This is a genomic window from Porphyromonas catoniae ATCC 51270, assembly GCF_000565015.1.
In the GTDB taxonomy this organism is placed as follows: domain Bacteria; phylum Bacteroidota; class Bacteroidia; order Bacteroidales; family Porphyromonadaceae; genus Porphyromonas; species Porphyromonas catoniae.
Map to the genome: position 1 here is coordinate 1 of NZ_JDFF01000020.1, position 54119 is coordinate 54119.

General features: G+C 52.0%; 43 protein-coding genes, 2 tRNA genes and 2 pseudogenes. 17 read left to right on the forward strand and 30 right to left on the reverse strand.

Annotated features, from left to right (window positions below):
• Positions 1–192 precede the first annotated feature (192 nt).
• The 4 genes from pnp to HMPREF0636_RS05300 all read right to left on the reverse strand — a co-directional run bounded on the left by pnp (position 193) and on the right by HMPREF0636_RS05300 (position 8933).
• On the reverse strand, positions 193–2364 hold the full coding sequence (pnp, locus tag HMPREF0636_RS05285) for a polyribonucleotide nucleotidyltransferase (RefSeq protein ID WP_044168993.1): 2172 nt from the start codon (positions 2362–2364) through the stop codon (positions 193–195).
• Positions 2365–2518: 154 nt separating this feature from the next.
• Complete coding sequence (locus HMPREF0636_RS05290; protein ID WP_044168994.1) at positions 2519–3421, reverse strand: glycosyltransferase family 32 protein; 903 nt, start codon at positions 3419–3421, stop codon at positions 2519–2521.
• A gap of 581 nt (positions 3422–4002) precedes the next feature.
• Complete coding sequence (locus HMPREF0636_RS05295; RefSeq protein ID WP_052328762.1) at positions 4003–6516, reverse strand: glycosyl hydrolase family 95 catalytic domain-containing protein; 2514 nt, start codon at positions 6514–6516, stop codon at positions 4003–4005.
• A 77-nt stretch (positions 6517–6593) separates the two neighbouring features.
• Positions 6594–8933 (reverse strand): transglycosylase domain-containing protein, encoded by a 2340-nt coding sequence (locus HMPREF0636_RS05300; RefSeq protein ID WP_044168995.1) that lies wholly within the window; start codon positions 8931–8933, stop codon positions 6594–6596.
• Between the two features lie 472 nt (positions 8934–9405).
• Here HMPREF0636_RS05300 and HMPREF0636_RS05305 point away from each other — a divergent pair, with 472 nt between their 5' ends.
• The 4 genes from HMPREF0636_RS05305 to HMPREF0636_RS05320 all read left to right on the forward strand — a co-directional run bounded on the left by HMPREF0636_RS05305 (position 9406) and on the right by HMPREF0636_RS05320 (position 16827).
• Positions 9406–12252: a M16 family metallopeptidase gene (locus HMPREF0636_RS05305; RefSeq protein ID WP_044168996.1), complete on the forward strand. Its 2847-nt coding sequence runs from the start codon at positions 9406–9408 to the stop codon at positions 12250–12252.
• A 138-nt stretch (positions 12253–12390) separates the two neighbouring features.
• The gene (gene ftsH / locus HMPREF0636_RS05310) at positions 12391–14439 is read left to right on the forward strand and encodes an ATP-dependent zinc metalloprotease FtsH (RefSeq protein ID WP_044168997.1); all 2049 of its coding nucleotides are present in this window, start codon (positions 12391–12393) and stop codon (positions 14437–14439) included.
• The gene (locus HMPREF0636_RS05315; RefSeq protein WP_044168998.1) at positions 14432–15253 is read left to right on the forward strand and encodes a phosphatidate cytidylyltransferase; all 822 of its coding nucleotides are present in this window, start codon (positions 14432–14434) and stop codon (positions 15251–15253) included. The genes ftsH and HMPREF0636_RS05315 overlap by 8 nt, the downstream gene beginning before the upstream one ends.
• Before the next feature lie 23 nt (positions 15254–15276).
• Positions 15277–16827, forward strand: coding sequence for a glycoside hydrolase family 10-like protein (locus tag HMPREF0636_RS05320; protein WP_052328763.1), 1551 nt, complete (start codon positions 15277–15279; stop codon positions 16825–16827).
• 114 nt (positions 16828–16941) lie between these two features.
• Here HMPREF0636_RS05320 and HMPREF0636_RS05325 read toward each other — a convergent pair whose 3' ends face one another.
• The 9 genes from HMPREF0636_RS05325 to HMPREF0636_RS05365 all read right to left on the reverse strand — a co-directional run bounded on the left by HMPREF0636_RS05325 (position 16942) and on the right by HMPREF0636_RS05365 (position 27650).
• Positions 16942–17757 carry a GIN domain-containing protein gene (locus HMPREF0636_RS05325; protein WP_044169000.1) on the reverse strand — a complete coding sequence of 272 codons (816 nt, stop codon included), beginning with the start codon at positions 17755–17757 and terminating at the stop codon, positions 16942–16944.
• Positions 17758–17827: 70 nt separating this feature from the next.
• On the reverse strand, positions 17828–18967 hold the full coding sequence (locus HMPREF0636_RS05330) for an MBL fold metallo-hydrolase (protein ID WP_044169001.1): 1140 nt from the start codon (positions 18965–18967) through the stop codon (positions 17828–17830).
• Between the two features lie 132 nt (positions 18968–19099).
• Complete coding sequence (locus HMPREF0636_RS05335) at positions 19100–19855, reverse strand: outer membrane beta-barrel protein (protein ID WP_044169003.1); 756 nt, start codon at positions 19853–19855, stop codon at positions 19100–19102.
• Between the two features lie 22 nt (positions 19856–19877).
• Positions 19878–20789, reverse strand: coding sequence for a PCMD domain-containing protein (locus tag HMPREF0636_RS05340; RefSeq protein ID WP_044169004.1), 912 nt, complete (start codon positions 20787–20789; stop codon positions 19878–19880).
• 111 nt (positions 20790–20900) lie between these two features.
• Positions 20901–21260, reverse strand: a complete 360-nt coding sequence (rplS, locus tag HMPREF0636_RS05345; RefSeq protein WP_005469444.1) for a 50S ribosomal protein L19 — start codon at positions 21258–21260, stop codon at positions 20901–20903.
• A gap of 557 nt (positions 21261–21817) precedes the next feature.
• Entirely contained in the window at positions 21818–22771 is a 954-nt protein-coding gene (gene fmt, locus HMPREF0636_RS05350) for a methionyl-tRNA formyltransferase (RefSeq protein WP_044169005.1), read from the reverse strand.
• A gap of 196 nt (positions 22772–22967) precedes the next feature.
• Positions 22968–25463, reverse strand: coding sequence for a replication restart helicase PriA (gene priA, locus HMPREF0636_RS05355; RefSeq protein WP_044169006.1), 2496 nt, complete (start codon positions 25461–25463; stop codon positions 22968–22970).
• Positions 25464–25490: 27 nt separating this feature from the next.
• Positions 25491–26981, reverse strand: a complete 1491-nt coding sequence (gene dacB / locus HMPREF0636_RS05360; RefSeq protein ID WP_044169007.1) for a D-alanyl-D-alanine carboxypeptidase/D-alanyl-D-alanine endopeptidase — start codon at positions 26979–26981, stop codon at positions 25491–25493.
• A 90-nt stretch (positions 26982–27071) separates the two neighbouring features.
• Positions 27072–27650, reverse strand: coding sequence for a 50S ribosomal protein L25/general stress protein Ctc (locus tag HMPREF0636_RS05365; RefSeq protein WP_044169009.1), 579 nt, complete (start codon positions 27648–27650; stop codon positions 27072–27074).
• Between the two features lie 290 nt (positions 27651–27940).
• On the opposite strand from HMPREF0636_RS05365, the gene HMPREF0636_RS05370 reads away from it, so the two are divergent.
• A complete protein-coding gene (locus HMPREF0636_RS05370; protein WP_044169010.1) occupies positions 27941–29164 on the forward strand; it encodes an aminotransferase class V-fold PLP-dependent enzyme in 1224 nt (407 codons plus the stop codon).
• 4 nt (positions 29165–29168) lie between these two features.
• Positions 29169–29774, forward strand: a complete 606-nt coding sequence (locus HMPREF0636_RS05375) for a ribonuclease HII (RefSeq protein WP_044169011.1) — start codon at positions 29169–29171, stop codon at positions 29772–29774.
• A 91-nt stretch (positions 29775–29865) separates the two neighbouring features.
• Here HMPREF0636_RS05375 and HMPREF0636_RS05380 read toward each other — a convergent pair whose 3' ends face one another.
• Positions 29866–30873, reverse strand: coding sequence for a DUF4476 domain-containing protein (locus HMPREF0636_RS05380; RefSeq protein ID WP_044169012.1), 1008 nt, complete (start codon positions 30871–30873; stop codon positions 29866–29868).
• 25 nt (positions 30874–30898) lie between these two features.
• On the reverse strand, positions 30899–31561 hold the full coding sequence (locus HMPREF0636_RS05385; RefSeq protein WP_044169013.1) for a DUF4476 domain-containing protein: 663 nt from the start codon (positions 31559–31561) through the stop codon (positions 30899–30901).
• Between the two features lie 693 nt (positions 31562–32254).
• On the opposite strand from HMPREF0636_RS05385, the gene HMPREF0636_RS05390 reads away from it, so the two are divergent.
• From HMPREF0636_RS05390 to HMPREF0636_RS05405, 4 genes are all read left to right on the forward strand, one after another.
• Positions 32255–32330 (forward strand) — tRNA-Gly (locus tag HMPREF0636_RS05390).
• 185 nt (positions 32331–32515) lie between these two features.
• Complete coding sequence (locus HMPREF0636_RS05395) at positions 32516–34570, forward strand: DNA topoisomerase 3 (RefSeq protein ID WP_044169014.1); 2055 nt, start codon at positions 32516–32518, stop codon at positions 34568–34570.
• A gap of 1 nt (position 34571) precedes the next feature.
• On the forward strand, positions 34572–34913 hold the full coding sequence (gene rbfA, locus HMPREF0636_RS05400) for a 30S ribosome-binding factor RbfA (RefSeq protein ID WP_044169015.1): 342 nt from the start codon (positions 34572–34574) through the stop codon (positions 34911–34913).
• A 20-nt stretch (positions 34914–34933) separates the two neighbouring features.
• Complete coding sequence (locus HMPREF0636_RS05405) at positions 34934–36169, forward strand: ABC transporter permease (protein ID WP_044169016.1); 1236 nt, start codon at positions 34934–34936, stop codon at positions 36167–36169.
• A gap of 247 nt (positions 36170–36416) precedes the next feature.
• Here HMPREF0636_RS05405 and HMPREF0636_RS05410 read toward each other — a convergent pair whose 3' ends face one another.
• A complete protein-coding gene (locus HMPREF0636_RS05410) occupies positions 36417–36608 on the reverse strand; it encodes a hypothetical protein (RefSeq protein WP_044234496.1) in 192 nt (63 codons plus the stop codon).
• A gap of 603 nt (positions 36609–37211) precedes the next feature.
• On the opposite strand from HMPREF0636_RS05410, the gene HMPREF0636_RS05415 reads away from it, so the two are divergent.
• The 4 genes from HMPREF0636_RS05415 to trxB all read left to right on the forward strand — a co-directional run bounded on the left by HMPREF0636_RS05415 (position 37212) and on the right by trxB (position 39689).
• Positions 37212–37287 (forward strand) — tRNA-His (locus HMPREF0636_RS05415).
• Between the two features lie 118 nt (positions 37288–37405).
• The gene (gene ung, locus HMPREF0636_RS05420; RefSeq protein ID WP_044169037.1) at positions 37406–38074 is read left to right on the forward strand and encodes a uracil-DNA glycosylase; all 669 of its coding nucleotides are present in this window, start codon (positions 37406–37408) and stop codon (positions 38072–38074) included.
• 119 nt (positions 38075–38193) lie between these two features.
• The gene (locus HMPREF0636_RS05425; RefSeq protein ID WP_044169018.1) at positions 38194–38697 is read left to right on the forward strand and encodes an RNA polymerase sigma factor; all 504 of its coding nucleotides are present in this window, start codon (positions 38194–38196) and stop codon (positions 38695–38697) included.
• Between the two features lie 47 nt (positions 38698–38744).
• Positions 38745–39689, forward strand: a complete 945-nt coding sequence (gene trxB / locus HMPREF0636_RS05430) for a thioredoxin-disulfide reductase (protein WP_044169019.1) — start codon at positions 38745–38747, stop codon at positions 39687–39689.
• 108 nt (positions 39690–39797) lie between these two features.
• On the opposite strand, the gene HMPREF0636_RS05435 is transcribed toward trxB, so the two are convergent.
• The 14 genes from HMPREF0636_RS05435 to kdsB form a co-directional block, all read right to left on the reverse strand.
• Positions 39798–40097, reverse strand: a complete 300-nt coding sequence (locus HMPREF0636_RS05435) for a hypothetical protein (RefSeq protein WP_005469471.1) — start codon at positions 40095–40097, stop codon at positions 39798–39800.
• A 32-nt stretch (positions 40098–40129) separates the two neighbouring features.
• Entirely contained in the window at positions 40130–40504 is a 375-nt protein-coding gene (locus tag HMPREF0636_RS05440; RefSeq protein WP_005469472.1) for a rhodanese-like domain-containing protein, read from the reverse strand.
• Between the two features lie 331 nt (positions 40505–40835).
• Positions 40836–41318 (reverse strand): ferritin, encoded by a 483-nt coding sequence (locus HMPREF0636_RS05445; RefSeq protein WP_044169020.1) that lies wholly within the window; start codon positions 41316–41318, stop codon positions 40836–40838.
• Between the two features lie 77 nt (positions 41319–41395).
• The gene (locus HMPREF0636_RS05450) at positions 41396–41944 is read right to left on the reverse strand and encodes a histidine phosphatase family protein (protein ID WP_005469474.1); all 549 of its coding nucleotides are present in this window, start codon (positions 41942–41944) and stop codon (positions 41396–41398) included.
• Between the two features lie 25 nt (positions 41945–41969).
• Positions 41970–42476: a S4 domain-containing protein gene (locus tag HMPREF0636_RS05455; RefSeq protein ID WP_044169021.1), complete on the reverse strand. Its 507-nt coding sequence runs from the start codon at positions 42474–42476 to the stop codon at positions 41970–41972.
• Between the two features lie 20 nt (positions 42477–42496).
• The gene (locus tag HMPREF0636_RS05460) at positions 42497–43564 is read right to left on the reverse strand and encodes a glycosyltransferase family 9 protein (protein WP_044169022.1); all 1068 of its coding nucleotides are present in this window, start codon (positions 43562–43564) and stop codon (positions 42497–42499) included.
• Between the two features lie 18 nt (positions 43565–43582).
• Positions 43583–44194 (reverse strand): DUF4254 domain-containing protein, encoded by a 612-nt coding sequence (locus HMPREF0636_RS05465; protein ID WP_044169023.1) that lies wholly within the window; start codon positions 44192–44194, stop codon positions 43583–43585.
• Between the two features lie 96 nt (positions 44195–44290).
• Positions 44291–45208, reverse strand: coding sequence for a DMT family transporter (locus tag HMPREF0636_RS05470; protein ID WP_044169024.1), 918 nt, complete (start codon positions 45206–45208; stop codon positions 44291–44293).
• A gap of 195 nt (positions 45209–45403) precedes the next feature.
• Positions 45404–47017, reverse strand: coding sequence for an ABC transporter ATP-binding protein (locus HMPREF0636_RS05475; protein ID WP_044169025.1), 1614 nt, complete (start codon positions 47015–47017; stop codon positions 45404–45406).
• Entirely contained in the window at positions 47017–48156 is a 1140-nt protein-coding gene (locus HMPREF0636_RS05480) for a nucleotidyltransferase domain-containing protein (RefSeq protein ID WP_248616882.1), read from the reverse strand. Before HMPREF0636_RS05480 ends, HMPREF0636_RS05475 begins: the two co-directional genes overlap by 1 nt.
• Complete coding sequence (locus HMPREF0636_RS05485) at positions 48153–48419, reverse strand: PqqD family protein (protein ID WP_005469488.1); 267 nt, start codon at positions 48417–48419, stop codon at positions 48153–48155. The genes HMPREF0636_RS05480 and HMPREF0636_RS05485 overlap by 4 nt, the downstream gene beginning before the upstream one ends.
• Before the next feature lie 56 nt (positions 48420–48475).
• Complete coding sequence (locus HMPREF0636_RS05490) at positions 48476–48895, reverse strand: Hsp15 family ribosome-associated heat shock protein (protein ID WP_005469489.1); 420 nt, start codon at positions 48893–48895, stop codon at positions 48476–48478.
• 587 nt (positions 48896–49482) lie between these two features.
• A complete protein-coding gene (gene dnaG / locus HMPREF0636_RS05495) occupies positions 49483–51594 on the reverse strand; it encodes a DNA primase (RefSeq protein ID WP_044169028.1) in 2112 nt (703 codons plus the stop codon).
• 12 nt (positions 51595–51606) lie between these two features.
• Positions 51607–52347 (reverse strand): 3-deoxy-manno-octulosonate cytidylyltransferase, encoded by a 741-nt coding sequence (kdsB, locus tag HMPREF0636_RS05500; RefSeq protein WP_044169030.1) that lies wholly within the window; start codon positions 52345–52347, stop codon positions 51607–51609.
• Positions 52348–53156: 809 nt separating this feature from the next.
• Between kdsB and HMPREF0636_RS05505 the strand changes: the two genes are divergently transcribed.
• The 3 genes and pseudogenes from HMPREF0636_RS05505 to HMPREF0636_RS05515 all read left to right on the forward strand — a co-directional run.
• Positions 53157–53498 (forward strand): helix-turn-helix domain-containing protein, encoded by a 342-nt coding sequence (locus HMPREF0636_RS05505; RefSeq protein WP_044169032.1) that lies wholly within the window; start codon positions 53157–53159, stop codon positions 53496–53498.
• Positions 53498–53869: pseudogene (locus HMPREF0636_RS05510) on the forward strand (DNA-binding protein). The gene HMPREF0636_RS05505 and the pseudogene HMPREF0636_RS05510 overlap by 1 nt, the downstream one beginning before the upstream one ends.
• 8 nt (positions 53870–53877) lie before the next feature.
• Positions 53878–54119: pseudogene (locus HMPREF0636_RS05515) on the forward strand (bifunctional DNA primase/helicase); the annotation flags it as partial.

The following is a 54119-nucleotide window of genomic DNA, read 5'->3' on the forward strand; positions in this document are numbered from 1 at the left end:
GGGGGGGGGTAAAATTACATTAAATATAAAGCTGCAATCGGAAAGAGGGAGGCGCTGAGAAGCATTGCTCCCCAGCGTCTTTATCTCTATATACTCCTGACTACTAGTCATCACACTTAACCAAATCTTACAACTGCAAAGATAAGGAAATAATTAGAAACACCTACGGCTCCGTTTCGGGAATCCTACGTGTTAGTGGCGACGCTCACCACGCTCGGGGCGAGGACGACGCTCTGGCTCCTTGTAGCCTTCGGGCTTGGGTAGGAGGGCACGACGACTGAGCTTAAACTTGCCCGTCTTCGGATCTATGTCGATGAGCTTGACCTCTACCTGCTGACCTTCCTGCAGATCGGTATCTTCGATCTTCTCGTAGCGCTTCCAGTCAATCTCCGAGATATGCAGTAGACCATCCTTACCAGGAAGGAACTCAACGAAGCACCCATAAGGCATCACCGAAGAAATCTTACCCTGATAGACTTCCCCTACCTCTGGCATAGCAACAATGCCCTTGATCATACCAACGGCAGCATCAATTGCATCCTTGTTTGAAGCACTGATCTCGACGACACCTACGCCATCTACCTCTTCGATGCTTATGGTAGCACCGCTCTTCTCTTGCATCCCTTGGATGATCTTACCACCAGGGCCAATGACAGCACCGATGAACTCCTTGCCGATGCGAAGCGTAACAATACGTGGAGCATGAGGCTTGAGGTCTTCTCGGGTCTGGGGCTGAGCCTCTAGGATCTTACCTAGGATGTGCAAGCGTCCCTCACGAGCTTGTGCAAGTGCTCGCTCGAGAATCTCGTAGCTCAATCCATCTACCTTGATATCCATCTGTGTGGCAGTGATACCATCAGCGGTACCCGTCACCTTGAAGTCCATATCCCCAAGGTGGTCTTCGTCCCCAAGGATATCAGAGAGGATAGCGTAGTTCGTTCCCTTATTCTCGGAGATAAGTCCCATCGCAATCCCTGAGACGGGCTTAGAGATAGGTACCCCAGCATCACGTAGAGCCAGTGTACCGGCACACACGGTAGCCATAGAAGAGGATCCATTGGACTCGAGGATATCTGATACTACACGAACGACATAGGGATAGTCGGGAGGGAGGACACGCTTGAGCGCACGGTGTGCAAGGTTCCCGTGACCGATCTCACGACGGCCTACCCCACGCTGTGGACGAGCCTCACCCGTAGAGAAAGGAGGGAAGTTGTAGTGAAGGAGGAAACGCTCCTTCCCGTAGTTCAGCACATCATCTACGAGCTTCTCGTCATTCTTTGTACCAAGAGTAACGGTCGTGAGTGACTGAGTCTCTCCACGAGTGAAGACGGCTGAGCCGTGAGGGCCTGGCAGGTAATCTGTCTCAATCCATATAGGGCGGATCTCCGTTGTCTTACGGCCATCCAGACGCTTACCTTCGTCGAGAATGGCACGGCGCATAGCCTCCTTCTCTACATCATGATAATAGCGATCGATGAGGGGGGCTTTAGTTTCAAGTTCTTCCTCTGTGAACTTAGCCTTAAACTCCTCTACGATGGCCTCGAAGGCCTCTGCACGGGCATGCTTGTCTGTACCTGAAGTAGCGACGGCATAGGCCTTAGCGTAGCAGCTCTCGTGTACATCCTTGCGGAGGTCTTCATCATTCTCCTCGTGGCAGTATGTACGCTTCTCGAGCTTACCTACGGCAGCCGACAGCTCTAGCTGAGCCTGACATTGTACCTTGATGGCTTCGTGGGCGACCTTGATAGCTTCGAGCATCTCAGCCTCCTGTACTTCCTGCATTTCCCCTTCGACCATCATGATGTTATCGAGGGTAGCACCGACCATCAGCTCGATGTCCGCACGCTTGAGTTCCTCGAAGGTTGGGTTGATGATGAACTGTCCGTCCACTCGTGCTACACGCACTTCGCTGATTGGGCCGTTGAAGGGGATATCCGATACTGCTAGAGCTGATGAAGCAGCAAGTCCAGCCAATGCGTCGGGCATATCTACCCCATCAGTAGAGAAGAGGATTACGTTTACGAATACCTCTGCATGGTAATCATCTGGGAAGAGGGGACGAAGGGCACGGTCTACAAGTCGGCAGGTGAGGATCTCGTAGTCAGAGGCCTTACCTTCACGGCGTGTGAAGCCACCAGGGAAGCGACCAAATGAGGCATACTTCTCTTTGTATTCGACTTGAAGTGGCATGAAGTCCACCCCAGGGTTAGCGTCCTTCGCTGCGCAAACGGTAGCTAGGAGGACGGTGTTTCCCATGCGTAGCGTCACCGATCCATCGGCTTGCTTGGCTAGCTTGCCTGTCTCGATGACAATCTCTCTACCATCAGGGAGGATGATAGTCTTGCTAATTGGCTGTAGCATTATCTCTTAAATTGATTTACTGATATATCCTTATAATCGGGCGCAAAGTTAGTCAAATAAACGTGATGATGCCTCATCATCTTCGTCTCTCCATGCGCCACACCCCTATTTGAGGGCACTTCTCCCCTCAAGGGAAGGTACTCTCTACACGAGGCTACCCCTTATGAAGTCGCTGGTTTACCTTGTCCATCAAGACACGCATTGCCCAACGAGCATAAAAGAAGTAATGTAGGTAGTGTGTGTATCGCTCTGAGCCGTTGAGTGAGACGGCAGCGAGCTGATTATGGTAATTGGATAGCTTCTTCCGATGGGCAAATGCCCCAGCATCATCATAGATGGAGATACGCCCACTCAGCACCTCGATGGAGCGAATGTGTCGGTATTGCTCTTCGGGTAGCTTCCTCTTGGCCTCCTCAATGGTGAGCGAATACATAATAGGCCCCGTCGTCCTAAGTACCCCCAGTAGCCCCACACCCGTAGTGAAGGGATTATAGCGGTCTAGTCGGCACATCGCCTCCGCAATCACAGCGTGTAAAATCGGGTGCTTAGCCCTACCGATGACAAAGCCCTGATGGTACTCCCCATACGGGAACTCCGTAAGAGGCAGATCCTTAAAGAACCCAAAGCCCTTATAGCATCCCTCCCCCTCATTATCCCAATGATAGAGGATGAACTGATCCCGCTCCGTGAGGACTTCGTCCAGGGGTTTATAGAAGGTCGACTTCACATCTAGATACACACCCCCAAAGTGGTATATGAGGAGATAGCGTACGAAGTCCGACTGAGCAGCCCGATAATTTGGCGAGATCATCTTGTAGTAGTGATACACGCCCTCTCCATAGACTTCCTTAACAAACGTCTCAATGGCTTGCTCATCCCACAGTCGATACTCCCACTCGGGATTAAGCTCACGCAGGTGCTGGATATTTGCCTGCATCTCAGGGGCTAGCTCATGAGCCGATCGCCCGATATAAATCTGATGGATGCGCTTGGGGATGGGGGCTAGCTCAAGGCTAGGCTGAGGTAGAAGTCCCTCGTAATAACTTTTGGGTTTCATAGGGCAATCGAGCAAAGCACAGCTGTGAGACACCGCCAGCCCCTACTCGAAGACATCAAATAGTAGTTGTTTATACCTTCTCAAAGGTACTAAGGAAAAATGAAACGATGTTTAGAGAAGCCCCCCTTCCCGAAGCATGGAGAAGGTAGATTAAGACCACAATATAGGCTAGGGCAGGATCATAGGGCGTGGCACATACACTTCCTTCCCGGCTAAGAAGCTAGTAGCCCCAGACGCCCCTAACGAGCTAGCCTCATAAACGGGCAAGCACCGTACCCAAAGCACTACAATCGCAGTGAGACAGGCGCAACAATGCGCTCCTCACTTAGTGCAAATAGTTATCCCCGTAATCTCGGGGGAGGTACCGAGGATACCTTCTCCGAGGTTACGGGGATAACTGCTTTGGGTTTCCCTCAGTACCTATCTCGGGATAATGAAACGAGGTCTACTAGGCTATCTCGTTAGGGGCTTTTTACTGGCGCAAGGAAAGGGACTAGGGGCAACTGGACAGGCTGTACATAGGCTGTCTTGGCAGTCGTAGCTCAGTGCTAGAGCCCCCCTCAGGATTGTAACTCTGGTGCTTAGCGAGCAGATAGCTCGAGGCGATCTCCAGCCTTCATCGGAGGCAGGTACAGACGCCCCCCCTTGAGCAACGTACTGGGAATGAGCATGCGACCATTCAGGCGAAGCTGATAGCTGGTGAGCCCCTCAGGCAGAGATAGGATATGGCTATAAGGGGCATGCGCCTCGAGCAGGAAATGAGTGAGTTTCCCCGGTTGCGACTGATCCCATTCAAGCGAGCAGGTAGCATTGCCTATGACTTTTAGTCCAGTGATTGCCCCCTCTCCCCAAGCCTTCGGTAGGGCAGGGAGCGGTGTAATGCTACCCGTTTCACTCTGCAAAAGCATTTCCATAATGCCTGCTGCCCCCCCGAAGTTACCATCGATCTGGAAGGGAGGATGCGAGCTAAACAGATTATTATTCGTCCCGCTGCCATAGGGCTTGTGTGACTGAGGATCAAGCGCGGCTACTGGGCGTAGGAGCATATTCAGCACGTCGTAGGCCTCCTCAGCATCCCCGAGGCGAGCCCGCAGGTTTACCTTCCATGCCATGGACCAACTTGTACTACTCGCTCCTCGGGCATCTAGGCTTTTCCGTGCAGCCGCAATTAGGTCTGGCGTTTTCTCCCTTGTGATTTCATTGCCTGGGAAGAGACCGTAAAGGTGCGAGACATGTCGATGGTGTGGCTCGGTCTCCTTATAATTGCTGAGCCACTCCATGATGCGCCCATCGGGGGCAATGGTAGTTGGCATAAGTTCGGAGAGGGTACGGACAAGGGAGTCTGCAAATACTCGTTCTCCCAGAGCCAGGGCAGAGGTACGGGTATTGGTGAAGAGCTCTCGGATAATTTGGTTATCCATCGTCGAGCCTGCACTGACGGCCACGACAGAGCCATCGGGAGCCAGGTAATGGTTCTCAGGCGAGGTTGTCGGAGCTGTGACCAAATAGCCGTTATTGGGGTCTCGGACGAGGGTAGAGAGGAAGAACTGTGAGGCTCCCTTCAGAATCGGGTAAATGCGCCTAAGATATTCCCTATCCTGAGTGTAGAGGTAATGATTAAAGAGGTGCTGGCAGAGCCACGCAGCACCCGTATTCGTAGCCCCCCAGCTGGGATGCTCACCTGGAGCAGTGAAGCCCCAGACATTCCCTAGGATATGTGTCACCCAACCTTTCCCTCCATAGAAGGCACGAGCTGTCTCACGACCCGAGGGGAGAAGCCCCTCAACCCATGAGGTAAGTGGCAGGACCGTCTCGGAGAGATTTCCCTTCTCTGAAGGCCAGTAATTCATCTGAAGATTGATATTCAGATGGTAGTCGCTATTCCAGGGAGCTTGGATGAGATTCGTCCATATCCCCTGAAGATTGGGTGGGAGAGCCCCCTTACGGGTGCTAGAGAGCAGGAGATAGCGACCAAACTGCATGTAGAGCGATGCTAGATTGGGATCGCTCTGGGGATCCTTGTGGTACGCCTCGAGGCGTTTATCAATAGGAAGGTTCTCGACCTTGGCATTACCCTTGCCAATACGCATCGAGACACGCCCCATCTGGCTAGAGAAGGCAGCTCGGTGATCTCGCTCTAGGATTGCCGAGGTAATCCCCGCAGCCTTGATGATCTGCTCCACGCCGTGAGCTGTGGGGGAGAGCTGAGGATTGTAGTAGTTGGTATTATGAGCTATCAGGATTTGGATCACGGAGGCATTCACAATCAACAGCTCATTCCCCCGAGAGATTACCTTCCCACCATGGAGGAGGTAGGGTTTCGCAACAATAGCATAGTGCAGCCCCTTCCCTCCCTTTCCATTGGGTAGGTCTCCCGAGAGCATCAGTAGCCCGTCTGAGACAGTGGAGGTACCATTCTCTGGTCGACTTAGGGAGAGGCGAAGTGTATCGGTACGCGCACTTATCGCTTGGTTGTAGATGGTGATGACATTGACATCATGGGTATAGGAGGTATAATAGGTCTTCATGCGGTAGGGCTGTCCCCACGTCTCAATAGTCTCTGTACTGATGCCATAGGTAAGGTCGAGGCTACGCTTATAGCTCGGGTTAGGGATGTCTCTTCCCCAATCAAGGTGCAGGAAGCCCCCAACCTCATAGCTACCATACGGGACCTTCGATCCCTCACCATGCCCACTTCCCTTGCCTCCACAGACAAAGGTTTTGTAGATAAGTGCCTCTGCATCTTTATGCCGACCAGCGAAGAGGAGTTCGCGGATCTTCGGCAGATGCTTGGCCGCATCTCTATTGAGGGCTAGGGAGTCGATGCTCCCACTCCACATGGAGCTTTCGTTAAGGGTTACCCTCTGATGTCTCAGGGCACCATCGCTGAGCATCCCGAGGCGTCCATTGCCTAGAGGTAGCTCCTCCATCATGCTCTCGGCAGGACGATCGAAGTAATAGCTATTGGAGGGATAATACTTCTGCTCCATGGCTGGCCGAGGAGCAGTATCAGTGCGTTTTTCCCTCTGACCCCAAGAGGGCGTCATGAGCAATAGCAAGAGTGAGGCACAAGCAATGAGCCGTGTCTGTGTCATAAGGTGGATAAAGAAATGAGATAGAAAAGCCCCTAGCCCTCCCGTACAGAAGGACTAGGGGGTGTATAAGTATTGCTCTAGGGAGCTGTCACTGGCGTCTCCTCAGGCTCTCCCTCAAAGACCTCCACAGCCTCTACATCACCAGCATCAGCACATGGTGAGAAGCCAATAGGCATCTTGAAGGGTGTCCCTATGCTATAGCCAAGACGTTTATCTGCGTAGACCTTCTTAATGAACTTCCCAAAGACAGGTAGGGCGGCAGCGGCACCTTGCCCGAAGGACATGGTGTTGAAGCGGACACTTCGCTCCTCACCCCCTACCCAGCAACCTGCTACAACATCTGGAGTGAAGCCCATGAACCACGTATCACTATTGCGCTGCGTGGTACCCGTCTTACCCCCAAGGGGCATCTGCAACCCAAAGGAAGAGCGGAGTCTACCCCCTGTGCCACCACTGACGACGTTCTGGAGCATGTAGAGCATCTTATTCGCTGCATCTGCGGTCAAGACTTCGGTCATCTGTGGGGTGAAGGTCGCTACGATATTGCCGTGCATGTCCTCTATCTGTGTCACCATGAGTGGATCGATACGCACACCATCGTTCACGAAGGTTGTGTAGCCCGACACCATCTCTCCTACGGTTGCCTCTGGCGTACCAAGGGACATAGCCATCGTTGCCTCTATGGGACCACGTAGCCCGTAGCTCTCGAGTAGTCGCTTGAAGGTAATAGGGGAGGTACGGCTCATCAGCTCAGCTGTGACCCAGTTATCAGAGTTCTGTAGTCCCCATTGGATGGAGACTAGCTCACCTACACGTCTATGATTCGAGTTTCGGGGGGTCCATACCTGTCCGTTGTCTAGGCGGTAGGACTGCTGCACATGGAGTACTTCGTCGCAGGGGGAAGCTCCATCAATCATAGCCAACGAGTAGAGGTATGGCTTGATGATCGAGCCTGTCTGTCGTCTACCATCGGAGACCATGTCGTACTGGAACTGTGAGAAATTGATATCCCCCACATAGGCTAAGACATGTCCGTTATGCGGATCCATGGCCATGAAGCCAGAGCGAAGGATACCCTTCATATAGCGGATAGAGTCAATCGGCGTCATGACTGTATCTCGCATGCCTCGCCAAGACCATACCTGCATCTTTGTCTTCTTGTAGAACTGTGCCTTGATCTCTTGTTCAGACAGGCCATCCTCCTTGCTCAGTCGCCATCGTTCACTCTGACGCATTGCACGGGAGAGGATTGCCTCTCTCTGATCCTTGGATATGGAGGTACTGAAGGGATCACCACCACGAGCTCTGCGCTCTCTGTCGAAGGTTGGCTGTAGATATTGCCCTACATGCTCCTCGACAGCCTCCTCTGCATAGCGTTGCATGGCAGGGACGATCGTGGTGTAGATCTTTAGCCCGTCGGTGTAGATGTTGTAGGGTGAGCCATCCGCCTTATGATTCTTATTACACCAGCCATAGAGTGGGTTGGTCTCCCACTGGATGCTATCACTACGGAAGCGGTCGTACTGCCAAGAGGCATAGTCACCACGCTCGGGCTTGTCCGCCATCATGATCTTACGCAGGTGCTCACGGAAGTATGGGGCGGTACCCTGCTTATGGTCCATCTTGTGGAAGGAGGTGGTAATAGGGAGGCGCGAGAGGGAGTCAGCCTCTGCCTCGGTGAGGTAACCAGCCTTGACCATCTGCTGGAAGACGGTATTGCGACGCTCCAGTGGTAGGGGACTATTCCTGCGTAGTACGGGGTTGTAGACGGAGGGGTTTTTGCACATCCCGACCAGTACGGCAGCCTCTTCGACGGAGAGGGCATCAGGAGTCTTACCGAAGTAGGTGTAGGCAGCGGACTTGATCCCTACAGCGTTGTAGAGGAAGTCGAATTGGTTAAGGTACATCGAGATGATCTCCTCCTTCGTATAATAGCGTTCGAGCTTAGCAGCGATGACCCATTCAACGGGCTTCTTCATCATGCGAGTAAAGAAGTTCGAGGACGGAGGGGAGTAGAGCATCTTCGCTAGCTGTTGGGTGATGGTGCTACCCCCACCACCGCTCTTCTGCTGGAGTATTCCAGTCTTGACGACGGCACGTGCTAGTCCTCGGAAGTCAATCCCTGAATGGCTCTCGAAGCGTATATCTTCGGTTGCCACCAGAGCCTTAATTAGGTTGGGGGAAATATCCTTGTACTCCACAAAAACACGGTTCGTCCCGCTGTGGGCAAAGGAGCCAATGATCTCTCCATCGGCAGCTATGAGCTGAGAGGCGTACTTGTCTATAGGGTTCTGCAACTGCTCGATGGGAGGGAGGTATCCAATCCATCCCATGGAGATAGCGAAGAGCCCGCTGAAGATAGCTAGCCAAACGAGGGCAAAGCCTAGCCAGAGCCACGCCTTAATCTTATTCTTCATCCTATTTATATCTGTCATTCGCTGCTCTCGAGGGGGAGGGTGTCACCCCATCACACCTCAAGAGGAGGTCGCACAGCATGTCTGAGTACATACGATGCACGAGGCAAAGTTATTAACTTTTATTCACTCAGCTGACATCCCAAGGCTGGGGCGAAAGAAACCCTTGCTAGGATTTCCCTCCCGACCCTTGCAAGCACTCCATAGGAAACCCATGCTAGGGTTTGAGAGCAAATGCTAGCAAGGGTATCTCATCAGCCCCTTCGAGGCTCCTCCGTTATACCATCGGTAGGATAAATAGGTTGATTACAATAGACTCCCCCCTCAGAACAAGGGGAAGAGACCCGACAGATGACTGCGGAATCCAATCTCGGAGTATGCTCGTCCTTGGCTCTAATCCACCCTCGATCTTACTTTCAGTTCATTTTGTATCTTTGGCAGACAAAGTAATTCTAATCAGGCATTCGTAACCACAATGAAGCGAATAAAAGCATTTTGCCGACCCCTGGTCCTCAGCCTAGCCCTTGCACTAGGAGGCCTCACACTCTCGGCTCAAGTCTCAACGCTCCGTACGGGGAAGCTCCCCAACGGTCTTACCTACTATATAAGCAAGGATGCAGGTGCCTCAGAGGGTACTGCCCACTTCTATCTCCTGCAGAATGTCGGGGCCATCCTCGAGCAGGATCATCAGGATGGTCTAGCACACTATTTGGAGCACATGGCCTTCAATGCGACACAGCATTTCCCTCAGGGCGTGATGCAGTTCCTACGTGGACATGGTCTCTACAGCTTCGATGCTCGTACAGGGACAGATGAGACCCGTTATAGCGTCATGGATGTACCTACGAAGGAGAAGGGGCTGACCGACTCCGTCCTACTCATCCTAAGGGACTGGTGCGGAGGCATCAGCATTACCGAGAAGGACACCGAGAAGGAGCGAGGCATCATCATCGAGGAGTGGCGACAGCGTAATACCCTAGATAAGCGACTCAGTGATAGTATCGCTGGTGTGATCTACAATGGGTCACAGTATGCCAAGCGCAACGTCATCGGTAGCCTAGATGTCCTACAGACCTTCCGCTACAAGGATATACAGGCCTTCTACAAAGCTTGGTATCGCCCAGACCTGCAGTGTGTAATCATCGTCGGGGACATCGACCCTGAGGCCTACGAAGCAAAGGTAAAGAACCTCTTTGCTAGCCTCCCTAGCCCCAAGAAGGCAGAGCCACGGCCGACCTCCCTCATTGCGGATAATGCACAGCCTCTTTATTATCGCTTCATCGACAAGGAGAACCCATCACATTCCTTCGGTCTCTACCAGCGTGTGGCTACCCCCACAGCCCTAGGTAGTGAGGAGGCCACACGAGACTTCCTCCTTGGCCAGATATTCAATGCCATTGCCCCCCAGTACTTCGCTCGCCTACGCAACCGAGGCATAGAGGGCTATATCGCAGCTTCGGTGAGCTATTCTCCCCTGGTGCGTGGCTACGGGCAGTTCGCCTGGGACATGGTCCCCTACAAGGATCAAGATGAGCGTGCGCTCAGACAACTACTATACAGCCGAACGGTACTCTGTGAATCCGGTATTGACAAGGTTGATTTCGACACCGAGAAACAGAAGCTATACGATGGGATGAAGGAGGTACTCGGCGATGACAAGGGACTCGGTACGCCTCAAAACTTCATGGATACATACCGCAATAACTACCTCTATGGTACACCTATGCGGGAGTTTAAGGAGCAGATACAGGCCAACCTAGATATCCTCGTCGAGCTGGAGGCCGATGACCTCTGGCGGTGGGTGAAGGAGCGCATCGGGAACAAGAGTAATCTCGCCTTCGTGACCTACACTGCTAGCCCTAGCGAGGATGCCATCTCTGAGCTTACCTTCCTAGATAACCTAGAGAAGTACAGCAAGCTCATGAAGCCCGAGCAGGAGAGCGAGAAGCCCATTGAGACCCTTATCGACTTCAAGCTCCAGCCTGGGAAGATCGTAGCTGAGAAGAAAATCCCCAGCCTAGGGGCTACCGAATGGCAGCTATCCAATGGCATGCGCATACTCTATAAGAACCTAGCCAAAGACCTCAAGGGGGAAGTCCTCTTCCTTGCCTCTGCTCGTGGCGGACAGTCTATTGTGGCACCCAAGGATATTCCTTCCTTCGCTGCCATGCAGGGTCTTATCATGCAGTCAGGCTTGTACAAGTACAACCGCAATCAGCTCGCTGAGTGGCTTCGCCTCCGTCCCCTCGAGGTCGATCTATCCATCACGGAGTACATGGACGGGATGCAGGCACGTAGCAAGGTACAGGGAGCCGATGACCTATTCAGCTACCTCTACCTCGTGCTTAATCGCCAGAACTTCGACTCAAAGATTTTCAGCAAGTACGTAGAGCGTCAGCGCTACATCACAGCCTCCAAGCCAAAGGGTGGACGTACGGCCGTAGACGAAGAGATACAAAGCCTGCTCTACCCTACCACGGAGTACAACCCTAAGAAGGATGATAGCTACTACGACCAGATGCGCTACGATGATCTGGCACGCCTCTACAAGGAGCACTTCGGTGATGCCTCACAGTTCGCAGGCTGCATCGTAGGAGACCTCTCCGAGGCAGAGGCTAAGAGGCTCGTAACAACCTATCTCGGTGCTCTGCCAGGCAACCCCAAGAGCAAGAAGCGTGACTACATCGTACGAGATCAGGCTGCGAGTGACAAGGATATTGTACGGGAGTTCTCAGCGGACATCGAGGGGAACATCGGGGAGGTAGAGCTTTCCTTCCTAGGAAGTAAGACCCTCAGCGAGCGTGAAGCTCTTGCCCTCAGTCTCCTCGAGCCACTGCTCCAAAACCGTTTATTCGACGAGCTCCGTGAGCGTGAGCAGGGTACATACAGCATCGCTGTCAAGACAAACTACACCGCAGAGCCACGTCCCAGCGAAAGCCTATCCATACACTTCGTGACCGAACGTACGAAGGCTGATCGCCTCAAGGCTCGTACCTATGAGCTCCTCCACGAGCTAGCCTCAGGTAAGATCTCACAGGACGAATTTAAGAAGGTGCATATACCCTTCGTCCTCGATGAGCAGGAGCAGCTCAAGCAAGGTGATGAACTAGGTCTGGGTAGCTGGATAGCACTGCTAAGTGCCTATGCAGAGACAGGTAAGACACCCGACCCTAAGGCGAACAAGGCTAAGAATGAGGTACGTATCGCTGATATTACAGCCAAGGATGTCTCTGCCGTCCTCAGCAAGCTCCTAGATGGTGCTAAGCGTAGGGATATCGTCGTCAAGAGCCTAGCTCCAGAGGATAAGAAGTGGGAGCATTAGCCCCCGAAGCCTTCTAGCAGTTGCCCCCAAGACAATGAGGGACAACTAAGATGGCACAAGCTTTGTTGGTAGAGTGAAGTGGAGAGGGGCTTTCTTTGCCCCTCTCCCTCCACTTACTACGAACGAATAACAAGGTAAATGATACAAAGCAACGGAAAAAAGCCTGGCAAGTTCTTTCGCTTCAATGAGCTATGGATATATGCCCTCATCATTGGAGTGCTTGGCGGTCTCTTCCTCTGGGATGGAGGCTTCGGAGAGACCAAAGCACTTAGCTGGGATGAGTTCCAGCGTATAGCACGAAACAACGCCTTTACCAAGATTACAGTCGATCGAGGAGATAAGACCGCCGTGGGGATACTGACAAAGCAAGCAGCTGACAGTATATTCTCACACGAATCGCTGATCTTGGGGCGTAGCCAGGACAAGGCAGAGCGCACATTGACTACCGAGATACCGACTGTGGATCGCTTCTCTGAGTTTTATGACACGAGTGGCATCACCGCACATGTCGTCTACAAGGAGTCACGCAATGGCTTCATGAGCTTCGTATTCAGCTTTGCTCCTATCCTCCTACTGATTGTCTTCTGGATGTTCATGATGCGCCGTGCTGGTGGTGCTGGCGGTGGAGGAGGTATGACTGGTGGTGGAGGTATCTTCAGCATCGGCAAGAGCAAGGCACAGCTCTATGAGAAGGAGAGCACATCCGTTACCTTCAAGGACGTAGCAGGTCTACACGAAGCAAAGGTAGAGGTAGAGGAGATTGTCCACTTCCTCAAGAATCCTACGAAGTACACCCAACTAGGGGGGAAGATCCCCAAGGGAGCACTCCTCGTAGGTCCTCCGGGTACGGGTAAGACCCTGCTGGCTAAGGCCGTAGCAGGCGAAGCACATGTACCCTTCTTCTCGCTGGCAGGCTCAGACTTCGTTGAGATGTTTGTAGGGGTAGGAGCGTCACGCGTGCGAGACCTATTCCAAAAGGCTAAGGAGAAAGCTCCCTGTATCATATTCATCGATGAGATTGATGCCGTAGGGCGTGCCCGTGGTAAGAATAATAACCTCGGAGGAAATGACGAACGGGAGAATACCCTCAATCAGCTCCTCACCGAGATGGATGGCTTCAGTACCAATAGCGGTATCATCGTACTAGCAGCAACCAACAGAGCAGATATACTTGACTCCGCCCTCCTACGTGCAGGTCGCTTTGACCGTCAGATATACGTCGACATACCCGATGTAAACGATCGCAAGGAGATCTTCCTCGTACATCTTCGCCCACTCAAGATAGACGAGAGTGTAGATGTTGATCTCCTGGCTCGCCGTACCCCAGGCTTCTCTGGAGCTGACATTGCTAATATCTGTAATGAAGCTGCTCTAATCGCTGCTCGTGCGGAGAAGGAGTTCGTCTCTCGTGAAGACTTCATGAATGCGATCGATCGCGTAGTAGGTGGTCTAGAGAAAAAGAACAAGATTACGACCGAAGAGGAGCGACAGAGCATTGCCATACACGAGGCAGGACATGCCACGGTTAGCTGGTTCCTGCAGTACGCCAACCCCCTAGTGAAGGTGACAATCGTCCCTCGTGGTAAGGCTCTAGGTGCAGCTTGGTATCTCCCAGAGGAGAGACAGATTACCACCACACAGGCCTTGCTCGATCAGATGTGTGCTACCCTAGCAGGGCGTGCATCAGAGGAGGTATTCCTCGGTCGTATATCAACAGGGGCAGCTAACGACCTAGAGCATACGACTAAGATTGCCTATGCTATGGTAGCCTACTATGGGATGAGTGAACAGCTCCCCCATATCAACTACTACGACATGCAGAGCGATGGCTATGGACTGACGAAGCCCTATAGTGATAAGACTGCCGAGCTCATAGATAAAGAAGCTACCGAAATCGTACGTATCCAGTACGAGCGAGCAAAGGAGCTACTCAAGGAGCATGCTGATGGGCTAAAGGAGCTCGCTCAGCTACTCCTTGATCGGGAGGTCATATATACTGAGGATGTAGAGCATATCTTCGGGAAACGTCAGTGGCTCAGTCGTACTGACGAAATCATCAAAGCAAATGAAGTCTTGGCCGTGACACCTCACGAAGAGGCTTCGACCGAGGCACTCCAACCTGCCTCTACAGATACTCCCCATGAGGAGTCTACAGACACGTCTAACGAACATTCATCACATGAGTAATCTTATCAAGCGTGCCATCTTCGGTGGGCTCTACGTGGGGCTTATCCTCGCAGCACTACTCCTCGGAAGCCATACGCTCTATATGGTAGTCTTTGGGATAATCGTATTCTTAGGCACCTGGGAATGGTCTAATCTCGTCTCCACACACCGCATTTATCCGCTACGCCGCATCGTGGATGCCTCAGCTGGAGTGTACCTCTTCTGGGTAACACATACGATAGCAGATGGAGGACCTAACTACCTGATGTTCCTTCTCCCCTATGCTGGCTATCTGCTCTACCTCCTCGTCCGAAGCATCTATAGCGAGCGAGAGCTCATGCCCGGAGATTTGGCTAAGGTATTCTTTGGGCAGATTTATGTAGCGGGCTTCATGAGTATAGCCAATATCTACTATACGAGTACTACGACACCACTCTTATTGCTTACGGTCTTCGTTGCCATTTGGGCAAACGACACCGGAGCTTACCTTGCAGGCTCAACCTTCGGCAAGCATAAACTCTTCCCCAGCGTCTCCCCAAAGAAGAGCTGGGAGGGTTTCTTCGGAGGCTTTATTGCCTCTGTTATTGCAGCGGGTCTGCTCCTGGGATGGAAGCCTTCATCCCTTGTCTTTGGAGCCGTCATATCCATCGCAGCCACATGGGGAGATCTCTTTGAATCCATGATCAAGCGTCAAGTTGGTGTCAAGGACTCAGGCAATATCATCCCTGGGCATGGGGGCATCCTTGATCGTATCGATAGCCTCCTGCTTGTCTTGCCTTTCGTCGCACTAGTCGAATGGGCTATACATATCTACCAAGAGCTACACCTGCTCTAGTGCATTATCCTCCATCAAGCATAATGAAACAAAACCATACCCTCTTTGCACCAAAAGGCATCGCCATAGCGTGCCTTTTGGTGCTTCTCTTTATCTCCTCTTGCGGTGTACGGCGTGGAAGGAAGGGCACAAGTGATGACCCTCGTGAGCCACTCAAGCGAGAGTTTAGAGCAACTTGGCTCCCAACGATCTTCCGCAGTGACTATGCACGGCGTACCCGAGAAGAGGTACGTGAGCTACTTACTAAACGTATTGAGCTCCTCAAGCAAACTGGATGTAATGTATTGATCTTCCAGATACGTGCTGAGGGTGACGCTTGGTATCCCAGCGAACTAGAGCCATGGAGTAGATACCTCACTGGAGCACAAGGACAAGCTCCAGAACCTAGCTGGGATCCACTAGGCTTCGTTATCAATGAGTGCCACACGAGAGGCATTGAGGTACACGCTTGGATGAACCCTTATCGTGGAGCAGCTAATGCAGACCAAGAGCTGGACAGCAAACATCCTGCGCGTCGCTTCCCCGAGCTATATGTTCGCTATGGCAAACAACTAGTGATGGATCCTGGGCATCCACAGAGTGTTCGATATATCACCTCTGTTGTACGTGACGTGGTGGATCGCTATGATGTGGATGCTATCCATTTCGACGACTACTTCTACCCTTACCCAAAGGATGGGATGCGTTTCGATGACGAAGCTACCTTCGAGAAGTATGGGCTGAGAGCTGGCTACTATCCTGAGGAGAAAGACCGATGGCGTAGGGATAATGTTGATCGCCTCATCTCCGAGGTACGCAAGACAATCCTTAACCTCAAGCCTTGGGTTCGCTTCGGGGTTAGCCCCTTCGGTATTTATAGGAATGAGACGAGTGACCCCAAGGGAAGCAGAACCTCTGGTTTACAAACGTATGACGACCTACACGCTGATGTTTTGTATTGGTGCGATAAGGGTTGGATAGATTATGTCATTCCTCAGATCTATTGGAACATTGGGAACCCTGTGGCAGACTACTACGAGCTAGTCGAATGGTGGGGCAAGCAGCTCCGCAAGAGTAAGGTACAGCTCTGTATCGGTCAGCATGCACAGCGTACGATGGATGCAGATCAGCTAACGATGAAGCTCGCACTCTCTCGGCGCAACGCAGAGGGCAACGCTTGGTGGTCAGCCGAGGATATACTGAAGAATTACAAGGGGCTTGGAGACAGTCTTCAGACCAATTACCAGCGTTATCGTGCTTTCCTACCTGAATATCAAGGCTCACTAGGGGCAACCAAGGCTCCTCTCCCTGTACAAGACATCATGGAGGATCGAAACGAGGACGGACATATGCTCCTCTGGCCGGACTACCGTAACCCCACTGACCCCGAGAAGCCCTATTACTATGCGGTATATGCTTTCCCTGATGGGGTAAAGGTAGACATCACGGATCCACGCCATTTGGTCAGTATCTCGACCAATGCCTACTATCTCCTACCTACTGCCCGCCCAGGGATGAAGTACACCTATGCAATCACTGCAATCAATCGCTTCTGGCAGGAGAGTAAGCCCTCGAAGATAACAATCCGCTACTAGTCCAAGGACATTCAATAAGAATAGGCGACACATCCCAATTGGGATGTGCCGCCTATTCTTGTTAGGGCTTCTTTAGCCCCCTTCAGAGTGCACGCTCGATTAGTCTCGGCTAACTCATTTCCGTGCCACAGTACTCGCTCCCGTGACGGAGGATGAGCCTACGACGGGGGATCCCTGATAACTCAGTGTGGAGGCTCCTGATACACTATAGGAGATACTATCCACAGTGCTGATAGAGGCTTGTGACGCCCCTGAGATCAAGAACTCTGTGCTGCGAGCCGTGAAAGCCTTTGCATTGCAGTCACTGGCGCCACTGACAGAGATTTGAGCTGAAAGGGAAGACCCTCCCAGCTGTACATGTGAGGCACCAGATGCTAGGACAAGCAATGCCTCTGAGCCTGTCACATTTGCTTCAATCTGACTTGCCCCGGAGGCAGAGAGTGCAACAGAGTCACTCTGTAACACCAACCCCATGATCCTTGAGGCTCCACTTGCCATGGCACTAAACTCTTTTACCTTGAGGCTATCAGCGACCTTGATCAAAGAAGCATGTGTGGACTCCAGACCTCGGAGCGAAGGGAGATAAACATCAATCTTGAGGTTCATCCGTTGATGTTTCCGTCCCAAAAGAATAGACTCACTGTTGCCCTTCGAGGCCACAAGCAACATATCATCCTTAGTCAAGATCTCAATATCATCCCGAACATCTTTAGGGAAATCTTCCGGGAAGACAATCCGCGTCTTCTCTCCTAGATGGATTGTCGCATCAATAGGAAAGTCGAGTAAAAAGAAGCTGCACTCAGGTAATTGATTGGGATTCTCTACGGCAGTGAAGCCCTTACGAGAGACTTCCGTACCGTCACACCCTAAGGTCACAAGGCTGAAGAAGCCGAGTGTAAGGGCGAAGATAAAGGAACGAATGCGTGTCATTTGTGCGTAGGTGTTTGTGAGTAATTATGTTTCCCAAAGGTAGCAATAAAGTCGAGAGTGTGAGGGGCAGCTATTTCAGCCCTTCCCACCAATCATCTCGGGTAAGTGTGGAGTCGAGGTAGTGGGTGATATGCCCAATGCGGGGCATAAGGATGGGGAACCCCTCCTCGTCACGCAGTCGTTTGGCATGCTCTAGAGGCTCTTTCCACGGGTGCATAGCGAGTGCGAACTTGGCGTGGTGCACGGTGAGAAAACGCTTTGCACCAAGCGCACGCATGGTCGCCGCCGTGTACTTAGGCAACATGTGGATGTCACTCCACCGCTCGTTGTGCTGCCCATTCTCGAGTATCGCGAGATCAATCTTAGGGAATCGCTTCCCGATCGCTTCATAATGCTTACCAAAGCCTCCATCTCCACCAATGTAAACGGAGTGCTCTCTCCCCTCTACGAGAAAGGAAGCCCACAATGATTGCCCAGATGTCAATCCACGCCCAGAGAAGTGTTGTGTCGGGAGGCAATGGATATGACCTCCCTCGCTCAGTGGAGCACTCTCATTCCAATCTAGCTCTACGATTTGCTCTGGTCGGTATCCCCACCGCTCAAAGTGAGCACCTACACCTAGCCCCATGTAAGCCTTCTTGACTCGAGATTGTAGCGCCTTCACGACATCGTAATCAAGGTGATCCCAATGGTCATGGCTGATAATGAGGTAGTCAATATCGGGCATGTCCTCGGCATGGTAGGCCTTAGTTCCCTTGAAGAAGCTATTACCGATACCAAGCGGTGCACCAGACTCAAAGACAGGGTCAACCAAGTAGCGCACACCGTCTACCTGCAGGAGATAACCCGAATGCCCAAACCACACGATGAGGTTCTCTGACTTGTCCAGTAGCGAGAGATCATGACGCTCTACTGGGATGCTATCCTGAGGTCTGATATCCTTAGGGCGAGCAAAGACAAATCGCCACAGGATCTTTAGCTTATCGCCTAGTGAAAGGTTCTGCATCCGCTCAGACGTTGCAGGATCGAGATTCTGAAATCTTCCATCCCGATAGTTTGGGGACGCCTTCACACGCTCCAGACGCTCCCCTTCTGGCAGAGCTCCAAAGGAAGGACTATTCAGAATAAGGCAAGCCGCAGTAAAGAGTACCAGGGCAAGCCCCACCACAGTGAGGACAAAGATCATAAGCCGACGCTTGAGTTTAGTCATATAGTGCTATTTATCGCTAGGGAAGCAGATATATAAAAGAGGGGCGACACCATTTAGCTGGGAGGTGTCCTCCATAGCCAAAGTATGTCGCCCACAGTATGAGTATAACTGGCTTACACGCCAGATGGTTTGCTAGCGATTAATCCGATAGCTCAGTCCAAGATTCAGAAAGACATTGCGTAGCGAATAAGGCATAACTTGAAAGCTCGATTCAAAGAGCTTGGGTAGCCCAACGTTCACACGTCCAGTCACCGCCCACTTGCTATCTATCTTGTAGTCCGCTCCGAAGCGTACCCCGACGTCATTACGCACGATAAATTCCCCAAGGCTAAAAGAGAGGATGACACCAGGCTGATAGGGTCGCCCATCAATCTCTCCATCTCCATCCAGCTTGGCGATAAACTTACGTCTCAGTGCATGCGAATAGTAGCCCCCAACATAGAAGCGGAAGCCCCCACGAGGCATATCGAAGGTGAGCCCCAGCGGTATCGTTAGATAGCGGTTACTCATATCTACACTCTGTAGCCCTGAATAACGCTGCTCGGTGAAGTCCGAGCTCTGATAACGAATCGGCATATCCTTAGCACGAACCGTCGCATAGAAGCCCTTCCCCTCATACTCAATCCCTGTCACAAGACTAAAGGGACTCGTGCGAGAGAGGCGATAGGAGAAATCAATCCCAATGTTAGGTGCAGCACCGAGGTTGAAGTGCATGACTTTCTCTACGGGCTTGGGCACTGTCGGGGGAAGTGCTCCCCCGAGGTTGAAACCTAGATGTATCCCCACACCGAGAGGGGAGAGAGGCTGATCCTCTGACGCATTAGCGGTAAAGCTCCCAAGTGGGAGTAAGCACAGCGCAAGGCTAGCAAGCAGCTTTTTGCTATTCATCACTATATATTGATGGCGTAGGTTAGTTATTCTTTTTCGGGCGATCCTTGATTACAACTTCCTTCAGGCGCAATTCACTGCCCACAGCCCCAATGTACTCTGCTCCACGGAAGCTAGAGGAAAAGACCAGCGCAAGGCGATACTTCCTCGTCTTGAGGTCGATGGCATCGTAGCGTGTTTGATCTGTGGGTTGTAGTTTAAGTTTGTAAGTCGTCCACTTTCCCTCCTCAGTAGGCTCAAGCTCTACGTACCCTCGGGCTAGGATGCGACCATCCGTATGGAGGTTTGTCCCATTGAGGTAGTGCTCATCCTCCGTCACATCGTAGAAGATAGCCGCAGCAGTCCCCTTATCTGTGGCAGGTAGAGGGATATTTCGCTTTCCTTGCCCATGGATTACCTTCTCTCCAGCCTTATACTGGTAGATGAACTCCATCTCATCGGGGACTCCTGCTGTATAGGGCTGACCAAACTCCGTAGACTCTAGTGGCTTACTGACCAAGCTAGCGCGGTTCACTCGCCCAGAGTAGAGCGCACCAGCTATGACATTTGTCCCCATACCAAAGAAGTAAAACCCTTTGATGGAGCGGATAAGTGCGCCCACGGTCTCAGCACCTTCCTTCAAGGGGATGACGGGGTAGCTATCCACACCTTGTGCAAGGAGGCTATAGCCGTCATTGCTCGCCGAAGCCCAGAAGGTATTCTCGCCTGTCTCTTCGTCATTGATGCTCGGAAGGAGGAAGGAATCCTTTGACTTCTCGATCCACTTGGTGAAGGTAAAGCGTTGGCTCGTGGTATGTACACCTCCATTATTCCGCTGGGAGGCTGTCTGCTGGATGAACCGCTCACGTTCGGCCATTGGGTCGTCACAAGAGACGATGCCTACACCTACGAGGGTGAGGAGTGCTAGTGGTAGTATTCGTTGGATTGTATTCATTACGCTATCCTTGTACTTTTAGATTCTAATATATTCATGTATAAAGAAATAGCCTCACTACTGTTTAAGCGGTAGTGAGGCTAAGATCTTGTCCTCGTCGTGAGGCGGTACCTACTTCTCGATAGCTACGCGACGCTCCTTGATACGAGCCTTCTTACCTGTGAGAGCACGAAGGTAGTAGAGCTTCGCACGGCGTACCTTACCGAGCTTCTCGACGGTGATCTTTTCGATGAAGGGGCTCTCAAGCGTGAAGATACGCTCTACGCCTACCCCCTCAGAGATCTTACGTACTGTGAAATGCTTCTTCTCACCGTGACCACTGATACGGATGACCACGCCACGATAGCGCTGGATACGCTCCTTACCACCTTCGCTGATGCGATAGTCTACAGTGATGGTGTCTCCGCTGCGGAAAGAAGGATGGCTCTTGCCTGTAGCGAAAGCCTCGTTGACGATCTTAATAAAGTCCATTTGTCTTTGTCCTTTAGCTTATTTGATTAGTACTACACCAAACGCAATGTAACAGGCCACACAAGACTTTCCTGACAGAGATTGCGCAAAGCGTCGCAAAGATACGAAAAAAGTAGCAACCCACACCATCCCTCCACTAGCTCGCTTGCCACACACCTCTACTCCCGGTATCTCAGCATACCGATTATCCGAGGTGCATTATGCCTATCTACCGAATACCTACACTTATACTCCTCCTCTTCGTTCGCTCGCCTCTAGCTACTCGAGGTAAACAGCCTCTCTCAGAAGTCTTTTACTCCCTCCTGAAATTTCCCTCAACGAGTTACCATAAGTCGTCACAACGAGTTATGGTAACTCGCTTAAACAAGTTGTGGTAACTCGTCCAAGAGAGTTATGGTAACTCGTCCAAGAGAGTTATGGTAACTCGTCGCGACGACTTACCACAACTCGTTACCTCCTCTCTCAAATACCTTTATATAGGGCATTTAGAAGCCCGAACAAGAAGGCTCTTGCTCGGGCTAATTTACCCCCTCGAGGGATACGGACGACTCTGTACGTTAGCGCAGGCCGTTGAGGTAGGCAGAGGCGGACATCGCCTTCTTGGCTGGGGGTTGTAGCGTCTTGATGGCTAAGAAGCCATCCGCCGTAGCGACCCAGAGCTGACCCTTGGGGCGAATAAGGATAGTCCCTGGCTCGGGGCGCAAAGTAAGATCGTCGGAGGATAAAATCGGCTCCGTCTCAAGGATCTTGAAGACAAGAGGCTCGTGCCCCTCAATGGCAAGTGTTGCCCAAGCCGCAGGATAGGGTGCGAGGCCTCGCACCTGGTTGTGTAGCACTTCGGTCGGACGATTCCATAGGAGCTCGGTATTCTCCTTCGTGAGCTTGGGTGCTGGCGTTGGTGCTTCTTCATAATCCTCTTGCGCTCGTCCTTTTGGCTCTTCTTCCTGAAGGAAAAGATCAACCGTGCGTAGCAGAGTTTTCGCTCCAAGTAGCATCAGACGATCATGCACCTTGCCGACATTATCATCGGGAGCGATCGGTAGGCGATCCTGCAGGAGTACATCCCCTGTATCCAGCTCGTGTCGGAGACGGAAGGTCGTCACCCCTGTCTCTGTGTCTCCATTCATGATTGCCCAGTGGATTGGAGCCGCACCACGATAACGAGGCAAGAGTGAGCCGTGCAGGTTAATCGTGCCTAACCGTGGGAGCATCCAGACTACCTCGGGAAGCATTCGGAAAGCAACCACGATGCCTAGGTCAGGCTGTAACTCATGTAGCCGAGCCACGAACTCCTCATCCCTAAGACGAACAGGCTGTAGCACCTCAAGCCCCTGACTCACTGCGTAGGTCTTGATGTTACTCTCCTTGAGTTTGTGCCCTCGCCCCATAGGCTTATCAGGCATCGTCACGACAGCCACGACATTATAGCCACCCTCGACAAGTGCCTTGAGCGAAGGCAGTGCGAAGTCAGCTGTTGCCATATATACAATCCGCAGTTGGTCTTTCGTCATTTTCTCTATTTATAAATACGTTACACGCACAAAAGTACGAAGATAAGGGCTTAGCAAAAAGGTATCTCCCTCAGCCTGAGCTGTCGGGACAATCAAACCATACAGCCTCTTGGCTGACTTGGGCTATGCGTAAGGAGAGAGAAGAAAAAGGGTTAAGGGATGGGGAGATCGTATAGGTAGGTCAAGTAAGGCTTTGCTAGAGAGGGTCGACATCAAAGAGGATTGTGACGCGACGGCTCTCAGGGAGTGTGGTGTGCAGTTGCGCCAGAGAGGCACGGAAAGCAACCCGCTCCTCTCGGTACGATGTACCAAGCGGACGACGCACGAGGATACGTTGGATGTACTTCCCATCAACACGACCCACCTCAGGAGAGAGTGCTTCACTCACTTGCTCAGAAGGAAGGAGTGCTCTAAGGTAACGCACCAAATGAAGCCCAACCAGCCCCAAGAGACGTGCATCCTTCCCTTTCAAATAGATATAGGTCATCCGACAGAAGGGTGGATAATGCAGTGCTTCACGATCAGAGAGCGTCTTGCGAATGAAGGCTTCATAGTCCCCTTCCTCTAGGACGGAGAGGAAGGTATTCTCAGCGTCGTTGGTCTGAATCAGGAACTCGGGCTTTCCTCCCTTTTGCTCCGCTCCTCGCAGACGCAGCTGAGTGAGCAGCTGGAAGGCTCGCTCGTACGAACGGAAGTCTGGGTAGCCCAGCACGGCGTCCAGTTGCACGACACCGATTAGTCCCACCTCACCCCATACCGATTGACCCTTGATGAGCTGTGTCCCAACCAATATATCTGCCCCTTCGCTCTCTAGGCGTGCTTGTAGCTCCAGTTGCTTCTTCCTCGAGGCAAGGCTATCGCTATCAATGCGTACAACCGACTGCTCCGGGAAGAGACGCTGTACCTCTTCCTCCACCCGCTCCACGCCATAGCCCACCTGACGTAGGGCTGGGATACGCCCTCGCTTCGTCTCCACCTCCGTTGCTCCACAGTGAGGGCAAGCCTCGGGAAGCAATTCCGTATAGCCACAATAATGACACAAAAGCATCCCTCGAGCTTGGTGATAAGAAAGGCTCACATCGCAGTGAGGACAGAGGATACGTGCATTACAAGCATTGCAGAGCAGGTATGGCGCGTATCCCCTTCTGTTTTGCAAGAGTAGGACAGCTTTCCCCTCAGCTAGCACAGCCTTCATCCGATCATAGATATAGGGGGAGAGGGCGTAGCCATAGGGCATGTCCTTCGAGCGACGAAGTCCCTTTAGGTCAATTAGAGTAAAGCGAGGAAGAGATGCCGTGGGAATTACTTCTTCTCTCTCGTCTCTTACCAGAGCATACTTCCCCCTCAGTGCATGAAAGACCACTTCGGCAGAGGGTGTAGTAGAAGCAAGAAGCACCTTTGCCCCACACTGGTTTGCTCGCCACAGAGCAACATCTCGAGCATGATAAAGAGGCTGGTTGATCTGCTGTTTGTAGAGGTACTCTTGCTCCTCATCCAACACAACAAGACTAAGCCGAGGGAGAGGGAGAAAGACAGCAGCACGTGTCCCGATGACCAGAGCAGGCTCCGTGAATGATGAGAGTCGGGTGAAGGTCTCCACTCGAAGTGCCTCACTTAGGAGACTGTGGTAGGTGTACGTCTGTCCTGCAGAGAGACGCATGAGACGACTTAGGAAGGAGAAGCTCGAAGGTGTGGGGTTAACCGTATGTGTGAGGAACAGCACTTGTCCCCCAGCCTGCAGTGTTTGCTTCACTTGGGCAAGGAGATATTCCTCCTTAGCACGGATCGTCTTAGCCCAATAGAGACTCACAGGCTTCTCTAGTGGAGGCACAGAGGGAAGCGACTGAGTTATTTCTTCATCTTCCCTCATCTCTAGACGACTCTTCGGAGCTAGTACCTCCTTCAGTATTCCCTTATCGATGAGTGCTCGTAGCGGTGCCGTACTCTGTGGGAGATGCTCTAGGAGCAAAGAGCGATGCAAGCTACCTGAATGAGACTGCCCACTCTGCTCCAAAAGCCGAAGGAAGGTCTCAAGAACCATAGCCTGCTTGGGTGCACGGGTAAGCCCTGCATAAACCTCAGAGAGGGCAGTCTCATCCTCCTGCAATCTCTGCTCTAAACTCAAGTAGCGCACGAGCCGAGGGCGGTAGCTATGCTGTAGCTCCTCCTCCGTTATAACTGCTCCTAATGCGACTAGATGTAGGATGGGGGTTGTTAGGCGTCTCCCGAGGAGCTTCTCTAGACGATCAACAAGAACTGCCCGACCACCAAGCGAGGAGAGTGTGTCGAGAACTTGAAGCTCCGTTGCTGTAAGTGGTGCGTCTGAACTAAAATTGGGATTGAGGCTGAGTGTCGTCTTGCTCTCAGGAAGGAGTCCAGAGGGAAGTGCCACACGGAGTACCGAACCTAAAGGGCAAACATAATAATAGCTCAACCAGTCCCAGAGCCCCAGCACCTCTGCGGAGACTAAGGGACGAGCATCAAGGATTTGCTCTACGCTCTTGACCTTCCTTGGCTCTCCTTCCTCCACCAAGCTTCGTACAACACCTGTATAGTATCGTTTCGAACCAAAGGGAACCACCACGCGACAGCCTGGGGCAAGCTCGGGGCAATTCACACGTAAAGCCTCAGGTACTTCATACGAGTAAGTACCCTCGACAGCAAGAGGAATGATGACTTCGGCTAGGAGCATAGATAGGGGGAGGGATAGGTAGTTCCGTTAGCGTTTCCTACGGCGCAAAGTACGTTGTTTGGCCTTGCCTCGCTTTGCAACTTTACCCCTGTGGTATTTGGCAGGAGGTGGTGCAACGAAAAGCTCGCTAACAAAACGAGCAAAAGAGACCCTTGCCTCGGAGGTGTCCCTCAGTCCCCCAGCCATGAAGACAAGGCTATACCAATGTTCCTTCCACCGAACGTACCCAGCATAGCCTCGCACCCCTCGGATCGAACCGCTCTTCATATAGGCGGTGATACTGGGATGGATCTGCAGGCGACGCACTGTACCTTCCTTGCCCACCTCAGGCAGTGAAGCGAGAAAGGGTGCATGAAGCTCTTTATCCTCCCACAGCGCACGTAGCACTAGGCTTAATGCTTGAGAAGAAAGGCGTCCATGGGGACTCAGCCCAGAGCCATCCATCGGAGTGAACTGACTCTCGGGGAGCTGAAGACGCTTCTGCCAGTAGTCACGTACCGCCACGGGGAGCGAACTCTTACGCTGCAGACTGTCATTCAGCACGTAGGCCATGGCCTCAGCATAGACATTAGCACTTCGGCAGTTTGTAATCCGTATCAGAGTATCTGCCCTCAGTGAGGAGTACACTCCGAGTGTATCAATAGGACCTCCGAGGCTGTCTCGTAGCAGGGTGGTAGGTACGAGCACCTCTATCCCTTGCTTGCGAAGCCCTTCCCTAAGCCATAGCCCTAGATAGAGAGGTGGATCGACAAAAGGCATACGGCGATGACGCATATCTAATCCCTCTCGCACCGCTCCCGAGACAAGGAGGCTATCCTCATGGGAAGTGAGGTCAAGGCTCAGCTGGGTAGAGGTGGAGACAAAAGCGTCTGTCGCTGTCGGGATCTCAAGGGAGGCAATGAAGCCCTCTGCCTGAAGGGTGTCTGCCGAAGACGTCAGATAGAGATCTGCATAGTTATCTGCGACATTCATACCCGAGACAGTAGCCCCATAGTACTCATTCAGGTCCTCATCGGGCCAATATTCACCGAGGGAGGGTGTGGGGAAGCCTTGCAAGTCAAGAGCTATTCCTCCCGTTACCCTACGGATACCCCACCGCTGGAGCAAGGAGGCAATCTCACTAACCAGCCGCCCCCGATGCTCAATGTAGTGAGACGCTAGAGAAGGGTCACCAGAAGCCCCGAGCACCAGTTGACCATGGAGCGTATCTCCCGAGAGCTGTCCTCGGATACCAATGGGAGTTTGGAAACGATAATCAGCCCCCTTCAGAGCAAGGAACGCCCCCGTCGTGGGGATCTTCATCAGAGAGGCTGGACAAAAGGACTCCTCACTTCGGTAACGAATAATCGGAGTCTGTGTCTCAAGGTCTGTAAGGAGTACTGTTACTCGTGCGCCCTGCTTCTTCTCCAAGAGACGCAGTACCTCCAGAGCCTTAGGATAAGGCTGTGCCTGCCCCGCGTAAGGGAGGAGCAGGAAGGAGAAGAATAGCGCAAGGAAGAGCTGAGAGCGCAAGGTCACAGGATAATTTACGGGGGAAAGTAAAGGAAGAGAGGCCGCTCCAAGCCTAAGCAGGGAGCGGCCTCTTGTATAGGGAAATAGTCCGTGGACTTACTTAGCAGCACCCTTAGCCATAGCACCACGTGTAGCACGGGTAAGCTTAACGGCACATACCACAGCGTTCTTAGCGTTGGTAATTTCAAGTCCATCGAAATTGAGAGCACCGACCTGGATTGTCTTGCCTAGGCCAAGCTCCGTGACATCGATGAAGAGCTGTTCAGGGATTTCGTTGTAAGGAGCACGCACCTTGAGCTTACGCATCTCGAGGCTGAGCTTACCCCCAGCCTTCACACCCTCGGCGTGACCTGTCAGCACAACAGGTACCTCCATGACAATGGGCTTACCAGCCTCTACCTCGAGGAAGTCTAGGTGAAGGATTGCGTCCGTTACGGGATGGAACTGTAGGTCCTTGAGGACGGCCTTTACTTTCTTACCTGCGATATCTAGGTCAATAACAAAGATATCTGGCGAATAAACCAGATTACGTACTGCCTCCTGGCTCACGGTGAAGTGTACCACGTCGTTACCGCCGTAGAGGACAGCGGGGATGAGGTCACCTGCACGTAGACCCTTAGAGGCCTTCTTGCCAAGATCGGGGCGAGGTTGCCCTGCTAGTTGGAATGTCTTCATTCTTGTTTCTAATAGTTGTGTTACTCAAAATTAGTGTTATCTAATTTCCCATCACACGAGTCCTTATGCCCGAAGCACAAGGGCCATCTCGGGGGAGAGACAATCGTCAAACGCCCACAAAGATACGATAAATCTTTGGCAAGGAGATACAGCCTTCTCCTCTTGACACTCCATAAATTATATAGAGAGGCCTTGCCTAAGCCCTTGAGAAGCCTTTGAGTAGGGAGCAACATCGTTTTACCTACCTTTGTTGTACACTTAAAAAGGCTAAATACAGACCGATAAACGATATGTACAGCTTAGAAGATATAAGAAAAGAGTTCCCTATACTAGGTAAGGAGGTACACGGCAAGCCCCTTATCTACCTCGATAATGCAGCCACGACCCAAAAGCCCCTATGCGTAGTAGAGGCCATCAACCAAGCCTACTACTCAGCCAATGCCAACGTGCATCGGGGGGTACACTATCTCAGCCAGCTCGCCACAGAGCACCACGAGGAGGCCCGTCGGCGTGTCGCTCGCTTCATCGGAGCCCCTTCCCCTGAAGGGCTCATCTTCACACGAGGTACAACCGAGGCTATTAACCTCGTTGCCTACTCCGCAGGTGAAGCCTTCTTCCTGAGCGAAGGCGATGAGATCCTCATCAGCACGATGGAGCATCATTCTAACATCGTCCCTTGGCAACTCCTCGCAGCTCGGCGTGGTGCCAAGCTCAAGGTCATACCGCTGACCCCCGATGGACAGCTCGATATGTCCGCCTACCGAAGCCTACTCTCCCCACGTACACGCCTTGTCTCAGTCGCCCATGTCAGCAATGTCCTCGGCACGGTCAATCCCGTAGAGGAGGTCACACATCTAGCCCACGAGGTGGGTGCACTTGTCCTCATTGATGGGGCGCAGGCTGTGGCACATACTCGGGTGAATGTAGAGGAGATTGGGGCAGACTTCTACGCATTCAGTGCGCACAAGATCTACGGCCCTGTGGGTATCGGTGCCCTCTGGGGTCGCCCCGAGGTACTGAAGCAGATGCCCCCATATATGGGAGGGGGAGAGATGATCGAAAAAGTAAGTTTCGAGAAGACGACATACAATGTACTCCCCTTCAAGTTCGAGGCAGGCACACCAGACTATGTCGGGTCTACCGCCTTCTCTGCTGCCCTAGACTTCGTCGAACGGCTAGGGATAGAGGCCATCGCTCATCACGAGGAGGAGCTTCTAGCCTATGCGACAGAGCGACTACTGAGTGAGTTCCCAGAGAGCTACATCCTTGGCACTGCTCCCCACAAGGGGGGGATACTATCCTTTGGGATCGGGAAGATACACCCCTTCGATCTAGGTACACTCCTTGATCACATGGGGGTAGCCATACGCACGGGGCATCACTGCGCCGAGCCCCTCCTGCACAGTTACGGGTACGAGGCTGTGGCACGTGCTTCGTTTGGGCTGTATAACACTCGGGAGGAAGTAGATTACTTCTTCGAAGCACTCCATCGGGTCGTCCCGATGCTCCTCTAGGTGTATGGCTAGGCAAGCAAAGGCACACGCCCCCCTACTCCCTACCTTCAGCCAAGAGGGACTCATCGAGTGTGGCTGTGACGAAGCTGGTCGTGGCTGTCTGGCAGGGCCCGTGGTGGCTGCTGCAGTGATTCTCCCCGAGGGCTTCTCTCATCCCCTACTCAACGACTCCAAGCAGCTGACAGAGCGACAGCGAGAACTTCTACGACCCATTATCGAGCAGGAGGCACTGGCATGGGGCGTAGGAAGTGTATCTCCTGAGGAGATCGACCAGATCAATATCCTGCGGGCTTCCTTCCTAGCGATGCACCGAGCTATCGACGACCTCATCCTTCGCCCCCAGCTCCTACTCATTGATGGTAATCGCTTCACCCCTTACTCGGATATTCCCCACAAGTGTATCGTAGGAGGTGATGGCAAGTATACCAGTATTGCTGCCGCCTCGGTACTAGCTAAGACCCACCGAGATGCCCTAATGCTTCGCCTAGCCACCGAATACCCCGGCTACGCGCTAGAGGTGCACAAGGGTTACCCAACCCCAGCACACAAGGAAGCTATCCGTACGCTTGGCCTTACCCCCATTCACCGCAAGACCTTCACCATTCGCTAGGCAGTCCCCTGCCTAAATAGCAGTGCCCCCTATCGACCTCGGTCGATAGGGGGCACTGCTATTTATGGATATAGCGTCTAGCTCGGTTAACTCACTCCGTGAGACCTAGGATGCGACGAGCCTTTTGCTTGGCATCCTGGAAGTCAAAGTACTCGATGAGCTTGTACGTATTGAAGCCATCCCTTATACGAGGGGCTACAGCCTCTAGCACAGGGAGCCTCTCGTTATCCCAAGTAAAGAGCTTCAAGAGACGTATGACCTGCTGTACGGTAAACGAGTTGCGCTGCGCTGCATCTCGGATATAATTTATCTTATCCTTATCCCAAGTCTGCCGCTCCACGGCACGGACGAAGTCCTCGAAGCTCTCCTGCTCCTCCATCTGCCCCATACTGCGTGGGTCATAGTCCCAAGGTATAGGGGGATTAGCCTCCAGTATCTGCCGTGCTCGTTCCTTGCCAGAGCCGTAACTAAAGAGATCGATTAGGCGGAAGGCATTGTATCCGTCTCTAAGGCGTGGGGTGAGGGCTTCGAGGATGGTTAGTCGCTGTTCGTCCCATCGGAAGGGAGCGATGAGGCGTGAGGCCTGCTCTACGGTGAAGAGGCTACGCCGAGCAACGGAGCAAATGAAACCTATACGTTCGTCATCGAAGGGGATACGGCGAACATCCTCCAGAAAAAGCTCAAAGGCACGAGCCTCTTCCTCATATACTCTGGAGTCGATATAGCCTCGGCCTCTCGTAGCAGGTGGGATATGCCCTTGAGGGGGAATGGCGGGAGGCGTAGTAACAATCACGGGGGACTGGTTGTCCCGATGATCATGGTCCGTCCTATGGCTATCATACTTCGTCACCCGATCATTAAAAAAGGTCACGCTCACCCGAAGATGTCGGTCAAGCAAGTCCATATAGGAGAAATCCCAAGTCTCGGAGCCATCCTCCTGCACGCTCTTGTTACGTGGAGCACCCAAGAGAGCTGTCACCTGATCCTTAGTCATGCCTCGCTCGAGCTGGTTGACTGCACTCTGTCGCTTCCCTACTCCGCCACATGAGGAGAGGAAGGTGAGGACAAGAGCCACGAGGGCTAGAGCATACTTTTTCATGAGTAGCTATTGTTATAGGTGGATGTTATCGAGACAGGCCAAGGATACGCCGTGCCTTATCCTTTGCATCGGAGAAGGTAAAGTATTCGATGAGCTTATAGGCGTTATGCCCATCACGTAGACGGGGACCCACGGCCTCGAGCACCTGTAGCTTCTCCTTATCCCATGTAAACTGGTTCAAGAGACGCGCTGCCTGTGCCACAGTGAAGACATTACGGCGAGCAGCATCACGGATGAAGAGGATCTTATCCTTGGTAAACGTCTGACGCTCCACCGCCCTTAGGAAGTCTTCGAAGCTCTCGTTCTGCTCGTGCTCGTCATATCGTGGCTGTGAGGGGTAGTTGGGATAACGGGGATAGCTGGGATACTGGGGATAGCTAGGATCAGAGCGACGACGCTCCCAATCCTCAGAGCTATAGGAATCCGTACGTACCACACGATCTTCGTAGAAGGTAACCACGACTACCGAGGTCTCCCCGACAATATTTGTCCGGCGATACTCCCAGTCCTCCGACCCATCAGCTGCTAGACGGCGATAGGAGGGATTGCCTAGGATGCGTGTCACTTCGCGCTTACTCATACCTCGCTCTATTCGGTTGGTCTCCCCCCGGTTAGTGAGCATGGATAAATCGCAAGAGGTCAGGCTGAGTCCAAGGACTACAGCACAGATGCTAAGGAATGTCTTCATAACCATATCCTGATTGAGTAGTGGTGAGATGTAGAGCCAGAGGCAAATGCACCAATGCGCTACCTCTCTTTGGTGTAAAGTTACAGTTTTTTTCTATTGCTCGTATCGCCGATCTTGAAGCCCTTTCACTATCCCCATAGAGGTATCCCCGTAACCCCATCAATCACCTATGATAGATTAATGCATCCACCTATGATAGGTGGCGACCATCACCTATCATAGGTGATTTCTCTAGTACCGAAGAAAACCATATAGAGGAATCGGTAGAGAGCCTTCAGAGGGGCAATTGAATAGCGTTTATAGATCGAGCGTAAATAGCCCTGACATAAACCCATCGCCCCATTCTCTCTAGCCCCCTTCATCCCCTAGAGCATCCAAGTAGACGTACCACCTACCCTACCCTTCAGCACCGCCTACTATCACAAGAGACTTATCACTCACTCCTCTCTGCTTCTCGCCCCTACTTTCCCCTCCTGGGTGTTGCCCAATCCCCCATCTACTCGCTTGAGCTATCCCAAGCATTCCTCCCCAACTTCACACCTCTATCTGCCTTGGACTAGAGGATAACCCTCCCTTCGGATTCCCCCACCTTTCAAAAGAATTTTCGGAAGTATTTGGTCAGATAAAAAACTTGCGCTACCTTTGCAGAGCAAAAGGGAAAGGCAAACCACCCTCCAGCAAGACTTACATTAGGCGGAAGTAGCTCAGTTGGTAGAGCATAACCTTGCCAAGGTTAGGGTCGCGGGTTCGAGTCCCGTCTTCCGCTCCAGTAAAGGTTTCCATAGTTTTGATGTGTATTTGTTTGATGAGGCATTCTGAGATTCACCTATTAGAATCTTAGGATGTTTCCTCTTTTATACCCCTTCCCTTTACCCACCTTCACCCCACAAACCTTCGATTTGCTGTATCTTTGCCTGCGATGAACAGGTACTCACCCCTCATATATCGACTACTTTGATCGTCTGTATCGCGGAGAAGCCAAGTGTGGCAAGAGACATAGCATCCATCCTCGGGGCTACCCAACGAAAGGTAGACCAGGGCATCGGCTATATCGAGGGTAATGGGTATGCCGTCACCTGGACCTTCGGTCACCTCTGTACCCTCAAGGAGCCTCACGACTATCGACTTGAGTGGAAGGCATGGAGCCTCTCCTCTCTCCCTATGATCCCCGATCGCTTCGGTATCAAGGCCATCGAGATAGAGCACTACCAGCGACAGCTCGCCGTCATAGAGCGGCTCGTCTCAGAGGCAGAGCTAGTCATCAACTGCGGCGATGCTGGGCAAGAGGGCGAACTCATCCAGCGATGGGTACTGCAGAAGGCAGGCTGTCGTGTCCCCATCAAACGCCTCTGGATCTCCTCCCTTACTGACGAGGCCATCCGTGAGGGTTTTGAGCATCTTCGGGACGAGCAAGACTACCAATCCCTCTACGAGGCTGGGCTAGCCCGCGCCATCGGAGACTGGCTGCTTGGTATGAATGCTACCCGACTCTACACCCTGCGCTACGGGCAGAGGGAGCGCAAGCAACCCCTCTCCATCGGTCGGGTACAAACCCCTACCCTCGCCCTCATTGTAGAGCGTCAGCAGGCCATCGAGCAGTTCAAGCCTGAGACCTATTGGGAGTTGAAAACCTCCTATCGTGACGTTGTCTTCAGCGCAGACAAGGGCAAGTACACTGACCACCAGAAGGCCCAGCAAGCCCTCACCTCCATACTCGGCAAGCCCTTCGAGATTACCTGCATAAAGAAGAAGGACGGCAAGGAACTCCCTCCCCGACTCTTCGACTTAACGAGCCTACAAGTAGCGTGTAATAAGAAGTTCGGGATGAGCGCAGAGGAGACCCTAGCTACGATACAAAGTCTCTACGAGAAGAAGCTCACCACCTATCCACGTGTTGATACAACCTACCTCAGCGAAGACCTCTATCCCAAGGTCAAGAGCATCCTGAGCGACCTAGTTACACCCTATCCTACCCTCGTCCCACCCCTACTGAATGGTGGCACCATTCGCAAGAGTAAGAAGGTCTTTGACAACACCAAAGTCACTGACCACCATGCCATTATACCTACGGGTATACGTGCCTCGGGACTTGCCGAGAGAGAGGCTCAGGTCTATGACCTCATCGTACGGCACTTCATCGCCTCGTTTTACCCAGATTGTAAGGTAAGCACCACCAGCGTGGAGGGACGAGTAGAGCGTGTTACCTTCAAGGTATCAGGCAAGGAAATCCTTGAGCCCGGCTGGCGTATCGTCTTCTCAGGTGAGGCAGAGATACCCGATGAGAACAAGAGCGAAGGAGACAAAGACACCTCCGAGACCAACGAGGCGATCCTCCCGAACTTCACCCTCGGAGAGCAGGGCGACCACACCCCCGAAATCAAGGAAAAGCAGACCCAACCACCCAAGTATTATACCGAGGCTACCCTCCTAAGAGCGATGGAGACTGCTGGGAAATTCGTCGAGGATGAAGAGCTGAGAGAGGCAATGAAGGAGAATGGTATCGGTCGCCCCTCCACACGGGCAAACATCATCGAGACACTCTTCAAACGTGGCTATATTGAGAAGGTCAAGCGCAGTCAAATCCACGCCACAGAGACAGGCAAACAACTGATATCACTTATCAACTACGAGCTCCTAAAAAGCGCCTCACTTACCGGGCAATGGGAGTATAAGCTTCGCCAGATAGAGCGTAAGGAGCTACCGACGCAAACCTTCATCAACGAACTCAAAGACCTACTCGTACAGCTCACGCATTCCGTCCTCACAGCACCCTCTACTCCTGCATCTCCTTCCCCCAGTCTTTCCACAGGCATTACCTGCCCATACTGCCAGAGGGGTACCCTACTACGTGGTCGTACCGCCTACGGCTGCTCGGACTATCAAGCAGGGTGTACCTACCGCATCCCCTTCGAGGAATGTCCCGCAGATGCTACGGCAGAGGAGCTCCAAACCTACCTCCATAAACAACGAACTGCATCCCTCACTCCCTCACCAATCGATAACGTATAAAATGGACAATACTAGAATGAGCCGTATCAATCGGCTTATCCAGAAAGAGATCAGCGACCTCTTCCGCCAGCAGACCCAGAGCCTACCTGGTACACTCATCACCGTTACCTCGGTAACCGTAAGCCCTGACCTCGGCATCGCCCGTGTACGTCTGAGCATCTTCCCCTCTGAGAAAGCGGAGGAACTGCTTGCCTCGATACGAGCCAATACCAAGGCAATCCGCTATGATCTTGGGGGAAGGGTAGGCAAGCAACTGCGTAAGCTCCCCGAGCTGACCTTCTTCATCGATGACTCATTGGATTATCTGGAGCGCATAGACAGCCTCCTTGGTCTCAAAGAGTAATATCCTAGCCCCTTCCCCTCGTGCTCAGCTTCCGACTTGCCCTACGCTACCTCTTCAGTAAGACACGGCTCCACGCCGTCAATTACGTCACAGCCGTCTCCGCCCTTGCCCTTGCGGTGGTCTCGATGGCTCTGGTATGCGTCCTCTCTGTCTACAACGGCTACGTAGAGCTGATCCTAGAGGGAACGGAGCAGACCGATGCAGAGATCCTACTTCGCCCCAGCGAGGGGACAATCCTTGATCTAGCGAAGCTACCTCAGCTGGAGCCTAGCCTAAAGTCTGCAGGCGTAGCGAGCTACACCCTCCTCCTAGAGAGCAAGGGACTCCTGCGTGCTCATGACCAACAGTGGGTCGTGGATGTACTGGGCATTGACCACCATTTCTCCAAGGTCTTTGCCATGGCCGATAGCATTGCCTCTGGGAAGGTACTGACGGAAGCAGAAACAGGTCTGCTTAGCGATGGAGACACCATCCCTGTCAATATCGGGGCAGGCATTAACCTCTCTCTTGCCTCTAGCCACCGCTCTAGCCCTGCGCCTGATACGGAGCTACTCTTCCCTCGTCGCCTTGGGTTCATCAATCCTCTAGCTCCCAGTAGCGCCTTCACCTCTCTCTCGGTGCAGGTCGTAGGGCAATATGCCTCGCTGAGCCTCGAGACTGACCATACCCTTTATTTGCCTCTACCTGCCCTTCGCTCGGCGCTAGACTACAGTCCCAACGAAGTCTCTGCCATCGGCCTTCGCTTCCCCTCGGGGACAAACCTAAGCTCGATACAGGCCAAGCTCGCCAAAGACCTCGGGGCAAGCATCCGTGTGCTTAGCCGTGAAGAGCAACACCCCGACCTGTCTTACCTCATCCGGATGGAGAAGGTGATGACCTACCTGATTTTACTTTTCATTCTCCTGCTTGCCGCCTTCAACGTCGCTAGCTCGCTGACAATGCTCCTGCTAGAGAAACAAGAGGACACGCGTATACTCACCTCGCTCGGAGCAAAGCCCTCTATGGTGGGGGCTATCTTCCGCCGTGTAGGCTTCTTGATCTCAGTCCTTGGCTCAGCCTCAGGGTTGGTGCTGGGGCTCATCGTCTGCGTGCTCCAGCAGAAGTTCGGGCTCATCACCGCAGGCGTCGGGCTTAGCCTTCAACCCCTCCCCATAGCCATCCATTGGGATGACCTCCTCTTAACCTTTCTCACCGTCACACTGATCTCTTACCTCATCTCGCTCTACCCCACTCGGCTCTTCCTGCGCCGACGCTAAAGGCACAAAGGCTCTCACCCCAAAAGGGAACCTTCCCAAAGCAGACGAAAGTAGGATCCTCGAGGGAAAAGCCGAGCTCTCGCTAGAGAAAGAAGAGTTATCTACCCGAGGTAAGCATACTCCCTCCCAAGTAGATATGGCGCTATAAGTCGTAGAGAGAAAGAGAAACCACAGACATATTTCACAGCAAAAAGCCCACACCTTGCTTGAGGTGTGGGCTTTTCATTTCTTGTCTTAAAAAGAAGGACTAAGGCTTGGTGGGCTTGCTATTCTTACTAAGGAAAAACAGTAGCCCCAGCAGGTTCACCAGCCCTAGGCCAGCTCCCATGCCAACGATCATGCGCTGCGCCTCGTTCAGGAAGGGTAACGACACTACTGCCGCCACGACAACGAGTACCATCAGCACCAAGATTACCTTCTTGATTACCTTTATATTCATCTCTTCTTGCGTTTGTCTTTGGGTACAGAGCGAGCCAAACTTCCTCTGCATTCGGAGGCTCACCCTTGGGCAAAGGTACGGAATTTCCTCTCGTAAAAGACCGAGCAATATCTGGTGCTCATAGAGGCGTACATCCCATGTCCCTAGAAGTAGCACCCCGAGACCCTAGGAGTAAAGAGCCAAAAGCTACAACGACACACCTTCCCCACACGATGAATATCCCCTTACCTTAGTCCTCTCTGAAAATTAGAGTATCACCTGCATGGAGTTTCTCTCGCAACCTCATCCACCACCTATGATAGGTGGCGACCATCACCTATGATAGGTCTACATCGTCACCTATCATAGGTGATTCTATGAGTTCCCTCACAAGTGGTACAGAGGTACTTATTCAGCTCGTACACCCCTTGACTAAGAGCCTATCCCTCGCCTTCAGTCTACAACTGATGAGGTAGGCTAAGCTGGGGGCAAGCGAAAAGCAAAGGGGGCTAGAGGTGGAGGCTAAGGCATACAGACCTGAGATAGGCGGCAAGGAGGTGTTTTGTTATCTAAAAAAGTCTTCCTATCTTTGCACTGCTTCTGACGGAAACGTCTAGGCAACATGGTGGTTGTAGCTCAGTTGGTTAGAGCACTGGATTGTGGTTCCAGGTGTCGTGGGTTCGAATCCCATCTTCCACCCAAGGAAGCAGGCTGACTTGCTTCAGAGAAGACTTAAATAAAAGATGAGGGTAATGGGCGTTTGATCATAAGATTGGATGCCCTTTGCTTATCCTATCTACCCCACAAAGACAGACACAATGCACGTACGACTAGAGGAAAGCTGGAGGGAGGCACTCGCCCCTGAGTTTGAGAAGCTCTACTTCTCGATCCTGACGGATCGTGTACGGGCGGAGTACCAATCGGGCTATCCTATTTACCCGCCTGCTGGACAGATCTTCCGAGCACTAGACCTTTGCCCCTTACCTCAGGTGCGGGTCGTGATCCTCGGGCAAGACCCCTACCATGGAGCAGGGCAAGCAGAGGGGCTTTCCTTCTCTGTCCCCGAGGGAGTCGCTGTGCCTCCCAGCCTTCAGAATATGAAGACAGAGATCCAGAGCGATCTAGGACGCCCCTCCATCATCCGTGAGGGGAACCTCCTGCCGTGGGTGCAGCAAGGTGTCCTCCTACTGAACGCAACCCTGACGGTACGTGCGGGGCAAGCAGGTTCGCACCAGAGCCTAGGGTGGGAGACCTTTACCGATGAAATCATCTCAACGATCAACCGCAGGCGAGAGCATGTTGTCTTCCTTCTCTGGGGGACGCCAGCCCGCAGGAAGGCTGCGATGATTGAGCGTAACCGCCACCTCATCCTCGAGGCTCCCCATCCTTCGCCTCTCTCAGCCCATCGAGGCTTCTTCGGCTGTCGCCATTTCTCCACCTGCAACGCCTACCTCAGAGAGCATCACCTTAACCCCATAGAATGGTAACTACACTTACCATAGATAACGTCTATGGGTATATATACAAAACCTTCAATTGGAGCAGGGAAATAGTCTTATCTTTGTGAAAATAATTGTACAAGGGTAACTTATAAACAGCATACACTATGGACGTGCTACAGATACAGAAGGACCTGATCGGGATGCAGGACTATATGAAGAACTTCGCTCGTACGCTCACCAAGGATGAAGCAGACGCCGAAGATCTCATGCAGGACACAACGCTGCGTGTGCTCAACAACTATGATAAGTTCGTCGACAACGTCAACTTCAAGGGTTGGGTGCTCAAGATCATGCGTAACATCTTCATCAACAACTACCATAAACTCGTCCGTACGCAAGGCATCATCGACCCCAACGTAGATGCTTATAACGTCCCTCTCCTGAGCGAGGGCGGAGAGAACACGCCAGAGGGTTCTATGGATATCAAGGAGATCACACAGGCTATTGCCTCGCTCCAACCTTCCTTGAAAGAGCCTTTCTCCATGTTCGTCTCGGGCTATAAGTACAACGAGATCGCTGAGACACTAGGCATCCCCCTCGGGACAGTCAAGAGCCGCATATTCTTTGCACGTCAGGAGCTGCAGAGGAAGCTCCGTGATATGCGTTAACCCGATACATCTTTTCACTTTACCTTTTAACCACTAAGGCTTTACTTATGAGCAGAGAACATCGCAGATGCCTAATCATTGGCTCTGGACCCGCAGGATACACCGCAGCGATCTACGCTTCGCGTGCAAACCTTTCCCCACTCTTGTATGAGGGGCTTCAGCCTGGAGGCCAGCTGACACAGACAACAGAAGTAGAGAACTTCCCTGGGTATCCCCAGGGCGTGACTGGCACTGCACTCATTCAGGACCTTCGCCTACAAGCAGAGCGCTTCGGCACAGAAATCCGCTCGGGACTTGCTACCGCCGTTGATTTATCGAAGGCTCCATATCTTGTTACCTTCAGCGACGGCAAAGAGGTTGAGGCTGACACCGTAATCATCTCAACGGGGGCTACAGCAAAGTACCTCGGGCTACCCGATGAAGAGAAGTACGCTGGTATGGGCGTCTCTGCTTGTGCTACCTGTGATGGGTTCTTCTATCGAGGTAAGAAGGTCGCCGTGGTAGGCGGTGGAGACACAGCCTGCGAAGAAGCACTATATCTAGCTAGCCTTGCTTCGCACGTCTACATGATCGTGCGCAAGAACTACCTTAGAGCCTCCGATATCATGCGTCAGCGTGTCGAAGCTAACCCCAAGATTACCATCCTCTATGAGCACAATACGGTTGGGCTATACGGTGAGGAAGGTGTCGAGGGAGCCCACCTCATCAAGCGCAAGGGAGAGCCAGACGAAGAGCAGGTAGACCTTGCCATAGATGGCTTCTTCTTGGCTATCGGACACCACCCCAACTCTGAGCTATTCGCCCCCTACATCGACACCGATGAAGTAGGCTATATCCTCACCGAAGGAGCTACACCACGCACCAAGGTCCCTGGGGTATTCGCTGCTGGAGACGTGGCAGATCCATTCTACAGGCAAGCTATCACCGCTGCTGCCTCTGGCTGTAAAGCCGCCCTTGAGGCTGAGCGTTACCTCGGAGAACACGGGCTGTAGTAAGCACCTTTTACTCCCAACAATGCAACCCAAGCACCGACATGAGATCGATGCTTGGGTTGTTTCTTTTTCTGCTAGAGGGATCGGGGGAGAGGAGAGGAGAGTAGACTAGCAACCTGAGCCATCGAGGCTACAGGCTCCTCCTGCGGGGGATGAGAGGGAATGTAGCCCTGCATCCTCGGGGCTAAGCGTCACCGTGCCATCCTCAAGCACGAAGCACGGGATACCTGCTGCCCCTCGAGCCTTCGCCGTCGTGAAGGCAGGGCTGTGATCCCTTAGCTTCAAAAACGCCTTGAGGTCACGCACATGAAGTCCAATATCAATCACTTCGTAGCCCTCCTTGCCCTTGACCTGCTCCCAGACATGGGTGCAGTCAGGGCAGCTACTCATTCCATAGATCTTAATCATTACGGGTTATCGTTACTGTTTCTAAATACTTGTCAGCGGACGGTAGGGAGCCCCAGCTCCTGCCAGTGTAGTATCCCGCCCTGCATATCCACTACACGGAAGCCCTCTGCCTGCATCAAGCTCGTGGCAGCATGGCTACGCTTCCCACTACGGCAATAGACGTAGTAGGTACGGGACTTATCTAGATGCGAAAGTCCCTCGAGGAAAGACTCCGTGCTCTGCCAATCCAAGAGGATTGCTCCCTCGAGATGGCCACTCTCATACTCGACGAGGCGACGTACATCGAGCAGGACAGCTGTGCTATCCGCCTCAGCTGCAGCGATAAACTCCCTAGGCGAGAGCACACGGATGGGATCTTGATTACCATCCCCTTGGGGAGAATTGGGGGTAAATGTTGGTTGTTCCACTAGTTGTCTGAAGATAAAATTGCTCTTACAAAGGTAATGTTCCTTAGGGGAAGACCGAGCATGTTGAGTAAGAGCTAGGGCAAGGAGAGTGCCAATACTCCTATCCCAGCTCGTCCAGCCCCCCCTTACACTGTCAGAGAGCCCCTTGCATGCATCGCTTAGTCACCCTTGCAAGGGTCTCCGAGGGAACCCTAGCAAGGACTCTGCCGAGACCCTTGCTAGGATCACAAAGAAGCCCCTCTACACCCCTATCCCAAAAGCGACGAGGCCGTACCATGGAGATCCATAGTACAGCCTCGTTGTAGCCCATGAAGGCTCATAGAGTCAGTGCTTAGCGGGATGCCAGCTCCTTGTCTAGGAAGATAATGGCATGGTCTGAGGCTAGGCGCACCCGATCCACAATATTGGAGGCAGTTGCTTCCTCCTCTACCTGCTCACGGATGTACTTCCAGAAGAAGTCCTGCGAAGGCATATCAGCTTCAGCAGACGCTAGACGTACTAGTTCCTCGATCTTCTCCGAGACTAGGCACTCATGTGCATAGGCCTTCTCAGCGACCTCCAGTGCAGAGGCGAACTCCGTCTCCACCGCAGGGATAGACTGGATCTTCACCTTCCCACCGCGCTGGATGATGTAGTGCATCATATCCTCGGCATGCTCTAGCTCCTCCTTGTACTGCTGATGGTACCAGTGAGCGAACCCATCTAGCCCCTGCTGTGCGAAGTATGCTGACATAGAGAGGTAGATGTTGGCAGACCACATCTCAAGCGCAATCTGGGCGTTGATGGCAGTCTGCATCTTTTCTGTAAACTTCATAAGAGTAGTGATTAAATCTTAATGTTAAGTGATAAAACCGTTCACATGTAATACAGCTCAGGGAAAGCTTTTGTTCCCTAAACCTCAAGGAACGAGAAATCCAGCTCCGTCACAGAGCCGAAGGGTGGGATCGTAGCGTATGCATCCTCCAGCTGACAGAGACCAGCCAGTGTACGGGCACAGTTGATTACCCCTCCGTGGCAGAAGATAAGTACCTCTTGGTACCCCGCAGCCTGCTTCTCCATCAAGAAGCTACGCACACGATCATACTGCATCCTCAGGGACTCGCCCCCAGGGGTAGGGTGATCAATGTAGCGAAGGAAGAACTCCTGAGTGCCCTGATCTATGATGATATCAGACCAGAGCTTACCCTCCCATTCCCCGAAGTTCATCTCCTTCAGTCGATCATCGACTATGGGATCAGGATAGCCACAGAAGGTAGCGAGCTTACGGGCACGCCTCAGAGGGCTAGAGAAAACCCCGTCAAAGGATAACCCCTCAAGGGCCTGACGAGTAAGGGTGGCTTCTTCTCGAAAGGTCGGGCGAACATCTATGTCAGAGAAGCCGTAGCAGACATGGTTCCCATCAAGGACAACGGATGTATGGCGGACGATGTAAACTTTCATTCAATTAAAACTAGAGCTGGCGGGACTAATCCTCCCAGTCGTTATTCTTGCGTCCTCTCGGACGTAGAGTGGGCTGCGAGGTGCGCTGTGCACCACGTCGGCCGCTATTCCTATGACGAAGCAGATGCTCATCCAGCTCGGGCTCATCATCAGACCAGCCCTGGGTACGAGCCTTATGCCTCTGGCGGTTCTCGGGGTTATTCTTACTCCCCTTCCTTAGGGCAGCGCTCTTGGGTGCAGCTTGTAGACGCTGGCTCTCAGCACGCTCACTGCGTCTATCCTTCGAGCGAGGACGATTCGTGGCCTTCTGCTCTCGCTCTTGGAGCTTCTCCTCGGCGATATGGTCACGGATCAGCTCCTTCACAGGTAGATCCACCTCATCGAAGAACACGGTGTCTTCCTCTGAAACCATATCTCCGAGATGAGCAACACGGCCATTGATCTTGACCCGACCCCGTTTGATATATTCCTCGACATCCCTTCGGGAGCCAAGGCCAGCATCACTAATGAGTTTATTAATTCGTAACTTCATGAATGGGATGAAGGTATTTATTAGTTGGAGGTAAACCCATCAGCCAGCTCTAGGAGTGGCTGTGTAAGGGCATCGGGTGACATCGACCTAGAGCAAAGGAAATTATCCCCCGAGTGGCAACGCTTATTATCACCAAAGATGCTACATGGACGCCTATCTAGTCCCTCGGGCTGGAGACAGTCCTCCCAACGCTGACCGATACCAAGGAATCCAGCGGCAGGGTGTGTACAGCACCAGACAGAGAGGACCCGAGTGCCCACAAGCGAAGCAAGATGCATATTGGCACTATCCATCGAGACCACAGCATCAAGTGTAGACAAGAGGATCAGCTCCTCAGAGAAGTCTAGCTTCCCCGCAATGGAGTGCACTCCCTCGAACTCCTGTTCCCATGAACTTAGGGTTTCAGCCTCCTTACCCTTCCCCCCGAGGAGCAAGATCTCAAAGCGTCCATCCTCTACTAGGGTACGGATGGCTTGCTTCATCAACTCTGGGGAATAGGTCTTGGCAGGCGTAGAGGCGAAGGGAGCCACCCCCAAGCGCACCTTGCTACCACGATGCAAGAGTAGCTCAGGGTGCAGTCGCTCGAAGCTCTGCATGAGTAGTGGATGGATGTCTATGGGAGGAATGCTCTCAGGGACACTAAGCCCAGCCTCGATGAAGACCTGACGATAGAGCTGCCACATAGGGGGCAGAGGCGTGAGGTCCTTGTCGGGGCTATTCTGTACGAGTCTACGACGCTCCTGTCGAGGCTTCTTTAGGTGCTTGGTTGGTATGCCAAAGAGATGTAGGTAGGAGCGCAAGAACTTCGTCCTAAGGACGTCATGTAGATCAAGCACGGCATCAAACCGCTCCAGTCTCAAACGACGTGCATAGCGCATCAGCCCCAGCACACCACGCTCCTCACGACGGACATCAATAGCCATCGCCTCGACGTTATCGGGAGGGTCGAGGAGCAACTCTGTCATGAAGGGCTGGGTAAGCAGGACAAAGTCGTGCTGCTCGTTGGTGCGTGCCACCGAGTAGAGCAGCTGTATGAGCATCGCCACATCTCCTATAGCGGAGAGGCGTATGACTAAGTAGCGTGCCAAGGAAAGGGATAAGGGGGATTAAAGGCTTTGCCCTTTGAGCATCGGATTGAGCTCTGGATCGTTGTACATCTTCATCTGCTTATAGACCTTCATGTACTTACGCCCTTGGGCTATGTCCTCGAGTAGCTCATCAATCGCCTGCATCAGGTCTCGCTCCTGCTCGAGCAGGACATGGAGCTTGTCACTGCATTTCTTACGTAGGGCTTCATCCTGACCTGCCGTATGTACAGCCTTGTCCATATTATAGATCTTCAGCTCAAGGATAGAGAGACGATCAATGGCCCAGGCCGGGCTCTCTGTATTGATCTTAGCATCACTTTGGGGCTGTACCGATGCATACTGCTGAAGGAAAAAGCTATCAATGAGTTCGACTAAATCGGTACGCTCTTGATTACTCTTATCTATACGCCTCTTGATAATGAGTGCTTGCACAGGGTCAATCTCAGGATCTCGGATGATATCCTCTAGACACCACTGGGCGTTGTCAATCCAGTTCTTTCGGAAGAGATCATGCTCAATCGTATGCGGTTGGTAGGGATTGATTGGAGGGGTATCGATACTTCCCTCTCGCTCATAGACGGCAATGGCCTCCTTGAATATGCGTGTCGCTAGATGACTAAACTGCTCCATAACTCATTTCCTATGCCTCCTGGCGAGGCGTTATATTCTGAACCAAAGATAACCAAAAAGCGCAAACATCAAGGAGTTAGGGCTTACTACACAACCCTATTTTCGTGCAAACCGCTTCAGACGGTCAGCAATGTTCTTATCCAGTAGTGGTGAGAGGACAATAATCGTCACAGCACTCAGGATCAGTATTACACCCAGTAGCATCGCAGACGACACCTCTTCACCCAAGAAGAGTACCCCAATGACAATAGCTGTCAGAGGCTCCATTGCCCCCAGGACCGAGGTGAGCGTCGAGCCAATGCTCTTAATCGCTCTGACCAAAGCCAAATTAGAAACAAGTGTGGGTAGGAGTGCAAGTAGGAGGACTTTCAGCATAGCCCCCTTACTCGGGATGGGTTGCAACCCTCCCGTGAGCAATGTGTCAAGGAGGAAGAACACTCCGCTAAAGAAGATGGCATAGAAGGTTAACTTGAGATTATCCATCGAGCGGAGAACCTTCACATTATTCACCGTCACAAGGTAGATCGCATAGCTAAGCCCAGATAGTAGCACGAGGATTACACCTGTCAATGAGCTCGTCTGCCCTACACCTCCACGCAGGCTAAGCAAAGCAACCCCCGACAAGCCTAGAGCAATAGCGATGACCGTATATATCGAGGTCTTCTGCCGAAAGACAATGGCCATAATCAGTGTCGTCCCAATGGGATAGAGGAAATGCAGTGTAGTGGCCATTCCACTGCTCATGGAGTAGTAGCCCTGGAACAACAGTGCTGCTGATCCGTAATAAAAGAAGCCCAAGAAGGCAAACCACTTCAGCTCCCTAAGGTTGGTACGTAGCGGCACGCCCCGCACTCGCATTAGAATCATCACTAAGAGGCACGCCAAGAACATTCGGTAAGTCAAGATACTATCCGTCCCAAGCCCCTCAGCCATCATCGGCAAAGTAAACAATGGGATGAGACCAAAGGTCGAGGAGGCAATCATCCCAAAGAGAAAGCCCTTAAATCTATCCATCGTTATCTATCGTTCTGTTATCTGCATCTCATACCCTCCCTCAGGTTGCCTTCACTTCTGAATAGAGCATATCCATCTCCTTCGAACAAGCATGCATAAAGTATTGCCGACCTTTGGGAAAACATGCTGCTCTTCTTCACTTGGAATATTTTCCTGCACCACCCTGCTAGCTCTACCTCAGCCTTACCTCGCAAGCTACAGGTGAACCACATGGTCACACTGAGCAGCGACCTCAGGATGATGCGTGATGAAGAGTATCAGACGATCGCTTGCCTGTCCTTTGAGGTAGGCGAGGAACTGCCTCTCGGTCTCTTGGTCAAGGGCCGAAGTCGCTTCATCAAGGAGCAGTATTTTACCAGGTCTAAGTAGGGCACGAGCAATCGCCAGACGTTGCGCCTGACCCTCCGAGAGTCCTAAGCCTCGCTCTCCGATCACAGTGTCTAGTCCCTTCGGGAGCTCAAAGACAAAGTCTGCCACTGCTAGTCTTAGCACCTCATTTAACCTATCGTCCGTGGCTCGCTCATCTCCAATGAGGAGGTTCTCACGAATTGTCCCACTAAACAGTGAGCCACCCTGAGGAACATAGACAAAGTTACTCCGTGTCTCTTCGCTCACACGGTAGACCTTCCCAGCTCCATCAGACAGCTGAATAGTCCCATCGCTGGGAGTAATCAATCCAAGTAGCAGGCGAAGCAGAGTTGTCTTCCCTGCCCCTGTACGCCCCATGAGAGCCACCATGTCTCCTGTGCTTGCCTTCAGCGAGAAGTCTTGGTACACCCAGTCTTCATCTTCACTATATCGGAAGCCTAGATCCTTCACCTCAAGAGTAACATGCCCAGTAAGGTAAATATGCCTTCCCATCTGCTCGGTCTTAAACTCAAGCAGGCTCACCAAACGATCCAGCGAAGACTTCGAAGAGATAAGTAGCGGAAGATTAGCAATGAGTGTTGTCAGAGGAGACTGGATCCTAGCTACGAGCTGTAGGAAAGACGTCATCAGACCAAAGGTAATCGCTCCTCCATACAGCTCTCGAGCACTCCATAGGAACGCTACGATATAACCACCAGAGAAAGCAGCCTGCATGATGAGATTGGCAAACACCGAGACGAAGGTTTGCCTCTTGACCGCCTTTAGATAAAGTGCCTGCAGGAAGGTGAGGTGATCAACAGCTGCTCCCTGACGCTCAAACGTACGGATCACAGTCTGGTTCAGCAGTGTCTCTTGTATCTGTGCTGTTATCTCGCTCTCATGTTGCTTTATCTCATCCGTATAGCGACGCATACGCTTGTAGTAGAGCTTACCAAAGGCTGCCAAGAAGGGCATCCCAACACCCAGGATAAGTGCTAATGTCGGACTGAAATAGTAAAGTAAACAAAGCGCACCAACCAACTGAGCTAGAGAGATGATGCTTGAGGGGAGCGTAGTCACAAAGAAGGAAACAACGCTATCCGTATCCTTGAGCATGCGCACAACCATGTCTCCACTATGCATCTTACCCAGACTTACCCAGCGTGTATAGAGCAAGTGAGAGAAGACCTTCGTCTGCACAGCATTGCTCATACGTGCAGCAGTATAACTCGAGAGCCGAACCGAACCGATGCGACAAAGCACTTGGATAGCCAGAGTCGTGACTAGTGCTGCGGCATAAGCATGTATTGATCCTCCTCGCTGATGAGATGCTATGTCGATGACACACTTGGACAGCCAGATGAAGACGAGATTGGTCGTCACTGTCCCGAGACCGAGTAGGAGGATTAAGAGGATGCTCCACTTATGTCCCCGAAGGATGAAGCGAATGAGTTCGAGCATCAGAGCTTACGTAAGCGGAGCATTAAGTGCCCAATGATCGATCCCCAAATAATCCGGGAGGCATGCGTTGGGGCGATAGCATGTAGTCGGTAAGAGCGACGTGCCTTAAAGAGCAACTTCCTAAGATCTGTCATGAGGCGACTACGAGCTCGCTCGGGTCGTTGGCTGAAACCAAAGTTCCCACTACGCAAAACATCCCGAACGATCTGATCCGAATAAGGATCATGTCCCTCAAGCCGAGAGAAGGGGAAGACCTCTGGGGCAACATGTAGATATTCCTCCGCAGCTTGAGCAAAGAGCTGCATTGGATAGAGGATATCCAGAGCACCAGCGATTCGCTCAATCTCCTTTGTATCCACCTGTCCTTTCAGCTGGGTCATCAGCCGTATCCAGTCGCAGTACTGTCGAAAACCGACCCCCCAATGTAGCCAGTGGAAGAACATGTGGATGAACGTATAGACGATATTCAGCTCGTGAGGAAGAGTCTTAAACGTATATCCCTCGTATGTGATGGTCAGGAAGGCATCCGACTGCGCAGCTTCCCAGACGAGGTCATCAAAGAACTGATTGTATTTCTTGTGATCAAAGAAGACTGCTCTAGCATGGTTCTCTACGACCGTCCGTCCATAGGTGAAGGCTGTATGACCATAGCGCACCTCCGAATCATCATGTAGGTAATAGCCCTCAGCCTCCAGCAGGGCATTGGCACGCTCGTAATCCCCTGATCGGTAGAAAAGCGTATCCAAATCTCCGCCTGTACGGAGCGTAGGATCGGGATAAAAGAGTGACAGTCCTAAGCCCTTGAGCAGGACGAAGGGAAGGTCATGAGCTTGGTAGAGAGCGGAGAGTTGCTCAAGTGCTTTGGTTAGGTAACGATTTCCCCGCTTAGTCATCTCAATCTCTGAGAAGATTGTCAGGCGAAGGGTACGGCAGGGCAGGGCTTCTTTAGGCAAAAGTAAGACACGGTCCCCTACGAAAGCGGGGACTGCATGTGCTACCATGAGCCTATGGATCTGTGTCCACACAGCATCATCAAGCCCTACAAAAGGTGTAGGATCGGGAATATCCCCATGAATGGCAGAGGCCAGTAGCTCTAGGAAAAGGTGCTCCTGCTGAGACAAGGAGTGTGTCGTACTCAATCTATTACGTTTGCCTCTTTGAGCATCTGGACGAGGAGCTCTATATCTGCGGAGGCTTGCTCTCGGCTCACATCGTACCGCTCGGTAAGGAGATCAACCCAGTCCTCCTGCGTAAAGTCTTCGTCCCGAACCTGCTCGATGAGGTACGCCGCACTATCGTTGAGGCTCACAGCTTGTGTATAATCCAAACTATCCTCTGAGCCTACGATCATGATGTACTCATCTGCTATCTTGCGAAGAGAGATCTGGTCTTTTATTCTCATATTCCATTTGTCTAATATCAACTTAATCTACTATAGCACTTTGAGACAACCCCACGCTAATCCCACTCCTCATCCCAATCAAAAATCTCTATCCCCTCGGGAAGCTCCTCTGCAAATTGATCCAGATCTCGTCGGTCCTTCTTCGTCGGTCTCCCCAACCCTTTAGCTCGATCCACAAAGCCCGACACTCGTTGTAGCTCTAGGAGTTCGTACTGCTCACGGGGGGTGACATTCTGCATGAACTCCTCTACACGCTTTGCCCCAACCCTTGATCCAAGGAGCTGGATAACACGAAAGGAATATTCAATCGGAGGCTTACGCACGGAGACAATATCCCCGACATGTATCATTCGTGAGGGTTTAACAACAGTTCCCCCAACGGCGACTCGCCCCTTCTTGCAGGCATCGGTTGCGATTGATCGGGTTTTGAAGATACGTACCGCCCACAGCCATTTATCTACTCGAGCCTCCTCCATCTACATCCTACACTATAATAATCTATGCTACAAATGTACGTAAATATTAAGTAATCCCATAGATCTCTATCAAGCCCATACCTCAGCCTACACCCCCTCATTCCATTAGCCTTACGACCCACTGTCCCTAGCTCTTTGCCCACCGCTCCGTAGTCTCGAGCTCCCATACAGTTCAATCACCACACGCTCTTGTACAAAAGACCTCTATGCCCCATCTGGACATCCTCTCCTAGACAGCTATAAAACAGGTATTTACAATACTGCTAAATTACCTCCTCACGAGTTACCATAAGTCGTTGTGACGAGTTATGGTAACTCTTCCAAACGAGTTATAGTAAGTCTCTAAAACGAGTTATGGTAAGTCGTTGTGACGACTTACCATAACTCATTTCTCCTCTTCTCAAAGCGTCCTATTTCCAGGCCCTTATGAGAGGACATATAATTTAAATATGGGTCGCGGAGGCCACCTCCCCAAACTTCACCATTTAAGGATATCAAAAACTCTACACTCACGAAGCACACAGAGGTACCCCTCCCTACATACTAGAGAATTCCATTTATACAATGAGAGAAGTCGGTTGAGAAGCTTAACCCACAATCGTACGATCACCGAGCAGGTTGGAGAGACGCCTCTTCTCGGCATTCAGGTCTGCTAGGCTAGACATCAGAGAAAGGACTTCACTAGCATCTGAGGCTCTCTGGGCTGCTTTTAGTTCATCATGCAGCTGATGCATGTAGCGGACGAGTAGAGCCATCTTATAGCTATTACAGGCTCGGATGGCAAGCGAACCCAAATAACGCTCCTCTCGCTTGATATCTTCCTCTTCATCGTCTGCCGAAGACAGACTTCCACCGACACCTTTATTTGAGGTAGGGAGGTCAAGCAGGTATTGAGGCAGATCGACCATATCAGGACGAAACTCCAGAAGGTCACTCTCGGCAGCTAGCTCCGTGGTGAGCTTCCTCAGAGCAGCATCTTCGTGATTGGTAAAGTATGATATTGGGGCAAATGTCCCTTCCTCATTCTTTACCCGAAGTTCATGAATAAAGCGAGCAAAAAGAGGCGAATACATCTCCTCTACATTATCTATCTCTAGCTCCCGATACACGAAGTCAATCAGGCGATAGCGTGCAGGTGTGGCAGGGAATGCTACACCTTGCACCTCAGGCGTACCCATTCCTGTAGGGATATGAATAGTATGATCATAGTAAAGGAGTAAGAGCTGCATCAATTCACGCTCAAAAGGCTCAATGCTTCCTTCATCAACCAGAGGGGAAGGGCTGGTGACTGCTATCTGCTCTTCTTGAGCGGAATCCACCTCAGGCTCTTCGGGCGGCGTAGCAGGGGTAGGAGTAGGATTACTAGGAACATAATGCCCCGAAGCTGTAATACCACGCCTGCGAAGCTTATTCACCTCCGAGGCAAGGAGCTGCTCATCCATACGGAGAATCCCTGCGGAGCTCTGGATAAGCACAGCTCGCTGTATGGAGTCAGGAATGAGAGCAATGCTACCCATAATATCTGTAATCAGTTCGGCACGTCGTAGGGGATCACGTGCCATCTCCTCACGGAAGAGGTCGATCTTGAAGTGGATGAAGTCCGTCTCTTGTTCATCCAAGAAACTCTGGAGTTCGCTACTGCTATGGCTCCGTGCGAAGGAGTCTGGGTCTTCCCCATCGGGTAGCAATACCACCTTGATACGAAAGCCCTCTTCGAGCAAGAGATCAATCCCACGGAGAGCGGCCTTAATCCCCGCTTGGTCACCATCGTAGAGTACCGTGATGTCGGTCGTAAAGCGACGAATCAGTCGGATTTGATCCAGCGTAAGGGCTGTACCCGAGGATGAGACAACATTCTCTATCCCGGACTGGTGCATCGAGAGGACATCCGTATAGCCCTCAACGAGATAGCATTTACCAGCCTTAGCTATCGCACTCTTTGCCCAGTAGAGACCATATAGCTCACGACTCTTGGAATAGATTAGGCTCTCGGGTGAGTTAAGATATTTGGCTGTCTTATCCCGCTTGCCCATGATACGTCCCCCGAAGGCAACATAACGACCACTGAGGTTACGCACAGGGAAGATCACACGTCCACGGAAGCGGTCAATCCCACTCTGATGCTCCTCGTGCTGGATCGTTAGCCCAACCTCGACCAAGCGTTTAAGCGGGAAGCCGGCATGCACTGCTGCTTGGGTCAGCACACTCTTCCCCTCTGGTGAGTAGCCCAGACCGAACTTCTCAATGGTCTCTGGGCGAATACCTCGCTCACGGAAGTACGCCATCCCGACACTCCGTCCCTCCTCAGTCTCTAGGAGCTGCTCACGAAAGAACTTTGCAGCGAAGTCATTAACGACGAAGAGCGATTCGCGTTCGTTGTTTCGCTGCTTCTCCTCCTCTGTTTCCTCACGCTCTATGACCTCGATGTTGTACTTCTTCGCCAGGTACTTCAGCGCCTCAGCATAGGAGAGCTGCTCGTGCTTCATGATGAAGTTTAGGGGTGTACCACCCTCACCGCACGAGAAACACTTACAGATGTTCTTGGCGGGATTAACGTAGAAGGATGGATTGCGGTCACTATGGAATGGGCACAGCCCCACGTAGTTCACTCCCTGCCTTCTTAGGCTAATGAAGTCACTAACTACATCAAGGATCTGTGCTGTATCAATGATCCGCTGTCGGGTCTGTTGGTCTATCAACGAGCAGAGAGTCTAAGGGATTAATGTCGTGATATGAGCTAGGTCCTCGGGCGTATCCACTCCGATGGTTGCCTCATCGGTGAGCTGGACTTGGATCTGGAGGCCTGCAGAGAGCCAGCGCAGTTGTTCCAAGCTCTCCCCTTGCTCTAGTGGTGAGGGAGGGAGGCTCTGTAACCGCTGCAAGAGACTCGTGCGAAAGGCATAAAGCCCGATATGCTTCAGATATTCATGCTTGCTGGCCCATGGCTCCTCCATACCTCTTAGGTAAGGGATGACCGAGCGACTGAAGTAGAGTGCACGACCCGATGTAGCACGGACAACCTTCACTGCATTAGGGTTGGCTAAGTCTTCATTCGTAGCCTCCTTCGGGAAGGGCTGTGCTAACGTCGCTATCTCTACACTTGGATCATCGAAGGCATCTATGAGTAAGCGAATGTGAGCCTCCGATATAAATGGCTCATCTCCCTGCAGGTTAATCAGCACATCCGCCTCTCGCCCTAGTCGCTCATAGGCCTCTAGGCAACGGGACGTACCCGAGGTATGCACCCCCGAGGTCATGATAGCCTCATACCCTTGCTGGACGACGACTGAACGAATGCGCTCATCATCTGTCGCAACGACGACATCGGGTGTAAGGCGTAAGGCTCGCTCCACGACATGTAGAATCATAGGACGTCCTTGGATCAGAGCCAAGGGCTTCCCAGGGAAACGTGTCGAGGCATACCGAGCAGGAATGATTGTGAGGATACGCATCTATTGCAGCTGATTTACATTGCTTTTATACCCCGAAAGATACGACAATTCACCCACACCTCGGTGCCTCTCCCTCCTAATGCGTGAAGCCCAACAGCTCAACATCACCATGATTTAGAACATATTAACACTACCCCTCTCCAGCCGAAGGCAATGAACAACTGAGCAAAAAATCTTGGAAGTTATAGGTTATCCCAGAGCTAAGATCAGGCCAAGACAAGGGCTATGATTAACAAAAAAATCGCTGCAAGACCATGATCTCACAACGACTATAGCTATCCAGAGTGCCTCACCAACCGCCACATCGCTGTAGCTAGGAAGCCTATTTGCGGAGAGGCGGGAAATGAACGAATCCCACCTATGTTGTTGTATGACAGGTTCTATCTAATCTAGTCAAGCGGGGAGTGTAGCAAAAGTGTAGCAGTTTTCTGACTGACTCTTGACGGCTCTTCTGAATGGCTATTGAAAGTAAAACATCTCTCTTTTTCGGTTGACAAAGGCACAGAAAAACGAACGATAAGCAAAGCTTCTCTTTTATAGGTGTTTACGTAGATCCTTGCTACACAGTCTAGTGCACGGTGCAAGCCCTATATATAAGGGGCTTGCACCGTGCACCTGTGTCACCTGTGTGGCTGGGCAAAAATGACGTGTTCTCTTGAAGGAAAATTTCCTATCTCTATCTTATATCAGCCCCATTGCAGCCCCGATAGACATCTATATTGCATCTGATGCAAGACCTCTTGCATTGGGCGCATGAACTTGCACGAAACGGGTTGGTTGAGCTCGGATGCGTTTATAACTTTGAGTATATGGAAAAACTACTCGAGCTCCTGAGAGCTACTCGCCTGAAGAATGGAATTTCGCAAGACTATCTTGCTGTAAAGCAGGGAGTTTCCTCAAGCTCTGTCTCGAGCTGGGAATCCAAAGGTAACTTCCCCAGTGTCGATAAGTTCTTTGAGTATGCAAAGCTTTTGGGGTTCACTCTTCAAGAGGTTCTTGCACTCAGTGCAAATGCTCCTATTGAAGTCCCCAAGCCAGTGGGTAAGATTGAGATCTCGGCCTATGATAAAGCGAGCTTCAAACGTCTTGTTGTGCAACAGCTTGAAGAGGAGGATGGCCAGATTGAATTTGTCACAACGCATCTGAAATAATAGAAGTAATCTCTATGGAGAGCAGTGTCTATCAGGATTTGATAGACCGGCTTAATCGAATTGAGTAGTATGTAGAGCGTACCACCCACCTCCTGCAAGACATCGATGATGAGCTCGAGATGTCTACGAAGGATCTCATAGAGACGTTGAATGTCTCTGAGTCGACCCTGTATCGTTGGCGTAAGAAGAACCTGGTTCGCTTTCGCTATACGGAGAGCGGGGATGTGCGCTACTTCTATAAGTCTCTGCTTATCTGCGCTCGCTGTCACCGCTTGCGTATCTCGGGTATGCGTAATGACGAGCTTCTGGATCGTCTTTTGCGCTATAAGGATAAGCTTATCCTCTCGAGTTGTCTCGCTTCAGAACGATGATCCCCATCATGATAGAGAAAGAGCAGGTACTAGCCTTGACGGATCAAGGCCTCACTATCTTTAGTCACTATCTGGGGTTTGAGGTCAATCTGCATCGTAATTTCCGGAGTCCGTTCTATGATGACAGGCGAGCTTCTTGTCATATCTACTACGACAAGAAATCGCCGACCTATAAGTACTACGACCATGACATCCCTCCTATGCGGGGGATTGCTTTTGGTTTGTAGCACAGTTACGAGGCATCGATCTG

Excerpts from the sequence above, each read along its gene's own strand:
- HMPREF0636_RS05490 (WP_005469489.1), bottom strand. The coding sequence starts at position 48,895 with ATGGAGGAGGCTCGAGTAGATAAATGGCTGTGGGCGGTACGTATCTTC.
- HMPREF0636_RS05295 (WP_052328762.1), bottom strand. The coding sequence starts at position 6,516 with ATGACACAGACACGGCTCATTGCTTGTGCCTCACTCTTGCTATTGCTC.
- trxB (WP_044169019.1), top strand. The coding sequence starts at position 38,745 with ATGAGCAGAGAACATCGCAGATGCCTAATCATTGGCTCTGGACCCGCA.
- HMPREF0636_RS05305 (WP_044168996.1), top strand. The coding sequence starts at position 9,406 with ATGAAGCGAATAAAAGCATTTTGCCGACCCCTGGTCCTCAGCCTAGCC.
- HMPREF0636_RS05300 (WP_044168995.1), bottom strand. The coding sequence starts at position 8,933 with ATGAAGAATAAGATTAAGGCGTGGCTCTGGCTAGGCTTTGCCCTCGTT.
- HMPREF0636_RS05475 (WP_044169025.1), bottom strand. The coding sequence starts at position 47,017 with ATGCTCGAACTCATTCGCTTCATCCTTCGGGGACATAAGTGGAGCATC.
- HMPREF0636_RS05370 (WP_044169010.1), top strand. The coding sequence starts at position 27,941 with ATGTACAGCTTAGAAGATATAAGAAAAGAGTTCCCTATACTAGGTAAG.
- HMPREF0636_RS05325 (WP_044169000.1), bottom strand. The coding sequence starts at position 17,757 with ATGACACGCATTCGTTCCTTTATCTTCGCCCTTACACTCGGCTTCTTC.
- HMPREF0636_RS05380 (WP_044169012.1), bottom strand. The coding sequence starts at position 30,873 with ATGAAAAAGTATGCTCTAGCCCTCGTGGCTCTTGTCCTCACCTTCCTC.
- HMPREF0636_RS05330 (WP_044169001.1), bottom strand. The coding sequence starts at position 18,967 with ATGACTAAACTCAAGCGTCGGCTTATGATCTTTGTCCTCACTGTGGTG.
- priA (WP_044169006.1), bottom strand. The coding sequence starts at position 25,463 with ATGCTCCTAGCCGAAGTCATCATTCCTCTTGCTGTCGAGGGTACTTAC.
- rbfA (WP_044169015.1), top strand. The coding sequence starts at position 34,572 with ATGGACAATACTAGAATGAGCCGTATCAATCGGCTTATCCAGAAAGAG.
- HMPREF0636_RS05470 (WP_044169024.1), bottom strand. The coding sequence starts at position 45,208 with ATGGATAGATTTAAGGGCTTTCTCTTTGGGATGATTGCCTCCTCGACC.
- HMPREF0636_RS05450 (WP_005469474.1), bottom strand. The coding sequence starts at position 41,944 with ATGAAAGTTTACATCGTCCGCCATACATCCGTTGTCCTTGATGGGAAC.
- pnp (WP_044168993.1), bottom strand. The coding sequence starts at position 2,364 with ATGCTACAGCCAATTAGCAAGACTATCATCCTCCCTGATGGTAGAGAG.
- HMPREF0636_RS05320 (WP_052328763.1), top strand. The coding sequence starts at position 15,277 with ATGAAACAAAACCATACCCTCTTTGCACCAAAAGGCATCGCCATAGCG.
- HMPREF0636_RS05410 (WP_044234496.1), bottom strand. The coding sequence starts at position 36,608 with ATGAATATAAAGGTAATCAAGAAGGTAATCTTGGTGCTGATGGTACTC.
- rplS (WP_005469444.1), bottom strand. The coding sequence starts at position 21,260 with ATGGACTTTATTAAGATCGTCAACGAGGCTTTCGCTACAGGCAAGAGC.
- HMPREF0636_RS05340 (WP_044169004.1), bottom strand. The coding sequence starts at position 20,789 with ATGAATACAATCCAACGAATACTACCACTAGCACTCCTCACCCTCGTA.
- HMPREF0636_RS05435 (WP_005469471.1), bottom strand. The coding sequence starts at position 40,097 with ATGATTAAGATCTATGGAATGAGTAGCTGCCCTGACTGCACCCATGTC.
- HMPREF0636_RS05485 (WP_005469488.1), bottom strand. The coding sequence starts at position 48,419 with ATGAGAATAAAAGACCAGATCTCTCTTCGCAAGATAGCAGATGAGTAC.
- HMPREF0636_RS05335 (WP_044169003.1), bottom strand. The coding sequence starts at position 19,855 with ATGAATAGCAAAAAGCTGCTTGCTAGCCTTGCGCTGTGCTTACTCCCA.
- HMPREF0636_RS05465 (WP_044169023.1), bottom strand. The coding sequence starts at position 44,194 with ATGGAGCAGTTTAGTCATCTAGCGACACGCATATTCAAGGAGGCCATT.
- HMPREF0636_RS05385 (WP_044169013.1), bottom strand. The coding sequence starts at position 31,561 with ATGAAGACATTCCTTAGCATCTGTGCTGTAGTCCTTGGACTCAGCCTG.
- ftsH (WP_044168997.1), top strand. The coding sequence starts at position 12,391 with ATGATACAAAGCAACGGAAAAAAGCCTGGCAAGTTCTTTCGCTTCAAT.
- ung (WP_044169037.1), top strand. The coding sequence starts at position 37,406 with ATGCACGTACGACTAGAGGAAAGCTGGAGGGAGGCACTCGCCCCTGAG.
- HMPREF0636_RS05505 (WP_044169032.1), top strand. The coding sequence starts at position 53,157 with ATGGAAAAACTACTCGAGCTCCTGAGAGCTACTCGCCTGAAGAATGGA.
- HMPREF0636_RS05290 (WP_044168994.1), bottom strand. The coding sequence starts at position 3,421 with ATGAAACCCAAAAGTTATTACGAGGGACTTCTACCTCAGCCTAGCCTT.
- HMPREF0636_RS05445 (WP_044169020.1), bottom strand. The coding sequence starts at position 41,318 with ATGAAGTTTACAGAAAAGATGCAGACTGCCATCAACGCCCAGATTGCG.
- HMPREF0636_RS05315 (WP_044168998.1), top strand. The coding sequence starts at position 14,432 with ATGAGTAATCTTATCAAGCGTGCCATCTTCGGTGGGCTCTACGTGGGG.
- HMPREF0636_RS05425 (WP_044169018.1), top strand. The coding sequence starts at position 38,194 with ATGGACGTGCTACAGATACAGAAGGACCTGATCGGGATGCAGGACTAT.
- HMPREF0636_RS05365 (WP_044169009.1), bottom strand. The coding sequence starts at position 27,650 with ATGAAGACATTCCAACTAGCAGGGCAACCTCGCCCCGATCTTGGCAAG.
- fmt (WP_044169005.1), bottom strand. The coding sequence starts at position 22,771 with ATGACGAAAGACCAACTGCGGATTGTATATATGGCAACAGCTGACTTC.
- HMPREF0636_RS05375 (WP_044169011.1), top strand. The coding sequence starts at position 29,169 with ATGGCTAGGCAAGCAAAGGCACACGCCCCCCTACTCCCTACCTTCAGC.
- HMPREF0636_RS05455 (WP_044169021.1), bottom strand. The coding sequence starts at position 42,476 with ATGAAGTTACGAATTAATAAACTCATTAGTGATGCTGGCCTTGGCTCC.
- kdsB (WP_044169030.1), bottom strand. The coding sequence starts at position 52,347 with ATGCGTATCCTCACAATCATTCCTGCTCGGTATGCCTCGACACGTTTC.